This window comes from Tessaracoccus sp. ZS01 (assembly GCF_022342445.1).
Lineage (GTDB): Bacteria > Actinomycetota > Actinomycetes > Propionibacteriales > Propionibacteriaceae > Arachnia.
In genome coordinates this window covers 115,344-166,039 of sequence record NZ_PQFE01000005.1, presented here as the reverse complement: position 1 = coordinate 166,039, position 50,696 = coordinate 115,344, and the positions used below count along the sequence as shown (strand labels likewise).

General features: G+C 69.2%; 41 protein-coding genes (1 of these 41 only partly in view). 12 read left to right on the top strand and 29 right to left on the bottom strand.

The window, feature by feature from the left end:
* Positions 1–622 (bottom strand): HAD family phosphatase (locus C3E87_RS07785; protein ID WP_076061308.1); only part of this gene is annotated, 622 nt, incomplete at its 3' end.
* Complete coding sequence (locus C3E87_RS07780; RefSeq protein WP_076061306.1) at positions 619–903, bottom strand: cell division protein CrgA; 285 nt, start codon at positions 901–903, stop codon at positions 619–621. The genes C3E87_RS07785 and C3E87_RS07780, both read right to left, overlap by 4 nt.
* Positions 904–1,031: 128 nt before the next feature.
* Here C3E87_RS07780 and C3E87_RS07775 point away from each other — a divergent pair, with 128 nt between their 5' ends.
* Positions 1,032–1,805, top strand: coding sequence for a DUF881 domain-containing protein (locus C3E87_RS07775; protein WP_233120759.1), 774 nt, complete (start codon positions 1,032–1,034; stop codon positions 1,803–1,805).
* A 60-nt stretch (positions 1,806–1,865) separates the two neighbouring features.
* Here C3E87_RS07775 and C3E87_RS07770 read toward each other — a convergent pair whose 3' ends face one another.
* Entirely contained in the window at positions 1,866–4,745 is a 2,880-nt protein-coding gene (locus tag C3E87_RS07770) for a glycoside hydrolase family 32 protein (protein WP_076061304.1), read from the bottom strand.
* A gap of 110 nt (positions 4,746–4,855) precedes the next feature.
* On the opposite strand from C3E87_RS07770, the gene C3E87_RS07765 reads away from it, so the two are divergent.
* Positions 4,856–5,872, top strand: coding sequence for a LacI family DNA-binding transcriptional regulator (locus C3E87_RS07765; protein ID WP_198928241.1), 1,017 nt, complete (start codon positions 4,856–4,858; stop codon positions 5,870–5,872).
* A gap of 30 nt (positions 5,873–5,902) precedes the next feature.
* Here C3E87_RS07765 and C3E87_RS07760 read toward each other — a convergent pair whose 3' ends face one another.
* Both C3E87_RS07760 and C3E87_RS07755 read right to left on the bottom strand, forming a co-directional pair.
* Positions 5,903–6,661, bottom strand: a complete 759-nt coding sequence (locus C3E87_RS07760) for an ATP-binding cassette domain-containing protein (protein WP_076061300.1) — start codon at positions 6,659–6,661, stop codon at positions 5,903–5,905.
* Positions 6,654–7,838 carry an ROK family transcriptional regulator gene (locus C3E87_RS07755; RefSeq protein ID WP_076061298.1) on the bottom strand — a complete coding sequence of 395 codons (1,185 nt, stop codon included), beginning with the start codon at positions 7,836–7,838 and terminating at the stop codon, positions 6,654–6,656. Before C3E87_RS07755 ends, C3E87_RS07760 begins: the two co-directional genes overlap by 8 nt.
* Before the next feature lie 148 nt (positions 7,839–7,986).
* Here C3E87_RS07755 and mmsA point away from each other — a divergent pair, with 148 nt between their 5' ends.
* The 3 genes from mmsA to C3E87_RS07740 all read left to right on the top strand — a co-directional run bounded on the left by mmsA (position 7,987) and on the right by C3E87_RS07740 (position 12,150).
* Positions 7,987–9,549 (top strand): multiple monosaccharide ABC transporter ATP-binding protein, encoded by a 1,563-nt coding sequence (gene mmsA, locus C3E87_RS07750; protein ID WP_076061296.1) that lies wholly within the window; start codon positions 7,987–7,989, stop codon positions 9,547–9,549.
* A 31-nt stretch (positions 9,550–9,580) separates the two neighbouring features.
* Positions 9,581–10,903, top strand: a complete 1,323-nt coding sequence (locus C3E87_RS07745; protein WP_076061294.1) for a sugar ABC transporter permease — start codon at positions 9,581–9,583, stop codon at positions 10,901–10,903.
* A 101-nt stretch (positions 10,904–11,004) separates the two neighbouring features.
* Positions 11,005–12,150, top strand: coding sequence for a sugar-binding protein (locus tag C3E87_RS07740; RefSeq protein WP_076061292.1), 1,146 nt, complete (start codon positions 11,005–11,007; stop codon positions 12,148–12,150).
* A 99-nt stretch (positions 12,151–12,249) separates the two neighbouring features.
* Here the strand turns inward: C3E87_RS07740 and C3E87_RS07735 are convergent, their stop codons facing one another.
* The 8 genes from C3E87_RS07735 to meaB all read right to left on the bottom strand — a co-directional run bounded on the left by C3E87_RS07735 (position 12,250) and on the right by meaB (position 21,702).
* A complete protein-coding gene (locus C3E87_RS07735) occupies positions 12,250–12,891 on the bottom strand; it encodes an aminodeoxychorismate/anthranilate synthase component II (RefSeq protein ID WP_076061290.1) in 642 nt (213 codons plus the stop codon).
* A gap of 150 nt (positions 12,892–13,041) precedes the next feature.
* Complete coding sequence (gene pknB / locus C3E87_RS07730; RefSeq protein WP_076061288.1) at positions 13,042–14,952, bottom strand: Stk1 family PASTA domain-containing Ser/Thr kinase; 1,911 nt, start codon at positions 14,950–14,952, stop codon at positions 13,042–13,044.
* A 67-nt stretch (positions 14,953–15,019) separates the two neighbouring features.
* Entirely contained in the window at positions 15,020–16,447 is a 1,428-nt protein-coding gene (locus C3E87_RS07725; RefSeq protein ID WP_076061286.1) for a penicillin-binding protein 2, read from the bottom strand.
* The gene (locus tag C3E87_RS07720; RefSeq protein ID WP_233120758.1) at positions 16,444–17,859 is read right to left on the bottom strand and encodes an FtsW/RodA/SpoVE family cell cycle protein; all 1,416 of its coding nucleotides are present in this window, start codon (positions 17,857–17,859) and stop codon (positions 16,444–16,446) included. Before C3E87_RS07720 ends, C3E87_RS07725 begins: the two co-directional genes overlap by 4 nt.
* Positions 17,859–19,382 carry a PP2C family serine/threonine-protein phosphatase gene (locus C3E87_RS07715; RefSeq protein WP_076061284.1) on the bottom strand — a complete coding sequence of 508 codons (1,524 nt, stop codon included), beginning with the start codon at positions 19,380–19,382 and terminating at the stop codon, positions 17,859–17,861. Before C3E87_RS07715 ends, C3E87_RS07720 begins: the two co-directional genes overlap by 1 nt.
* Entirely contained in the window at positions 19,382–19,843 is a 462-nt protein-coding gene (locus tag C3E87_RS07710; RefSeq protein ID WP_076061282.1) for an FHA domain-containing protein, read from the bottom strand. Before C3E87_RS07710 ends, C3E87_RS07715 begins: the two co-directional genes overlap by 1 nt.
* Entirely contained in the window at positions 19,844–20,539 is a 696-nt protein-coding gene (locus C3E87_RS07705; RefSeq protein WP_076061280.1) for a DUF3662 and FHA domain-containing protein, read from the bottom strand.
* Positions 20,540–20,679: 140 nt separating this feature from the next.
* On the bottom strand, positions 20,680–21,702 hold the full coding sequence (gene meaB, locus C3E87_RS07700; RefSeq protein WP_076061278.1) for a methylmalonyl Co-A mutase-associated GTPase MeaB: 1,023 nt from the start codon (positions 21,700–21,702) through the stop codon (positions 20,680–20,682).
* Positions 21,703–21,805: 103 nt separating this feature from the next.
* Here meaB and C3E87_RS07695 point away from each other — a divergent pair, with 103 nt between their 5' ends.
* Positions 21,806–24,223: a DUF2207 domain-containing protein gene (locus tag C3E87_RS07695; RefSeq protein WP_158069058.1), complete on the top strand. Its 2,418-nt coding sequence runs from the start codon at positions 21,806–21,808 to the stop codon at positions 24,221–24,223.
* 7 nt (positions 24,224–24,230) lie between these two features.
* On the opposite strand, the gene rfbB is transcribed toward C3E87_RS07695, so the two are convergent.
* Complete coding sequence (gene rfbB / locus C3E87_RS07690) at positions 24,231–25,229, bottom strand: dTDP-glucose 4,6-dehydratase (RefSeq protein ID WP_076061274.1); 999 nt, start codon at positions 25,227–25,229, stop codon at positions 24,231–24,233.
* 98 nt (positions 25,230–25,327) lie between these two features.
* On the opposite strand from rfbB, the gene C3E87_RS07685 reads away from it, so the two are divergent.
* The 4 genes from C3E87_RS07685 (at position 25,328) to C3E87_RS07670 (ending at position 29,917) form a co-directional block, all read left to right on the top strand.
* Positions 25,328–25,984, top strand: a complete 657-nt coding sequence (locus tag C3E87_RS07685) for a ThuA domain-containing protein (RefSeq protein WP_076061272.1) — start codon at positions 25,328–25,330, stop codon at positions 25,982–25,984.
* Between the two features lie 126 nt (positions 25,985–26,110).
* Positions 26,111–26,386 carry a hypothetical protein gene (locus C3E87_RS07680; RefSeq protein ID WP_143570941.1) on the top strand — a complete coding sequence of 92 codons (276 nt, stop codon included), beginning with the start codon at positions 26,111–26,113 and terminating at the stop codon, positions 26,384–26,386.
* Between the two features lie 86 nt (positions 26,387–26,472).
* Positions 26,473–29,379, top strand: a complete 2,907-nt coding sequence (locus C3E87_RS07675) for a hypothetical protein (protein WP_076061268.1) — start codon at positions 26,473–26,475, stop codon at positions 29,377–29,379.
* Positions 29,372–29,917, top strand: a complete 546-nt coding sequence (locus C3E87_RS07670) for a KH domain-containing protein (RefSeq protein ID WP_076061266.1) — start codon at positions 29,372–29,374, stop codon at positions 29,915–29,917. Before C3E87_RS07675 ends, C3E87_RS07670 begins: the two co-directional genes overlap by 8 nt.
* Positions 29,918–30,054: 137 nt before the next feature.
* Here C3E87_RS07670 and scpA read toward each other — a convergent pair whose 3' ends face one another.
* The 4 genes from scpA to C3E87_RS07650 all read right to left on the bottom strand — a co-directional run bounded on the left by scpA (position 30,055) and on the right by C3E87_RS07650 (position 36,611).
* Positions 30,055–32,235, bottom strand: a complete 2,181-nt coding sequence (scpA, locus tag C3E87_RS07665) for a methylmalonyl-CoA mutase (protein ID WP_076061264.1) — start codon at positions 32,233–32,235, stop codon at positions 30,055–30,057.
* The gene (mutA, locus tag C3E87_RS07660; RefSeq protein WP_076061262.1) at positions 32,232–34,109 is read right to left on the bottom strand and encodes a methylmalonyl-CoA mutase small subunit; all 1,878 of its coding nucleotides are present in this window, start codon (positions 34,107–34,109) and stop codon (positions 32,232–32,234) included. Before mutA ends, scpA begins: the two co-directional genes overlap by 4 nt.
* Positions 34,110–34,294: 185 nt before the next feature.
* The gene (folP, locus tag C3E87_RS07655) at positions 34,295–35,173 is read right to left on the bottom strand and encodes a dihydropteroate synthase (RefSeq protein ID WP_076061260.1); all 879 of its coding nucleotides are present in this window, start codon (positions 35,171–35,173) and stop codon (positions 34,295–34,297) included.
* Between the two features lie 10 nt (positions 35,174–35,183).
* Positions 35,184–36,611, bottom strand: coding sequence for an alpha-amylase family protein (locus tag C3E87_RS07650; protein WP_076061258.1), 1,428 nt, complete (start codon positions 36,609–36,611; stop codon positions 35,184–35,186).
* Positions 36,612–36,727: 116 nt separating this feature from the next.
* Between C3E87_RS07650 and C3E87_RS07645 the strand changes: the two genes are divergently transcribed.
* Positions 36,728–37,897 (top strand): MFS transporter, encoded by a 1,170-nt coding sequence (locus C3E87_RS07645; RefSeq protein ID WP_233120760.1) that lies wholly within the window; start codon positions 36,728–36,730, stop codon positions 37,895–37,897.
* Between the two features lie 45 nt (positions 37,898–37,942).
* Here the strand turns inward: C3E87_RS07645 and C3E87_RS07640 are convergent, their stop codons facing one another.
* A complete protein-coding gene (locus tag C3E87_RS07640; RefSeq protein WP_143570939.1) occupies positions 37,943–38,368 on the bottom strand; it encodes a hypothetical protein in 426 nt (141 codons plus the stop codon).
* Between the two features lie 95 nt (positions 38,369–38,463).
* Between C3E87_RS07640 and C3E87_RS07635 the strand changes: the two genes are divergently transcribed.
* Positions 38,464–38,979, top strand: coding sequence for a DUF6328 family protein (locus C3E87_RS07635; RefSeq protein ID WP_076061252.1), 516 nt, complete (start codon positions 38,464–38,466; stop codon positions 38,977–38,979).
* On the opposite strand, the gene C3E87_RS07630 is transcribed toward C3E87_RS07635, so the two are convergent.
* The 10 genes from C3E87_RS07630 to uidA all read right to left on the bottom strand — a co-directional run.
* On the bottom strand, positions 38,976–39,722 hold the full coding sequence (locus C3E87_RS07630; protein ID WP_076061250.1) for a GntR family transcriptional regulator: 747 nt from the start codon (positions 39,720–39,722) through the stop codon (positions 38,976–38,978). The two genes, C3E87_RS07635 and C3E87_RS07630, sit on opposite strands and share 4 nt — an antisense overlap.
* A 165-nt stretch (positions 39,723–39,887) precedes the next feature.
* The gene (locus C3E87_RS07625; RefSeq protein WP_083665481.1) at positions 39,888–40,487 is read right to left on the bottom strand and encodes a histidine phosphatase family protein; all 600 of its coding nucleotides are present in this window, start codon (positions 40,485–40,487) and stop codon (positions 39,888–39,890) included.
* Positions 40,488–40,535: 48 nt separating this feature from the next.
* Positions 40,536–42,476: a glycosyltransferase gene (locus C3E87_RS07620; RefSeq protein WP_076061246.1), complete on the bottom strand. Its 1,941-nt coding sequence runs from the start codon at positions 42,474–42,476 to the stop codon at positions 40,536–40,538.
* A 9-nt stretch (positions 42,477–42,485) separates the two neighbouring features.
* The gene (locus tag C3E87_RS07615; protein ID WP_076061244.1) at positions 42,486–43,886 is read right to left on the bottom strand and encodes a mannitol dehydrogenase family protein; all 1,401 of its coding nucleotides are present in this window, start codon (positions 43,884–43,886) and stop codon (positions 42,486–42,488) included.
* Positions 43,883–45,304, bottom strand: a complete 1,422-nt coding sequence (gene uxaC, locus C3E87_RS07610) for a glucuronate isomerase (protein WP_076061242.1) — start codon at positions 45,302–45,304, stop codon at positions 43,883–43,885. The genes C3E87_RS07615 and uxaC overlap by 4 nt, the downstream gene beginning before the upstream one ends.
* A gap of 9 nt (positions 45,305–45,313) precedes the next feature.
* Positions 45,314–46,351, bottom strand: coding sequence for a LacI family DNA-binding transcriptional regulator (locus C3E87_RS07605; protein WP_076061240.1), 1,038 nt, complete (start codon positions 46,349–46,351; stop codon positions 45,314–45,316).
* Positions 46,344–47,648, bottom strand: coding sequence for a nickel pincer cofactor biosynthesis protein LarC (gene larC, locus C3E87_RS07600; protein ID WP_198928240.1), 1,305 nt, complete (start codon positions 47,646–47,648; stop codon positions 46,344–46,346). The genes C3E87_RS07605 and larC overlap by 8 nt, the downstream gene beginning before the upstream one ends.
* 46 nt (positions 47,649–47,694) lie before the next feature.
* Positions 47,695–48,375, bottom strand: a complete 681-nt coding sequence (gene larB / locus C3E87_RS07595; protein WP_076061238.1) for a nickel pincer cofactor biosynthesis protein LarB — start codon at positions 48,373–48,375, stop codon at positions 47,695–47,697.
* Positions 48,375–49,256, bottom strand: a complete 882-nt coding sequence (gene larE / locus C3E87_RS07590; RefSeq protein ID WP_076061236.1) for an ATP-dependent sacrificial sulfur transferase LarE — start codon at positions 49,254–49,256, stop codon at positions 48,375–48,377. The genes larB and larE overlap by 1 nt, the downstream gene beginning before the upstream one ends.
* An 8-nt stretch (positions 49,257–49,264) precedes the next feature.
* Positions 49,265–50,696, bottom strand: the 3' portion of a protein-coding gene (gene uidA / locus C3E87_RS07585; protein WP_076061234.1) for a beta-glucuronidase. Its footprint extends 374 nt past the window's final position; the window shows 1,432 of its 1,806 coding nt (coding positions 375–1,806); its start codon lies off the right edge, out of view; it ends in the stop codon at positions 49,265–49,267.

The window sequence follows — 50,696 nt, the reverse complement described above, 5'->3', positions numbered from 1 at the left end:
CGGCCCGGGCCTCGAAGACCACCTGCGACAGGTCTGTCACGTGCCAGTCTGCACCGAGTTCGTCCTCCGTGTGGTGCGTCAGCACGCCCAGCACGGAGCAACCGGCCGCACGGCCACCCACCACGCCGGCGGGGGCGTCCTCCACCACGAGGCAACGCTCAGCGGGGAACCCCAGGCGCCGGGCGGCGAGCTCGAAGGACTCCGGCGCCGGCTTGCCCAGCACCACCTCGTCACGTGTCACCACCACCGACGGACGGGGCAGCGCGGTGCCGACCATGCGGGAATCGAGCAACGGCGCCGAACAGGACGTGGCGATGGCGGATCGCTGGGCGGGCACCGCCTGTAGCGCCTGGAGGGCGCCGGGCAGGGCGATGACATCCGCGACGTCCTCGATCTCCAACTGCTCGATGCGTGCGTGCCCCTCGTCGAACCTGTCGGCGGGGAGGAGGGCGCGCACCATGACGTCGCTGGGGAGGCCGGTGTACTGGCTGTGGTGGCGGGGTTCCACGCCGAATTCACTGGCCCATGCGGCGGCGGCGCGCACGATGGCGGCGGTGGAATCTGCGAGGGTGCCGTCGAAATCGAAGATGACGGCGTCGAAGACGCCGAGGGTGCGGGTCACTTCCAGAGCGTCATGCCGGAGAAGCCGACGACGATCAGGATGAGCCCGATGGCGACGTTCCAGTCACCGATGGAGCGCATGAAGCCGATGTCCTGGCCCGCGAGGTTGTAGACAACCATCCACGCGACGCCCAGGAGCCCGATGGGGATGAACACGCCCGGCACCCAGTTGCGCCCGCCGGGGGCGAGACGCGCGGTTTCGGCGCGCTGCTCAGCGAGTTCAGACAGGCGCTTGCGCTTCTGCTTGTCAGCAGCCTGCTTGCGAACCTTGGATTCCGCCACGATGTCTCCTTCTAAGATCTCGCCTAGCCTAATTGACGCCGGCGACAATGCCCACATCTGCGCGCTCATGATGGACGACGGCGGGCTCACGCCCTCGTCGATGCCCCCGCGCCACGTACTCTGGGCCCATGAAACTGTGGCCGGTGCTGAGGGAGCGGGTCTCCGCCATGCGCACCGTCATGGCGCGCAACCAGCTGCGTTCCCGGTCGCCGCGGGGCCGCACCACCACCATCCTGGTGTGTGTCATCGCTGGCCTGATGATGACGGTGGCCGCCATCGCCGCGCGCGGCACGGACCTGCGCAGCGACCGCACCGCCGACATGCGCGACCTGATCATCAGCCAGAGCCGGCGCAACGAGGAGCTCCGCACGCAGGTCGACGCGCTCCAGGCCGAGGTGAACGAGCTCACCAGAGGGCAGGGTTCGGGTGACTTCTCCTCGGAGCTGGTCTTCGCGGAGCGCGAGGCGAGCATGGTCGCCGTCACTGGTCCGGGTATCCGGGTGGCGCTCACGGACGCACCCGCCGACGTGCGGCCCCCCGGCGTGGACGACGACGCGCTCGTGGTGCATCAGCAGGACATCCAGGCGGTGGTCAACGCGCTGTGGGCGGGCGGCGCGGAGGCGATGAGCATCCAGGGCCAGCGGGTGATCTCCACCACCGGGATCAAGTGCGTGGGGAACACGGTCGTGCTGCACGGCATCCCCTACGCCCCGCCGTACGTGATCGAGGCCATCGGCGACCGCACCCAGATGCAGGCCGCGCTTGACGAGTCTCCCGAGGTGTCGGTGTACCGGCAGTACGTGGAGGCCTACCGGCTGGGCTACTCGGTGGAGGGCGTGGGCACGCTGGAACTGCCGTCGTTCAGCGGGTCCACGGGCGTGCGGTTCGCCCGCCCCAACTGATGGCACAGCGAACGGCTCGGGCCGCGGCCACCGCCACGGCCCGAGCCGTTTCACAGAAGGTCAGCTGCAGGCCGGCATGCTCACCGACGTCCAGCTGGCGGTCTGGCTCGGCTTCGCCGTCGCCGCCACAGACAGGGAGCCGGCGGCCAGTGACGGCTGCCCCTCCAGCGTGACCCTGGTCGTCTGACCGGCTGCCAACGTCACGTCCCGGACCCCGGAGACCGACGAGAGCCGCACTGCCTGCCGCTCGTCCGTCGGGTTCGACACCTCGACGACGACACCGGATTCGCAGTTCGCCGACACCACCGAGGCGTCCACCGGCTGTGCGCCGGTGTGGACGCTGGGGGTGAGGGGAGTGGCGACCACGGAGACGAATCGTGCCGTGCCACCCTCGCTCACCAGCGACAGGCCGAGTGATCCGGGATCTGGGAAGACCTGGCTGGTGATCGTCCGGAGGCCACCCTCGGCGAACGCCTCGACCGATGCCCGGTCGACGTAGACCGTGAACGTCACGGTGCCGTCCGGGTTGACCAACGGTGCCGAGTCGACGGCGGCGAACTGCGAGTGGAAGCCCGTGACGCCGGAGCGGGTCCGGTCCACCACCAGCCGGCCGCTCCTCGCGTCGATGCCCACCAGCGTGCCTTCGCCGCTGTCGGTGCCGAAGGCGGTGTCGGTGCGAACGGCGACCCCCGCGAACGAGGCGTCCTGCGGCTCGACGGTCACGTCAAGCTTGAACGCATCCGACGCCCACGGCAGCGCGACGACCGAATCGTCCACCGCCACGTTCGTGCGCCGCAACCGTTCAGAAGGCACCTCGAGCGAGGACGCTTCGCGCACCGGCACCTGGCGCAGCGCGTAGGAACCGTCGACGAGCTCGAGCGTGACCTCGCGCGGCAGGGTGTTGGCGCTGCGCCACGGGGCCGTGGGGATGGCGTTGGCGTAGCGCCAGTCGTTCATCCATCCGATCATGATGCGGCGTCCGTCCTGGACGTTGGCGAAGGAGATGGCCGCGTAGTGGTCCGGGCCCCAGTCCAGCCAGTCGTAGGTCTCGACGCGGCGGGGCTGCGGGGCGTCCGCGGCCACGATGTCGTCGACCAGGATGTGGCCCCACCCGAACCGGTTGTTGTCCACGATGAGGAGCTGGGCATCCTGGCCGGCGAACTCGGCGACGTCCCACGCCACCCAGTCGAGCAGCTCCGAATCGCGCCCGGTCGCGGTGCGCACGACCTCGCCGTCGACCACGAGGTTGACGGTGGTCTCGGAGGAACGGGGCACGGCCGGCTCGTCGCCGATGACCACGTGATCGAGCGTCAGGTGGCCCCAGCCGCCGCCGACCTCGTCGACGATGCGCAACGCGGCGTCGCGGCCGCGGAACTCCGCGATGTCCCAGCTGGTCCACTGCAGCGCGCCGGCGTCCTGGCCTCCCGCGGTGCGCACCACCTCGCCGTCGACGATGAGCTGTACGGCCAGGCCCGGCCGCTCGCGACCGCCGCCGACCAGGAAGGAGAGGTGGTCGTCGTCGATCGGGAACGACGGCGAGGTCAGGGTGCCGGTGTTGTCGTCGCCCTTGGGGCCACCCTCCCACGTGTTGATGCGGGCGTCGCCCAGGTAGTAGTCACCGCCGGCGTAGGCCGGGCTGTCGGTGGCCGCGAGATCGCCGGTGCCCACCCAGCCCAGGTCGGCCAGGCTGCCGCCGTCGCGCAGGCCTTCGAAGCCGTTCCAGAGCGCTGTGCCGGCGGGGGGCTCATTGCCGAGCTGGCCACCGTCGACGCGCGGGTGGTTGCCGCCGCCCACCAACAGGTTGAGCCAGGGTTCCTCGACCCTGAACGGCGCTGAGGTCATCGTGCCGACCGGCCAGTCCCAGCCGACGAAGCTGTTGACCAGCCGGTCGCCGCGGTGCCCGTTGATGGCCTGCTGGTCCCGCCAGGCGCCGGGCTGGGGGCCGTCGCCGAAGGGGCCGTTGAACTCGTTGCCCGGGTCGTTGGCGACGGTCCACCCGGAATCCGCCCACGTCCCGAACTCGAAGTCCTCGACGACGGTGCCGGGCACCACCTCGTCACCCGAGACGACGTTCTGGGCGGTGTAGGTCACGCCGTCGAAGTCGCCGACGAAGTACTGGGCACCTGAGCCGCCCGCGGGGGATCCAGGGTTGAGGTTGACCACCATGACCCATTTGGTCTCGTCGGTGCCGTCGACCGTCAGCGGGAACAGGTCTGGCACCTCCCAGATGCCGCCGGTGGCATTGGCCGGGCCGAAGGTGGAGAGGTAGGTCCACTCGAGCAGGTCGTCGGAGCGGTAGAGCACCACCTGGTGGTCGAGCGCCTCGACGGCGACCATCACCCAGTACGACTCGCCGGTCTCCGGCGATGTGTAGCGGCTCACCTTCGGGTCGCGGAAGTTCTGCGAGCCCCGGTCCAGCACGGGGTTGCCCGCATACTTCTCCCAAGTGTAGCCGCCGTCGAGCGAGTAGGCCACCGATTGTGCCTGGATGCCCGCCAGCGTGGGATGTGCGCCGGTGTAGGCGCTGGTGTAGTGCGCCACCAGCGGCGGGTTGTCGGTGGTGCCGAGGCCGCTGGTGTTCTCCGTGTCGACCACGATGGAGCCGGAGAAGATGTCCTCGACCGACTGCCCCTCGCCGTTGAACGTCTGGGCGATGGCCAGCGGCTGCTCGCTCCAGTGCAGCAGGTCCGGGCTGGTCGCGTGGCCCCACGACATGTTGCCCCACGTGTCCGCGGAGGGGTTGTGCTGGTAGTAGAGGTGCCAGACGCCGTCGTGGTGGACGAGCCCGTTCGGGTCGTTCATCCAGTTGAGTTCCGGCGTGTAGTGATAGGCCGGGCGGTAGGGCTCCTGCCCGGCCGTGTCGTCGGCTGCAGCAGGGAGCCCGACGGCGGCGCCGAGCGCCACCGTGAGGGCGATTCCTGCCCTGGTCAGTCGTTCCATTGGTTGTTTCCCTTCTGGTGACAACGTTGTCATGGCAGAGGGTAACAAAGGGTGGGGTCACCTTGATCATTAGTTCGCCGTTCATGAGATTTGACGGCAAAATGACTCGCATGTTCCCCAACTCCTCCCGCCCCACGATGCGTGACGTCGCCCGCGCGTCAGGGGTGGCCATCAAGACCGTCTCCCGCGTCATGAACGGCGAGCCGAACGTCGCGTCCGCCACGGCGGAGCGCGTGCTCCGCGCGGCGGACGAGATGGGCTACGTGATGCACCAGCAGGCCTCGGACCTGCGTCGCCGCGACGGGGGTGTGGGGGCGATCGGGTTGCTGCTGTCGAGTGTGGGCAACGCCTTCGACTCGCACCTGCACCGCGCGGTGGAGCGGGTTGCCAACGACCACGGGATGATGACGCTGGCGGCCAGCACCGAGGACGACCCGGACGTCGAACTCGCGCGCCTGCGCGGTTTCGTGGCGCGCCGGCTCGACGGGCTGATCGTGCTCACCGTGCGCGAGGACCACTCGCTGCTGGCCCGTGAACTCGAGCGCGGCTGGCCCGTCGTGTTCGCTGACCGCCCGGCTCCCGGCGTCGACTGTGATTCCGTGACCTCCGACAACGCCGGCGGCGTCCGAGCGGCCGTCCAGCACGTGCGCGGGTACGGGCACACCAGGATCGCCTTCCTGTCCAACCTGCAGGTGATCAGCACCTCGAGGGAACGCACCGCATGCTTCCGCGAGGCCACCCGTGACCTTCCGGACTGCACCGTGACGACGGACCTGGGAGACGAGGCGGCCGTGATCGCCGCCATCGAGCGACTCATGGGATCCGACGCGCCGCCGACAGCCATCCTGTCCGGCCGCAACGACATCACGATCGCCACCGTCCGGGCGCTGCAGCGGTTGGGTCTGGAACGCTCCGTCGCGCTGGTGGGCTTCGACGACATCCCGCTGGCCGACCTGGTGCGACCGGGCATCACGGTCATCGCGCAGGACCCCGACGCGCTGGGAGAGCTGGCGGCCACCCGGCTGATCGCCCGCGTCCGGGGGGAGAGCCTGAGCCCGGAGCAGGTGGTGGTGCCGACGCGCCTCATCGTCCGGGGCTCCGGCGAGATCACAGCCGGGCGTTCCTGACCATGGGCTCCGCGCCGTCGAGCCGTCGGCTCAGAGGCGCGCGGCGGGCTTCGTGTGGCGCGTGGCGCCGGTGATGGCAGAGAGCACGTTCTCGTAGGTTGCCTCGTCCACCGCGAACGAGCCGTTGTTGCGGCCGTGGCGCAGCACCTCGATGCGGTCCGCCACGGAGCGCACGTCCGCCAGGTTGTGGCTGATGAGGATGACGCCGAGGTTCAGCTCCCGGAGTCGCTCCACGTGGCTCAACACCTCTGCCGTCTGGCCCACCGACAGCGACGCCGTGGGCTCGTCCAGGATCACCAGCCGCGGGTCTGTGACGAGGGTGCGCGCGATGGCCACGCACTGCCTCTGCCCGGCCGAGAGCTGGTGGAGGGGGACGCTCAAGTCCGGGATGCGGCTGCTGAGCTGGTCCAGGTACTGGCGGGCTAGGAGCTCCATGCGTGACTCGTCCAGCAGCCCGTCGCTGCGGGTCAGTTCGCGGCCGAGGAAGATGTTCGACGGCACGTCCAGGCTCTCCACCAGCGCGAACTCCTGGAACACCGTCGCGATGCCGAGCGCGATGGCAGCCTTGGCCGATGCGATGGCCACCGGCCGGCCTGCCAGCCGGACCTGCCCCGCGTCGGGCTGGTAGACGCCCGCGACGATGCGGGCGAGGGTGGACTTGCCGGCCGCGTTGTCGCCGACGAGGCCGACCACCTCGCCCGCGCGGACCGTGAGGTCCACGTCGACCAACGCCTGCACGCCGCCGAAGGTCTTGTGCACGGATCTGAGCTCCAACAGCGGTTCAGCCACGTTGTTCCCCTCCCGAAGATGTTTCCAGCACAGACGTCAAGGACATCATGTCGAAGACGCGGGCGACGACGCCGAGGGTTTCCGCTTCCTGCCCGAGCTGCCCCGGCACCAGGAGGGAGCCCGCGTCGGCGAGGAGTGGTCTGGCGCCCAGGGCGTCGAGCATGGGCCCCAGCAGCACGTCGGCGGCCTGGGCCAGCGGCCCGCCCACGGCGATGCGGTCCGGCCCGACGGTGGTGGCCATGTCTGCGAGCGCGGCACCGATCGCGGCCCCCGCGTCGGCGACGACCTGCCGGCAGCCCCTGTCGCCCGAGTTCGCCGCCGCCACCATGTCGCGCAGCGACAGGGGGCCGTGGCTGATCCGGACCAACTCGCGCAGGGCCTCGATCGACACGACGGTGTTCAGGCAGCCGCGGGCACCGCAACGGCAGATGGCCCCGTCCGGAGCGACCCGGACGTGACCGAGCCCCGCCGCGGGAGCCGAACCCGGGCGCAGCACGGCACCCCCGAGCACGATCGTGGAATCCGTCACCTCACCCACGCGCACGTACACGCCGCACGCCGCGCCGCGCAAGGCCCCGATGCGGGCCTCCGCGAGGGCGGCGGCGTCGGTCTCGCGCTCCACCAGGACGGGCCGGTGCAGTCGCCGCTCGATGATGTCGGCCACGTCGACGTCGTCCCATGTCGGCAGCCCGACGACTGCACCGCCGCGGTTGGCCGACGGCATCGCGACGCCGATCCCCACCAGGTCCGCCAGCGCGAGCCCGCGTTGATCGGCGAGTTCCGCGGCCAGCATCGCGGCGCGGTCCAGGGTGGTGTCGAAGCGGTGCTCCGGCGGCAGCGGCAGGTGCTGCCGGGCCACCTGGGTGTAGCCGGCGTCGACCAGCGACATCTCGAGCGCGCGTGGGCGGATGTGGATGCCCAGGGCGAGGGAGGTGACGCGCGCCAGTGTGACGAGTTGGGCGCGGCGTCCGGAGCGCGTCGTCGCCGACGTCTCGACGGTGCCGGCCGCCAGCAGTTGCTTCACGATGTTGGAGACGGTGGCGGGGGAGAGGCCCGTGGCGGCGGCGAGCTCGACCTGTGTGAGCTGGCCGTAGAGCTTCACCGCCTCGAGGATGCGGGCGCTGTTCGCCTCGCGCAGCGAGGCCTGTGAGCCGGGCGCTCCGCTGCTTTCCCTCATGCGGCAAACCCTACCAGCGAGCATTAAAGCTTGAACGCAGCATCACGAAACGGTAACGGTTGAGTTCAAGACTTGACGACAAGGTTGGAGACTCGTACATTTATGACATCGTTGACATAGAGGACAGCGACAGTCGAAGGAGACGTAGATGACTGCTGGGCAACTGCTGCTCGACATGCGCCACATCACGAAGGTGTTCCCTGGCGTGAAGGCGCTCGACGACGTCACCATGTCCGTGCGTCGCGCTGACATCCACGCCATCTGCGGGGAGAACGGTGCCGGGAAGTCCACCCTCATGAAGGTGCTGTCCGGGGTCTACCCGCATGGCACGTACGAGGGTGAGATCCTGCTCGAGGGGGAGGAGATGCACTTCAACGGCATCAAGTCCTCCGAGGAGCACGGCGTCGTGATCATCCACCAGGAGCTGGCCCTCATCCCGGAACTGTCCATCACGGAGAACATCTTCCTCGGCTCAGAGGTGATGCGCGGAGGGCTGATCGACTGGGAGGCGGCCCGCACGCAGGCCGTCGACCTCCTGGCCCGCGTCGGCCTCGACATCAGCCCCGACACCCAGGTCAAGACGCTCGGCGTCGGCCAGCAGCAGCTGGTGGAGATCGCCAAGGCCCTGTCCAAGAACGTCCGGGTCCTCATCCTCGATGAGCCCACCTCGGCGCTCAACGAGGACGACTCCGCGCACCTTCTGGACCTCATGCGCGGGCTCAAAGCCCGGGGCATCACCTGCCTGATGATCTCCCACAAGCTCAACGAGATCGCCGCGGTCGCCGACGCCGTCACCGTCATCCGCGACGGCCGCACCGTCGAGACCTACGACGTGGTGGCCGGGCAGGTCGACGAGGACCGCATCATCCGCGCCATGGTGGGCCGCTCGCTCGAGAACCGCTACCCGCACCGGACCCCGAAGATCGGTGAGACCCTCGCCGAGGTGCGCGGCTGGAACGTCGAACACCCCAGCGTCCCCGGCCGCCTCGTCGTCAAGGACGCCAACTTCACGGTGGCCCGTGGCGAGGTGGTGGGCTTCGCCGGCCTCATGGGCGCCGGGCGCACCGAACTGGCGCGCAGCATCTTCGGCCACTCGTACGGCACCTACCGCTCCGGCGAACTGCTCATCGGCGGCAGGCCGGTGCACGCGAACACCGTCCACAAGGCCATCGCCGCCGGCATCGCCTACGTCACCGAGGACCGCAAGAACCTGGGCCTCAACCTCATCGACGACATCAAGGCCACCGTCGTCTCGGCCAACCTCAACGGCATCGTGCGACGGTTCCTGCTGCAGCCGCGCCTCGAGGCCGAGGTGGCTGAACGGTACCGGCGCGAGCTGCGGATCAAGAGCTCTTCGGTCGACGTCGGCGTGGCCACGCTTTCGGGCGGCAACCAGCAGAAGGTGGTGCTCAGCAAGTGGATGTACTCCTCACCTGAGCTGCTCATCCTCGACGAACCGACGCGGGGCATCGACGTCGGTGCCAAGTACGAGATCTACAAACTCATCCATCAACTCGCCGATGAAGGCAAGGGCGTGATCGTCATCTCCTCGGAGCTGCCCGAACTGCTCGGCATCTGCGACCGGATCTACACGATCTGCGAAGGCCGGATCACCGGCGACCTCCCGGCATCCGAGGCGGATCAGGAAACCCTGATGCGCCGGATGACCACCACGTCCACCGCGCCGGCGGCCCCGGCTCTCTCCGCCTGACGGCGCAGTCACCATGGAAGATCGAACCATCATGAAAGCTCTCAAGCAGGTCTTTGGAGGCAAGCTCCAGCAGTACACGATGGCATTGGCGCTGATCGCGCTCGTCGTCGTCTTCAACGTCATCTCCGGCGGCCGGATGCTGACCTCGTCCAACTTCCAGAACCTCATCTCGGGCAACGCCTACGTGCTGATCCTGGCCATCGGCATGGTCATGGTCATCGTCATCGGACAGATCGACCTCTCGGTCGGCTCGGTGGCCGGCTTCGTCGGGATGAGCGTGGCCATCTCCATCGCCCAGTACGGCTTCCCCTGGTGGGCGGGCCTCCTGCTCGGCCTCGTCCTCGGCGTGCTCGTGGGCATGTGGCACGGCTTCTGGTTGGCCAAGATGGGCATCCCGGGGTTCATCACCACCTTGGCGGGCATGATGATCTTCCGCGGTCTGGTGATCTGGATGTCGCACTCCATCTCCGTGCCCGTGCCCGCGCAGTTCTCCTACCTCGGCGCCGGCTACCTGCCCGAGTGGGGGCCCGCCTGGACCGGTCTGAACAACTCGACGCTGCTGCTCGGGCTCCTCGCGCTGGCCTGGTTCGCGTACAGCGAGGTCAACCGACGCCGCCACGCCAAGGCCCGCGGCTCCGAGATCCCGCTGTGGGTCACCGGCACCCGCGTGGTCCTGATCGCAGCCGTCATCGGCTACGTCACCTGGCTGTTCGGCAGCGGCCGCCCCGGCACGTCGTTCCCCATCCCCGGCCTGATCCTCGTCGTGCTCGTGATCGTCTACCACACCATCACGCAGCGCACCCGCTTCGGCCGCCACATCTACGCCGTCGGCGGCAACAGGGCCGCGGCCGCGCTCTCGGGCGTCAATACCCAGCGCACCTACTTCCTCGTCATGACCAACATGAGCTTCCTCGCGGCCGTCGCGGGCATCCTCTTCATCGGTCGCTCCACCGCCGCGGGCCCCTCCGACGGAACCATGTGGGAGCTCGACGCCATCGCAGCAGTCTTCATCGGCGGCGCCGCGGTCTCCGGCGGCATCGGCACCGTCGTCGGCTCGATGGTGGGTGGCCTGGTCATGGCCGTCCTGAACTCGGGGCTCATGCTCATGGGCGTGGGCGCGGACCAGACGCAGGTCATCAAGGGCCTCGTCCTGCTGGCCGCCGTCGCCTTCGACGTGCACAACAAGAACCAGGGCAAGCCGTCGATCATCGGCACGCTGATGCGCAACGTCGGAAAGAAGCCCGACGTCGCGGAGGTCCCCGCAGGGACGCCCGAGGCCCAGCACCTGGCAGGTACCCCCGAGGTCCCCGTCGAAGGCCCGGCGGCCGACAACAAGGCCACCATTCCGTCCTGATCCCGGCCCACACCGGCGCCCCTCGTCACACCCCCTTTACCGGCATTCCGCCACCCCACCCCTGGGCGACGCTGCCCAAAAACTCCGAAAGGAACACCACCATGAAGTTGAAGCGCACAGCCGCAGTCGTGGCAGCACTTCTGATCTCCTCCCTCAGCCTGACGGCCTGCGGCGGCGGACGGGGCGGCGACGCCTCCCCGGCCGGCGACGGCACCACCCCGGCTGCCGGCGAGGCCACCACCGCGGGCAGCGAGGGCGGGTTCCCCGCCGGCGCCACCATCGGCGTGGCCCTCCCGTGGCTCGGCACCCAGAACTGGAAGGAAGCCGAGACCATGTTCGAGGCGCAGCTCACGGAGGCCGGGTTCACGCCCCTCATCCAGAGCGCCGACCAGAAGGTGCCGCAACAGCAGCAGCAGATCGAGGCGCTCATTGAGCAGGGCGCCAAGGTCATCGTCGTCGGCCCGGTCGACGGCACCCAGCTGGGCTCCGTGCTGACCACGGCGCACGACGCGGGAGTCGCAGTCATCGGCTACGACCGCCTGATCGAGAACACCGACGCCGTCGACGCGGTCGTGCAGTTCGGCTCCGTCCGCACCGGTGAACTGCAGGGCGAGTCGCTCCTCGAAGGACTCGAGGCCACTGGCCCCGGCCCCTACAACATCGAACTCTTCGGTGGCGGTCCGGCCGATCCCAACGCCCCGAACTTCTTCAAGGGCGCCATGAGCGTGCTGCAGCCCAAGATCGACGACGGGACCCTCGTCGTGGTGTCCGGCCAGACCGACTTCACCCAGGTCGCCACGCAGGACTGGGACAACGCCAAGGCGCAGTCGCGCATGGACTCCCTGCTCTCGGGCTTCTACTCCGACAAGGAGATCCACGGCGTCCTCTCGCCCAACGACGGCATCGCCCGCGCCATCCTGACGTCGGTGAAGCAGGCCGGTCAGTCGAGGATCCCGGTGGTCGACGGCCTGGACGCCGAGAACGAGTCGATCGTCTCCATCGCCAAGGGCGAGCAGTACTCCACCGTCGCCAAGCCGACCGACGCGTTGGTCGCCAAGACGGTCGAGCTGATCAAGGCCCTCCAGTCGGGGGCAGGCCTCCCTGCCGCCGATACCCAGGAGAACAACGGCACCAAGGACGTCGACATCTACCAGCTCGACCCCGTCGTCGTCACCAAGGCCAACGCCGCCGAGGTCTTCGCCAACGACGCTGACCGCATGAAGCTCTTCGAGGACAACCAGGCCTGACCAGACTCGTGAGAGCCGGCCGCGCCGCGTGGCCGCTCGACTGAATGGGAGAAGCCGCCCGGATCCGTCAGGATCCGGGCGGCTTCCGCGTGCTCTTGGTCAGTGGCTCAGGTCCGCCGTGACCAGGGGCGAGAGCCCCGCGGCGCGGGCGGGGGCGTCGGTGTCGCCGCACTCCGTGAGCCAGTTGGCCAGCATCTGGTAACCGCCCTCGGTGAGGACCGACTCCGGGTGGAACTGCACGGCCTCGACGGCGAGCTCGCGGTGCCGCACCGCCATGATGACGCCGCTCTCCGTGCGGGCGGTGACCTCCAGGACCTCTGGAACCGAGTCCTCCATGATGGCCAGCGAGTGGTAGCGGGTGGTGGTGACGGGTGAGGGCAGCCCCTTGAACACGCCCGTGCCCTCATGGAACACGGGTGAAGTCTTGCCGTGGAGCTGCTCGGGCGCCCGGTCCACGACGCCGCCGAACGCGACGCCGATGGCCTGCAGGCCCAGGCAGACCCCGAAGATGGGCTTCACGCCGCTGAGGGTGCGCACCACGTCGATGCAGACGCCGGCGGCTTCAGGCGTGCCGGGGCCGGGGGAGATCAGGATGCCGTCGAAGCTCTCGTGCCAGCGCTCGTCCGCGAAGCGGGGGTCGTCGTTGCGCCACACCTCGACCTCCGCGCCGATCTGGGCGAGGTAGGACACGATGTTGTAGACGAACGAGTCGTAATTGTCGATGACGAGGATGCGGGCCACGGAGCCATTGTGCCACCGCGGGCGCGGTGCGGCCCCGCCGCTCCATCGGCGTCCCCACGGCAGGACAACGGTAAACGTCCACCAGGTGGGGTACCCCCTCAGTTCGCGGGGGCCCTCCGCCTGGTGGACGTCTAGCGGGTCGTGACGAGGCTACGGTGTCGGTGATGCCGCCGGGGTGGAGGGTGCCGGGGACTCGGAGGCCGGGGCCTTCGCGACCTTCACCTGGAAGGGCTGGTTCCGCGGCCACGGCTCATCCCACATCGCCTCCTGTTCGAAGACGACTCCGGGCACCTGCGCAGTCGACTCCTCCTCCACCACGGTGATGGTGAAGCCGCGTTCCGCGGCGGCGGCGGTGGCGTCGGCCTGGTTCAGGCCGGTCAGACGCGGCACGATCGAGTTGCCCGTCGCGACGTACAGCGTGATGGGCGTGTCGATGGCAACGGTTGCACCCGGAGCCGGGTCCGTCATGATCACATCGCCGAGGTTCGCGTTGGGGCCTTCATCCTTCGGCTCGGCCTGCACGGCCTCCTGGATGTTGGTGAAACCGCTGGCGGTCAGCAGGTCCACGGCTGCGTCGTAGTTGATGCCCGTGACCGTCTCCGGGATGGTGCGGGTCTCGACGCCGGTGGACACGTACAGCGTCACCTCGGAGCCGGGCTCCAGTTCCACATCGGCGACAGGGTTGGTGTCGACGACCTGCCCCCGGTCGTCAGCCGTGCCGGGGCGCTCCTCGACGACAGCCTGGAGTTCGGCGTTGCGCACCACGTTCTCAGCCTGGGCGCGGTTCATGCCGATCACGTCCGGCATGAGCACCAGTTCCACCGTCGGGCTCTGCGACGGCGAGGGCGACGGGCTGGGCGTGGGCGACTCCGTGCTGGGCGACGGCGACGGCGTGGGTGACGCCGACGGCGTGGGCGACGGAGTGGTCTCCGTGGGGCCGGGCGGGTTGAGCAGCATCAGGAGGCCGATGATGAGGCCGATGACCACGAGCCCACCCACCACGGCCAGCACGATCATGCCGGTGCGGGAGCGGGGCTCCTCCTCTTCGTCGGCGAGGTGCTCGACGGGCACCATCGGCGGCGGCACCACCGGCGAGTTCGTGGAGGCGACGGTGGGGTCTGCGGGCATCACGCCGCGGCGGGCGGTCGTCGTCATGGGGTCAGACGGAATCACCTGCGTCGGGACGTCCGCCGGAGCGGCGGCCAGCACCGGCTGGCCGCTGAGGGACCGCAGGATGTCCTCGCGCATCTCCGAGGCGTCCTGGTACCGGTCCCTCGGGTCCTTCGACAGCGACTTCAGGACGATGGCGTCCATCTCCGGCGTGACCTCGGGGTCGATCTGCGACGGCGGCACGGGCTGTTCGCGCACGTGCTGGTAGGCGACGCTCACCGGCGAGTCGCCCTTGAACAGCGGCTGCGACGTCAGCAGTTCGTAGAGCAGGCAGCCGACGGAGTAGATGTCCGAGCGGTTGTCGACCTTCTCGCCGCGCGCCTGCTCTGGTGACAGGTACTGGGCGGTGCCGATCACGGCGGCGGTCTGCGTCATGGTGGCGGACGTGTCCGCCACGGCGCGCGCGATGCCGAAGTCCATCACCTTGACGGTGCCGTTGGACGTCATCATGACGTTGGCGGGCTTGATGTCGCGGTGGATGATGCCGGCGCGGTGCGAATACGCCAGGGCGTCCAGCACGCCTGCGGTGAACTCCAGCGCGCGCTCGGGCACGAGCTTGCGCCCGCCGCGCAGCACGTCACGCAGCGTGACGCCCTCGACGAGTTCCATCACGATGTAGGGCACGGACACGTTCGAGACGGTGTCGAGCTGCTCGCCCGTGTCGTAGACGGCCACGATGTTGGGGTGGTTCAGCCCCGCGGCCGACTGGGCCTCCCGGCGGAACCGGGCCTGGAACGTCGGGTCGCTGGCCAGGTCGACGCGCAGCCGCTTGATCGCGACGTCACGTTCCAGCCGCACGTCCCGCGCGCGCCACACCTCGGCCATGCCACCTCGACCAATGACTTGGTCGAGTTCGTAGCGGTTGCCGAGCAGGGCTCCTCGCTCTGTCATCGCACCCGGTCCTTTCGGTTGGTCACGCACCATCTTGAAGCATGCACATGAGAGAAGTCTGAGAAGTTCACCGCAGGGCCTCCACAACAGCCTTGAAGATGGGGGCGGCCAGGCGGCCGCCGGAGATGTCGTCGCGCTCCACGTCGGCGTTCTCGATGAACGACACGACGGCGACCGTCGGGTCTTCGGCGTACCCCACGAACCACGCGTACGGCGGGCGGTCCGGCGACGTCTGGGCCGTGCCCGTCTTGCCGCCCACGACGACGCCGTCGATCTGCGCGGGCCGCCCGGTGCCGTCCTCCACGGTGGCCACCATCATGTCGCGCAGGTGCTGCGCCGTGGACTCAGAGATGGGGCGACCCAGCGACGACGGCTGGGTGGCGGTGAGCACGGTGAGGTCGCGGTTGGTGACGGTGGAGACCAGGTGGGGGCGCATCATCTCGCCGCCGTTGGCGATGGCGGCCGCCACCTGCACGATCTGTAGCGGAGAAGCGGCCACGTCGAACTGGCCGATGGCGGTTAGCGCGGTCTGGGCCTCGTCGATCTCCGTGGGGAAGCGGGAGGTGGCGGCCGAGATGTCGATGGTCTGGTCCTGGTTGAACCCGAACTTCTCCGCCATCTCGATCATCTTCTCGGCGCCCAGTTCCAGCCCGATGTTGCCGAAGGCGGTGTTGCACGACGTCTTCATGGCCTGTTCGAGGGTGACCCTGGTGCCGCCGCAGTTGGTGGAGTTGCCCATCGACCGCGAGGAGTTGGGAAGCCGCAGCGACGCGGGGGCGTCGACCTCGGTGGAGGGCACCATGCCGTCCTCGAGTGCGGCCGCCGCGGTGATCAGCTTGAAGGTCGACCCGGGGGGGTAGACCTCGCGCGTGGCCCGGTTCTTCAGCGGTTCCTCCGGGGCGTTGAGCAGTTCGGACCAGGCGTCGCGCTCCGCGGCCAGGTCCACCGTCGCGAGGCGGTTGGGGTCGTAGGTGGGCGTGGAGACCAGGGCCAGGATGGCGCCGGTGGTGTAGTCCATGGCGACGACGGCGCCGCGCTGGTTGCCGAGCGCGGCCACCGCTGCGGCCTGGGCGGCGGGGTTGAGCGTGGTGGACAGGTTCGCGCCGCGCCCCTGCCTGCCGCTGAGGATGTCGACCACCCGGCTGGCCGCCTGCGACGACGACGTGCCGGCGAGTTGCTGGTTGTAGCTCTGCTCGAGCCCGGAACGGGCGTAGTCGTAGGAGTACCACCCGGTCACCGAGCTCCACAGCTCCGGGGCGGGGTAGGTGCGCACGTAGGGGAACCGGCCGCTGCGCTCCACCGACTGCGCGATGGGGGTGTTGCCCACCAGGATGGTGCCGCGGTTGCGGGAGAACTCGGCGTCGCGGACGCGGCGGTTGCGGCCGTCCTCATTGAGCGAGTCCGTCCGCACCACGGAGATCCAGGTGAGGTTGACCAGCAGCGCGGCCAGCAGGAGGGCCACGAAGGAGGCGACCCTGCGAATGGGTCCGTTCACCGGTTGATCACCGCCGTCGCGTCGTCGAGCGACGAGGCCTCGAGCTGGGCGACATCCTGCGGCGCCGCAGTGGCGGCCTGGGGCTGCCGGCTCCGGTGCGAGATGACCATCAGGATGCCGATGATGATCCAGTTGGCGATCAGCGACGAGCCACCCTGGGACATGAACGGCGTGGTGAGGCCGGTCAGCGGCAGCAGGCGCGTGACACCGCCGATGATGACGAAGACCTGCAGCGCGAACACGAAGCTGAGGCCGGCGGCGAGCATCTTCCCGAACCCGTCCGGCGAGGTCACGGCGGTCTTGAAGCCGCGGGCGATCAGCAGGGCGTAGGCCAGGATGACGGCCATCAGGCCGAGCACGCCCAGCTCCTCGCCGATGGCTGCTGCGATCATGTCCGACTTCGCCAGGGGGGTGAGCCCGGGGCGGCCGAGCCCCCAGCCGCGGCCGAACAGCCCGCCCCAGCCCAGCCCGAACTGGGCGGAGATGATCTGCAGGTTGCGGTCGTAGTCGGAGAACGGGTCCAGCCAGGCGTTGACGCGGCGCGGCACGTGGCTGGTGAAGTTGTAGGCCGCGATGCCGGCGGCGACGAACGCGAGCCCGGCGATGATCGGCCACGCCGGCCGCTCCGTCGCGATGTAGATCATCACGGTGAACAGGCCGAAGAACAGCAGCGAGGTGCCCAGGTCGTTCTGGAACACCATGACCGCCAGCGACGCGAGCCACATGACGGCGATGGGGCCGAGGTCCCTGGCGCGGGGGAAGTCGATGCCGAGGAAGCGCTTGCCGGCCAGGGCCAGGAGGTCGCGCTTCTCGTAGAAGTAGGCGGCGAACGCGATGGCGAGCATGATCTTGGCGATCTCGGCGGGCTGGAACGAGTAGCCGAACACGCGGATCCAGATGCGCGCCCCGCCCGACGCGTGGCCGATGAACGGCGCCAGCGGCAGCAGCAGCAGGCTCAGGCCGCCGAAGAACAGCAGGTACGGGTAGCGCTGGAGGCGGCGGTGGTCGCGCAGCAGGAACACCACCAGCGCGAACAGCACCAGGCCCAGCGTCGTCCAGACGAGCTGCATCGTCGAATCCGTGCGGACCGGCTCAGGGATCTGGTCGATGCGGTAGATCATGGCCAGGCCGAGGCCGTTGAGGAGGAAGACCGTGGGCAGGATCACGGGGTCTGCGTAGGGCAGCTTGAAGCGCACCACCAGGTGCGTCGCGAGCCCGAGGCCGTACCAGAGCGCGGCCGTCAACGGCATGGTGGTGGGCAGCTCGCCGTAGAGGTTGAGGTTGGTGATGACCCAGCCGGCGAACCCGAAGCTCTGCGCCAGCACGAGCAGCAGCAGCTCGACGTTGCGCCGCTTCTTGTAGACGATGACCTCATCCGCCACCTGGGGCATCACCTGCGCCTGCGCGGACATCAGCAGTCCTCCAGGTCGGCCTCTTCGCCCGGGGCCGGCTCCAGCGTGGCCAACTCCTCGCCGAGGGTGGGCGTCTCCAGGGGTTCAGGGGTGTGGGGCGCCAGCAGCGGGGGGACGTGCGCGGTGATCGGCGACCCGGGCGACGTGGTCTGCAGCGGGTCCCCGGGCAGGCCCGGCCCCTCTTCGACCGGCTCAGGCGACTCATCGGCCGGCCCTGGCGATGCCGATTCCTGCGGCTCAGGAGATGGGGACGCGGGAGGGTTCTCGCGCTCCTGGCGGCGCTCCTCGCGGATGGCGACGCAGTTGTCCGCCAGTTCACGCAGGGTCCCGACGGTGCGTTCCGCCGCCTCGACGGAGCCCACCGTGATGGACGCCTCGACCTCGCCGCGGAAGAAGCGCGGAAGGTTGTCCACCGGGATGTCGGTGCGTTCCACCAGGTTGTGCAGCTCGACGCCCAACACGTTGCCGGGCACGCCGTTGAAGACGGCGACCTGCCCGTCGTCGGCCGAGACGAAGTACCGGCTGGAGACGTACGACGAGGTGGCCCACCAGCCGCCGGCCACCACCAGCGCGATCGCGAGGAAGGTCGCGATGATGCCCGGCCAGCGGGGCTTGTCCTCCGTGGGCGCGTAGCGGGCGGCCTCTTCGGCGTCGTGCTCCACCTGCACGTCCGACGGCGTGGTGGGATAGCCGTGACCAGTGGGCAGCGCCGCGGGGCCGCCGGTGCGGGGGATCTCCACCTCGACGGCGGAGCCCACCAGCAGGGCAGGGGTGGCGTCGAGCTCGGGATCAGCCTCGACGACCTCGCCCAGGACGATGGTGATGTTGTCGTGGCCGCCGTTGTCGTTGGCGAAACGGGCCAGCGTGGCCACCGCGTCGTCGAGGTCCTGGCCCCGCAGTACCTCCTCGATGACGTCGTCGTCGACGAGGCCGCTGAGGCCGTCGGAACAGAACATGAGGCGGTCGCCCAGTTGCGCCTCGTGCACCATGAGGTCCGGTTCGAAGTGGACCTGCCCGTTGAGCACCTTGAGGATGAGCGAGCGGTGGGGGTGGGTGGCCGCCTGTTCGGGCGTGATCTTGCCCTCGTCGATCAGCGACTGCACCCACGAGTGGTCGTGCGTCAACTGGGAGAGGGTGCCTTCGCGGAGGAGGTAGCCGCGGGAGTCGCCGATGTGGGCCAGCCCGAACTCTGTCCCGTTGAACAGGGCGCCGCAGAAAGTGGTGCCCATGCCGTCGAGTTCGAGGTTGGATTCGATGAGGTCTGTGAGTTTGGTGTTGGACCGGGCGATCATGCCGGCGATCCGCGAGAGGAGCTCCTCACCGTCCGCCGCGCGCACCTCGTCGTGCACGTCTGAGCGGGCCGCCTCCGTGGAGGCCACGGCGGAAGCCAGGTCCCCTGCTGCCGCGCCGCCCATGCCGTCTGCCACCAGCAGCATGGTGGGGGAGGCGTAGCCGGCGTCCTGGTTGTTCTTCCGGATGCGGCCGACCTCTGAGTGGGCGGTGAAGCGGAGGCTGAAGGTCACTAGATCTCCAGTCGCATGAGGGTCTTGCCGATGCGCACCACATCGCCGACGGTGACCCTGGTGGGCTCAGTGACGAGCTTGCCATTGACATAGGTGCCGTTGGTGGACTGCAGATCCGAGATCACCCACGTGGTGGCGTCCTTCTGCACCAGTTGCGCGTGCCGGGCGGAGGCGTAGTCGTCGTCGAGCAGCAGCGTGGAATCCGCGGCCCGCCCGAGGTTGATCGTGGGCTCCACCGGCACGGAGGTGCCCTGCTGCGGGCCGGCCGTGACCGCGAAGCGGGTGGGCAGCTTGGAGCGGTTCTTGCCGCGGCCCCGGTCTGCGGGGATGGCGCTCAGCGAGGACACGGGCACGCGACGGCCGAACATGTCCGTGCGCACCACGTTGGCCACGAAGAGGATGAACAGCCAGAGCAGGCCGAGGAAGGCGATCTTGATCGCCGCGATCACGAGATCCGACACTCAGGTCTCCGAAGGCGTGTGGACCAACATTCTGGTGTTCCCGATCTCGATGCGGGTGCCTTCTCCGATCCTCGTCTTACTGATGCGGCTGCCGTTGACGTGCACGCCGTTGGTGGAACCCAGGTCTTCGATGGTGATGACGGGGTGCTGCGGGTCCCCGGCGACGCTGATGAGCGCGTGGCGGCGGGAGACTCCTGGGTCGTTGAGGCGCAGGTCCGCCTCGTTCCCGCGGCCGATGAGGATGCCGGGGGCGATCAGGGGGTGGCGCACGCCGTTGACCTCCAGCACGAGGCGGCCGGGGCGCGGCGATTCCTTGCGGGTCTCCGGCGCGATGGCTTCGGATGCGACGGTGAACTGGCCCGTCGGCAGGGACGTGTCCAGTTCGTAGTCGATGGAGATGGGGCCGTTGAAGACGTACTGTCTGTCTGCCGCGTGGTCGCGGATGGAGGGCAGGATCTCGGCGTTGAGGGTCTTGGAGTAGGGCGCGAGCCTGTCGTAGTCGCCCTGGGACAGGCCGATGGTGAAGGCATTGGGCACCAGGCGCTTTTCGCGGGAGAGGAGCTTGGCTTCGGCGTCCAGCTCACGCTGGATCCCCGCGACGATCTCGACGGGGTGCACATAGCCCTTGAAGGCCCGTGCGAAGACCTTGCCAACGGCGGATTCGATCCGCTTCTCAGCCTTGTCGAAGACTCCCATGCGCCTCCTTCCCGAGTCGTCCGGACGCAACGGTACCCGCGCAGTCTACCCTCAGGGATGAGGCCACTTCGATTCACGCAGGGTGTTTGCTGACGCCCGCTTCATTCCTGCCCCGCGGTGGTGGCCGCCGGTGGTTCGGGTCACGAGCCGGTGGGACGGGCCCAGGGGAACGTGTCGATGTGCTGGCTGAAGGCCCGCAGGATGGCCGCAGACCCCTCCAGGGCGGACAGCGACTCGTGGGCGATCCGCGATTCCACGCGGTCTGCCACCGCCCGCACCTCGGGCGAGGTGCGCAGCGATTCCATCAGCTCGTCGCGCACCATGTTCCACAGCCAGTCGCGCTGTTGGTCGAGGCGCCGCGCCTGCAGCGAGCCCTCCTCCTCCAGTTCGTTGCGGTGCGCGACCACCGCGTCCCAGAGCGTGTCCAGACCTTCCCCGGTGTACGACGAACAGGTCAGCACCGGGGCCCGGCGCTTCTCGTTGTCGCTGGTGATGAGCTTCATCGCGATGCTGAGTTCCCGCGCGGCGACCCTTGCGGCCTGCTCGTTGTCGCCGTCGGCCTTCGTGATGGCGATCACGTCGGCCAACTCCAGGATGCCGCGTTTGATGCCCTGCAACTGGTCTCCGGTGCGCGCCACCTGCAGCATGAGGAAGGTGTCGACCATGCCGTGCACGGCGACCTCGCTCTGCCCCACGCCCACCGTCTCGACCAGCACCACGTCGTAGCCGGCGGCCTCGAGCACCAGCATCGATTCGCGGGTGGCCCGGGCGACGCCGCCCAGGTGCCCGGCCGAGGGCGAGGGCCGGATGAAGGTGTTGTCGTGCTGGGCCAGCTCCGCCATCCGGGTGCGGTCGCCCAGGATGGAGCCGCCGGTGCGCGACGACGACGGGTCCACCGCCAGCACCGCCACCTTGTGCTCACGTTCCTCGATGAGTTTGACGCCCATGGCGTTGATGAACGTCGACTTCCCGGCGCCTGGTACGCCGGAGATGCCGACGCGGAACGCGCGGCCGGTCAGGGGTGCGATCTTCTGCAGCAGTTCATGGGCCTGTTCGCGGTGCGCGGGCTTGAGTGACTCGACGAGCGTGATCGCCCGCGCGATGTGCCCGCGGGACCCTTCGACGATGCCCTGAGCCAGATCTTCGACACTCACCTTGCGCATGGTGCCGACCCTATCGCGTGGGGTTTTCCCGCTTCTGGGGGCCTCCGGGGATCGGGGCCCAGGTTGCTGTGCCGCGAACCCGCCCCTTGTTACCGTCGCCCCCATGAAACGCCTCGGACGCATGCTGGCCGTGCTGACTCTCGTCTGCCTCCCGATGCTCTGGGCGACCCCGGCCTGGGCCGATGACGAATACATCAGCCATCTCGACGTCACCTACGACATCCAGCGCGACGGCACCGTCGACGTCCGCTACGAGGTGCAGTGGCACTTCCCGGAGAAGGACCGCCACGGCATCATCCTCGACTTCGCCACCCGCGAATCGTGGGATCAGGACTACAGCCAGGACGTGCTCTACGACATCACCGACGTCTCCGTGTCGAGCCCCAGCGGGGCCCCCGCAGGCTTCACGGAGACGACGCGGGGCGCAGGTTCCACCGAGGCGGTGAGGCTGCGCATCGGCGACCCTGACGTCGAGCTCGGCACCAGGGACGCCACCTACGTCGTCGAGTACACGATGGCCGGCGCGCTGCGCACCTTCGAGGGTGCGCCCCAACTGTTCTGGGACGTCAACAGCCCGGACCTCCCGCAGGTGCGGAAGTTCACCGCGACGGTCACCGGGCCGGAGGGTGTCGCGCGGGCGCGGTGCCTCGTCGGTAGCGAGGAGTGCCAGTCCGCCGTCGACGACGGGGTGGCCAGCTTCTCGCACGACGGTGGGTCGGGCGTGACGAGCGTGGTCGCCGAGCTCCCGCCCGGGTCCGTGACCCGGGCGGAACCGGTGCTGGAGCCGAAGCGCCTGATCGGCCACGAACTGCGCGGGCTGCACAGCATCGTGGAGGTGCTCCCCGACGGCTCCGCCGAGGTGCAGCAGCGCCTCGAGTTCATGTTCCCCGCCGAAGCGTCGCAGCGGATCCAGCTGGACTTCGTGGTCAGGGCGCCGTGGTCTGAGGACTTCGACCAGGTCGTCGACATCTCCGACGTGCGCATCCGGGACGAACAGGGCGGGGAGGTGCGCCCCGAGGTCTGGCGCTCGGAATCGGTGCAGAGCACGCTCGTGGGCTGGCTCACGTTCCGGGCCGACAACCCGGGCGCCCAGCAGGTGCTCAGGACCTTCCACCTCTCGTACCGGATCGCCGGGGCGGTCGCCGTCGAGGGCGACACCGCCCGCCTCCGCGTGCCCATCGTCCACACCGGCACGTACGACCTCACCGGCGCCACCGCCCTGTGGCGCCTCCCTGCCGCCCCCACGGGGACGGCCTGCCTGGATCTGAGCTACTACCGGGAGGGCCCCGGCCGGCCCTGCGAGTTCCCGGCACAGGTCGACGGCGCCACGGTGACAGCCGGCCTCGACCTGCTCGGCAACGAGTACCCGCCGCTGGTCACCGACTTCGCGCTGCCGGCCGCTGCCTTCACCTCGACCGTGCCGCTGGAGCCCAGCCTCGACGCGGCCCGGAACGAGCGCCGCACCGCCGGCACGCTGCTCGGCCTGGGCGGCGGGGGCGCGGTGATCGCGGCGGGGGCTGCGGCCGCGCTGGTCGGACGACGCCGCGATGAGAGGTACGCGACGGTGGCACCCGGCATCATCGGCGCGCCCGGCGTCGTCCGCGCTGTGCGACGCAACGAGGACGTCCCGGTCCGCTTCCACCCACCGGAGATCCAGCCGCGCCAGGCGGGCCTGCTGCTGGACCGCCAGTTCAAGCCCGTGCACCTGGCCGCCACCCTGGTGCAGCTGGCGGTGCGGAACCTGGTGCAGCTCGACTCCAAGCCGCTCATGGTGCAGCGCGTCGACGGCTCCGGCGAGGGAGCCTCGGGAACGGAGTGGCGGGTGCTCCTCCACGCGACGGACAGCCGGGAGAAGTTGCCGGCCAGGAACGCACGGCAGATGCGCCAGATCGTGGAGGAGGCCGCGGAGCACGAGATCGCGTCGTCGGGGTGGTTCCAGCCCTATTCACCCAGCAAGCGGGGGCTGCTGGTGTTCTTCCTGCCGTTGCTGCCTGCGGTGCTGTTCACCGCGTACGCCCTGTTCATGGGCAATCCGCTGCCCGACGGCGGCCTCCGCATCGGCCTGGGTCTCTTCATCGGAGGCGTGGCGGGCGCGATCCTCGGGAAGAGGCTGCTGCCCAAGGCGATCCTGTCGGCGGACGGCACCGCGCTCCGCGACCAGGTGGAGGGCTTCCGGAAGTACATCAACACCGCCGAGGCCCAGCAGCTCAACTTCGAGGCGGACCGCGACATCTACCGCCGCTACCTGCCCTGGGCGGTGGTGTTCGGACTCACGGAGAGGTGGACCGCCGTGTGCCGCGAGTGGGCCGCGCAGGGCAGGATCGACGAGGTCGACACGTCGTTCTGGGTGGGCTCCGCGTCGTTCGCGGACTTCGACAGGGAGATGAGCCGCTTCAGCCGCGAGGTCACCAGCGCCTCCGCCCCGCCCGCGTCGAGTGGCGGCTCGGGGGGATCCTCCGGCTTCTCGTCGGGCAGCAGCGGCGGCGGAGGAGGCGGCGGCACCAGCGGCAGCAGCTGGTGAGGCGCCGCTACTGGTTGCGGGCGGCGTAGCGCTCCTCGGTGGCCTCTTTCATCGGCCTCCACCACGCTTCGTTGTCCTCGTACCAGGTGATGGTGTCGTCGAGCCCCTCGGCGAAGTCCGTGTACCGCGGCTCCCAACCCAGTTCGTCGCGGAGCTTGCCGGCGTCGATCGCGTAGCGCAGATCGTGGCCGGGGCGGTCTGCGACCTGGTCGTACCAGTCGGGGGCGTGGCCCATGAGTTGCAGGATGAGCTCCACCACTTCGCGGTTGCTCTTCTCGTTGTTGGCACCGATGAGGTACGTCTCGCCCACCCGGCCCTTCGTCAGGACGGCCCAGACGGCCGAGTTGTGGTCGTCGACGTGCAGCCAGTCGCGCACGTGGTCGCCGGACCCGTAGAGCTTGGGCCGGTGGCCGGTGATGAGGTTGGTGATCTGGCGCGGGATGAATTTCTCGACGTGCTGGCGGGGGCCGTAGTTGTTCGACGACGTGGACACCGTCGCCTCCACGCCGAAGGACCGCGCCCAGGCGCGAACCAGGTGGTCGCTGGCGGCCTTGGAGGCCGAATAGGGCGACGACGGCCGGTACGCGCTCTCCGGAGTGAACCGCTCCGCCGATCCCAGGGGCAGGTCCCCGAACACCTCGTCGGTGGAGATGTGGTGCAGCCGCTTGTTGAACAGGCGTACGGCCTGCAGCACGTGGTAGGTGCCCACGATGTTGGTGTCGATGAACGCGCCGGGACCTTCCAGCGAGTTGTCGTTGTGGGATTCCGCTGCGAAATGGACGACGGCGTCGCTGGCCTCGACCAGGTCGTTGACCAGCCCGGGGGCGGTGATGGAGCCCGTGACCAGCTCGAACCGGTGCGGGGGCAGCCCGGCGAGGCTGGCGGGATTGCCGGCGTAGGTGAGGGCATCGAGGACCACGACGGAGGCATCTGTGTGCTGGATGACCCAGTGCACGAAGTTGCTGCCGATGAATCCCGCACCGCCGGTGACGAGCACTGTGGTCATGGGCTCAGCGTAGCGGCCGCCGTTCGGCCGGGTTCTGAGTGCGGTGAAGAACGCGGCGATAAAGTGGCGGCGTCGAACAAACGCGGGAGAGGATCTCCATGGGCAGGATTCTGGTGTTGAGCGGCGTGGGTCCGTACGCAGACCCCTGGCACCCGTTCGAGCGGACAACGCCGGCGATCGCTGAGGTGCTGCGGGACGCCGGCCACGCGGTCGAGGTGCGCGAGACCGTCGCCGGCTCGATGCTCGACCTGGCCTCCTTCGACCTGCTGGTGGTCAACGCCGGCGGCGGGATCGCCGACGAGCCGGAGTCGCCGTCTGCAGAGTTCGACGACGACCTCGGCGCGCTGGGGGATTACCTGGACGCAGGCGGTCGTGCGCTCAGCATCCACACCTCCAACGGAGCCTTCCGGCAGCAGCCGAAGTGGCGGGCGGCCGTCGGCGGGAACTGGGGACCGGACTCGTGGCACCCGGAGATCTCCGACGCGACGTTCGAACCGGCCGCCCGCGCCGAGAAGCACCCGGTGTGGGCGGGGCTGGACGCCGTCAAGGTGTTCGACGAGAAGTACTCACGCCTGGACATCGACGAGGGGGTCACGCCGTTGGTCCAGCACACTCTGGAGGGTCGCGACGAGGTGATGGGCTGGGCGGTCCGTGGCCAGGTGGTCTTCGACGGCCTCGGGCACGACGAACGGTCTTACGAGTCTGCGTCGCGTCGCCAGCTGTTGCTCAACGAGGTCGCCTGGCTGCTGCGGTAGGAGCCGTTGCGACAGTCGCGCCCCGAGCCGGCCGGATCTGTCACATCGACACAGCGATCGAAATGGCGGCTGTGACAGCGGAGCGTGGTTTCCATCAGGCCGCACAGGGTGGCCTGGGGATAGGAAATGATGAACATCCACCAGCTCCGCACTCAGAAGCAGTGCAAGACCCCCAAGAAGTGCGACACCACGGGAAAACAGCGGTTCCGCGATCACCGTGAAGCCGTCGAATTCCTCCACCTTGCGAGCAACGCACGGCAGCGCGCCGAACTCAGCGGTCGTGAATCGAAGAGGCAGGAGGTCCGCACCTACGAGTGCGACCGGTGCCATGGCTGGCATGTCACGTCGTGGGCCACCTGCGGTGCCGGCAAGAGCGATCAGTCCCAGGGGGTGGCAGCATGAGGACACGACGTCCGCACATTTGCTCGACGCAGGCTCGAATCACGCGCGTTTCTGACACGATGAACGCACGACGGGGGAGACGGGCGATGACAGACGAAATCAGGCAGGCGATCCGCAGCTGGTGGGTGGCGCTGAAAGCGCATCACGGGATGTCTGATGAGGGCTTGGCGGAGCTCATTGAGTCGGAGGCATTTCACGCTGGTGCGGACCGTCGCTTGCAGCCGGTGGATCGGCGCAACATCTCGGCCTGGCGGAAGCGGGGCCAGTTCCCGCCCAACGATCGGCGCCTGCAGGCTTCGGTTGTGCAGCTCATGGCCAACCTGGCCTTTGAGGCCAGCGCACCTGAGGGTGTGGGTCAGTGGACGAACCCCGAAGGCCTGTATCGGGCTTGGCTCAGTTCCAGGGCAGATCTGGAAGCCGGGCCTGCGCCCAAGACCATCGAAGCCAACGCCCGGAAGACGCAGACACTTGTCGACGTCCTCGTCGAGGATCCCGAACGGAGCGTGGCTGACGCAGCCAGCCTTGAAGGTCTGCGAGACGGGTTCTGGCAAGGCTCGTGGGTCACCGAAGGCGCCACGCCGCCGTACGTCGCCCGTGCGGTAGACGGGATGTTGGATGAGCGGATCGCTGAACTCGCGAACGCCAACATGGGCGGCTTCATCGTCGTGGTCGGCCCTCCCAAGGCGGGGAAAACGCGCCTGGTCCTGGAGGCTCTGGGGCGAGTCGCCCCCGAGCGGAAGCTGTGGGAACTCCGCGCAACCGACGGGGCACTTGACGCGGCAGTCGCCGCAGTTGCTGACGACGGCGGGCGTCGAGGCCCTCACGCTCACGATGAGGTGGTCGTCCTCCTCGACGATCTGCAGCGTCACAACTTCCGCACCCCTGACGGGATCAACGACAGAACGCTGAACCGAGCGATCAATCAGGGGCTCATCGTCATTGCCACCCTGCACGACGATGTCATCGCGCAGATGCAGGCCTTCGCCTACGACCGCACAAGGCGCGATGACGGCATGGGACTCCACAGCGGTGCCACACCTGGCCTGCTGCGGATGATCAGCGCCAGCAGGATTGATCTCGCTCCGGAACTGACGGGTGGAGAGCTTGCGGGCATTCCAAAGGAACTGCTCGCAGCCGACGCCATCTGTGATGCAGGCCCCGGGGAGCGTTCGCGGCTCCCGGAACTGCTTGCGGCTGTCGATGCGCTTCGTGGGCGTGCGCTGGCGGCCATGACGGACCGAGCACACCCGGAGCATGTCGCTCTGCTCACTGCTGCGGTGGACGCCGCCTACCTTAATCCCGCTGGCATTGGCCTCGCTGAGTTCGAGCAACTGACGCAGTGGTCGTTCGAGCGCCTCTTCCCCACCAGGCACTGGGATCCGTTCCTGTTCGTACGTGCCTTCGAATGGGCAACCGAACCGCTGGGTGGGCCGGGATCCGTTCACGCCGTGGTGCGCAGCATGTCGCCTGGCCGTGCGGAGTACGCGCTTTTCGACCCATTGGTGGAGACCCTCGAAGCGGGTGAATGGGATCCATCTCATCTCGCGGCGCATGCGGACAGCCTGAGCCCAGAGATTTGTCTAATGGCCGCCAACTGGTGCTCGGACCAATCCGCGGAACTGACATTCTTGCACCGGGCGTCGTCCATCCCCGTGGGCGCGTGGAGTCTGGCGCGAGCGTACGACGAGATGGAGTGTTTCGACCTCGCTGAAGAGTGGTATCTCCGCGCTGCGGAAGCGTGGGGGTCGAAATTTCCGGGCTGGTGGGGCCTCAGCGAGCTGTACTTGCGCGCGGGACGCCGCTCCGATTCAGAACGCGTGTTGTTGAGGGCTACGGAAGGCTCCTGCCCCGAGGTGTGGTTGCGGTTGATTGCTCATGGTTACGGGCTGGAGGGGGACGAGGACAACTACCTACGCTGGCTTCTGCGCGCGGTACGCGCCGGTGATGAAGTCGCCCTCTTCGAAGTGGCGCGGTACCACCTCAAAAGGGGAGAGCGCGGCGAGGGAGAACGGTACCTGGGGTTGCTTGCCCTCGAGGGTGCCGCGGAGGGCTACTACCAGGCGAGCTTAGGACTCCACCCGGAAATGCAGGAACCGTACATCAAGAGAGCTGCAAGGCTCGGGCATCCCGACGCGCTCCAGCACCAGGCCGCAGCCGCGGAGATGGCCGGTGATGTCGAGGAGGCTTCTCGGCTCAGGCTGAGGGTCGAAAAGCCGGACCATTGGGTTGATCTCTTGACGCGAGGAAACGTGCACCAGCTGCGTGGCGAAATGGAGGAGGCTGAATACTGGACCCGCCTTGCAGCCGAATCGGGCAAGGCTGAAGCCATGTGTCAGCTAGGGGAGGTCGTCGGGTCCGAGGCTGAGTATTGGTGGCGCAGAGCGGCAGACCTAGGCAACGCTCGTGCTATGGCGCTGCTAGGGCAGCTGCACCTCTCCCGCGATGAGCCAGAAACCGGTGAAGCTTGGTTGGCAGGGGCTGCGAACGAATATTTCCGGCCCGCGATTCGCCTCCTCGCCTACAGAGCGGAACCCGAGGAAGAGGCTGAGCGGTGGTGGCTCAAGGGAATTGAGTGCTACGACCCCGAAGCGATGATTGGGCTGGCTCGCCACTGCTTCCATCATGGGCGAACGGAAGAAGCGGAGCGGTGGTTGAAGCGGGCCAGCGCACAGACAGACGAAGCGGCCTATATGCTGGGTGTGCTCCTCGAAGAGCAGGGTGATACCGAGCAGGCCGATGCCTGGCTAGAGAAAGCCTCGGACTATCCACTGGCAGTGGCCCTTCGTGGCATCAAGAAGTGGGAGACCGGAGATAGTGCTGGTGCTCACGCGCTGTGGCAGGAACTGCTGGACAGAGACGGTGACGACACCCGCCCCGCGTTGACCATGATCGGTGAGTACCTGAACCGCGTGGGTTCAGGCCTCGCCGAGATGTGGCTGCTGGCTGGCGCGGACCAGGACAGGTCCGGCTTCGAAGGCTCCGAACATGAGTGAATTGACGCAGGTGGTCTGGGTGGCGTGCGCGGCCGCACTTTTCGTAGTGCTCTGGGTGGTGCTGAAGCGTGGTTCCCGCGCGGTTGCCCCGGAGTTCACCCGACACGCGACGGAGCGGATGGCCGAGCGCCGGATCACGGAGGAGCAGATCGTCTTGGTGGTTCGACGGCCCCAGACGACGAGGCCCGACAAGGCGAATGGAAGCATGGTGCTGGAGCGGCAGTTCGACGGGCGGAGCCTCGCCGTCGTCCTCGCAGAACCATGGCCTTCTCGAGAGGCGCCGGTCGTCAAGACGGTCTTCTGGCGCGATTTCTCTCTCAGGGTCTCCATCCCGGCGGGCCGCCGAGGCGCGCTCATCGGCGTGGGCGGGAGCACGATTCGTGCAATCGAGGCACAGACCGGGTCCACAATTCGGGTGGGCGATCGCGGCGAGGTATTCATCCGGGCCGAAGATCGGGGGGGCCTCGACGAGGCTAAGCGGATGGTGGACGATGCTGTTCGTGACCCGAGGCCGGGCCGCAGGACAGTCACGCGCTGACCCACGCTCCTCCGCAGGACAGGGCGAGCCCCCGAGCTGATGCTCGGGGGCTCGCCCTGTTGCGTTGATCGAGTCGGACGCGGGGCGGTCCCTCGTGGGCGGCGGCTCGTGCCTCGCAGCGCGCCCCTTGGGAACCGTCAGTCGGCGAGGCGCTCGTTCAGCTTCGTCAGCAGGTCGATCGCAGCCTCGGGGATGATCGTGCCGGGCGGGTAGATCGCGTCGGCGCCGCTTTCGCGGAGCTCGTCGAAGTCCTGCGCGGGGATCACGCCACCGACGACCACCATGATGTCGCTGCGGCCGAGCTTGTCCAGCTCCTTGCGCAGCTCAGGCACCAGGGTGAGGTGGCCGGCTGCCAGCGAGGAGGCGCCCACCACGTGGACGTCGGACTCGACGGCCTGACGTGCGGTCTCCTCGGGGGTCTGGAACAGCGGGCCTACGTCGACGTCCATGCCGAGGTCGGCATAGGCGGTGGCGATGACCTTCTGGCCACGGTCGTGGCCGTCCTGACCCATCTTCGCGATGAGGATGCGCGGGCGGCGGCCTTCCTTGGTCTCGAACTCCTCGACCAGGGCGCGTGCCTTGTCCACCGCCTCGTTGTTGCCGGTTTCCTTGCTGTACACACCAGAGATCGTACGGATCTGCGCGGTGTAGCGCCCGTAAACCTTCTCCAGCGCGTCGGAGATCTCGCCCAGCGACGCCTTGGCGCGGGCCGCGTCGATCGCCACCTTCAGCAGGTTGCGATCAGGGTCCGTCGAATCCGGGTTGGCTGCGACCCAGGTGAGGCGCTCCAGCATCTCCTGCGTGACAGTCTCGTCGCGCTCGGCGCGTAGCTGTTCGAGCTTGGCGATCTGCGCACCACGAACGGCGCGGTTGTCGACCTTCAGCACGTCGAGCGCGTCCTCGCTGTCGAGGTTGTACTTGTTGACGCCGATGACCGGCTGGCGGCCGGAGTCGATGCGGGCCTGGGTGCGGGCAGCCGCCTCCTCGATGCGCATCTTCGGGATGCCCTGCTCGATGGCCTTGGCCATACCGCCTGCCTGCTCCACCTCCTGGATCCGCTCCCAGGCGCGACGCGCGAGCTGCTCGGTGAGCTTCTCGACGTACGCGGAGCCGGCCCACGGGTCGACCGTCTGGGTGGTCTTGGATTCCTGCTGGATGAACAGCTGGGTGTTGCGGGCGATGCGGGCGGAGAAGTCCGTCGGCAGCGCGATGGCCTCGTCGAGCGCGTTGGTGTGCAGCGACTGGGTGTGGCCCTGCGTCGCGGCCATGGCCTCGATGCAGGTACGGCCCACGTTGTTGTACACGTCCTGCGCGGTCAGCGACCAGCCGGAGGTCTGCGAATGCGTCCGCAGCGACATCGACTTGGGGTTCTTCGGCCCGAAGTCGCGCACCAGACGCGCCCACAGCATGCGGGCGGCGCGCATCTTGGCGACCTCCATGAAGAAGTTCATGCCCACTGCCCAGAAGAAGGACAGGCGGGGTGCGAACTGGTCCACGTTGAGGCCCACCGATTCGCCGGCGCGGATGTACTCCACGCCGTCGGCCAGGGTGTAGGCCATCTCGATGTCGGCCGTCGCGCCGGCCTCCTGCATGTGGTAACCCGAAATGGAGATCGAGTTGAACCGCGGCATGTTGTTGGAGGTGTAAGCGAAGATGTCGGCGATGATCTGCATCGACGGCGACGGTGGGTAGATGTAGGTGTTGCGGACCATGAACTCCTTCAGAATGTCGTTCTGAATGGTTCCGGCCAGCTGCTCGGGCTTGACGCCCTGCTCCTCGGCGGCGACGACGTACAGCGCCAGCACGGGAAGCACCGCACCGTTCATCGTCATCGACACCGACATCTGGTCCAGCGGGATGCCGTCGAACAGCTGCCGCATGTCGAGGATCGAGTCGACGGCGACACCGGCCATGCCCACGTCGCCGGCCACGCGCGGGTGGTCGGAGTCGTAGCCACGGTGGGTGGCGAGGTCGAACGCGATGGACAGGCCCTTCTGGCCGGCCGCGAGGTTGCGGCGGTAGAAGGCGTTGGACTCCTCAGCGGTGGAGAAGCCCGCGTACTGGCGCACGGTCCAGGGCTGGTTGACGTACATCGTCGCGTAGGGCCCGCGCAGGAACGGCGGGATGCCCGGCGCGGTCTCGAGGAAGTCGAGCTGGTCCAGGTCCGCGCCGCGGAACAGCGGCGGCACCAGGATGTGCTCCGGCGTCTGCCATCCGGCGGAGTGGCCGACCTCGTGGTTGATCGCGTCAAAGGTCTCCTCCGCGTTGGCCGGCACGGCCGACGCGAAGTCGATATCGGTAAAGCGGGGGATAGTCACTTCTCAGCTCCCAACTGGTCGAGGGTGGTGGTGAGCAGCTCGACCACGTTCATGCCGTCGAACACGTTGCCGTCGACGGCGGTCTCTCCGCCCTCGCCCAGTTCCTTGATCTGTCCTGCGACGAGCACCGTCTGCGCGCCGGCGGCCCGGAGGGCCTCAGCGACGGCGACACCCTGATCGGCGTAGACCTTGGCGGAGGAACACAGCACCGCAACGGTGGTGCCCTGCTCCTTCAACTGACGCGCGAAGTCCTCCGGCGAGCTGCCCTCGGCCAGCGGCGTGTCGATGCCGCCGACGTGGAACAGGTTGCCGGTGAAACCCTCACGGGCGCCGAAGTCGCGACGCTGGCCCAGGCAGGCCAACAGGACCTTGGGGGCGTTGCCCGCTTCGCGGGCCTTGTTGGCGCGGTCGCGGAGGTTCTCGAAGTCCTGCGAGTCGCGCACCAGCTTCAGGCCGCCCAACTCGGGGGCGGCAGGGCGGGGCTTGGCCTCGACCGGCTTCTCCGCGTGGTTGGGGAACATCGACACACCGGTCAGCGGGAGCTTGCGGGTGGCGAGCAGCTTCTTGCGGGACGCGTTGAGCTCGTCGAGCTGCGCCGCCACCGTGCCATCGGCCAGGGCCTGGGCGAAGCCGTCGGCCTCGAGCGCCTGGAAGACGGCCCAGGCCTTCTCGCTCATCTGGCGGGTCATCGACTCGACGAACCAGGCGCCGCCGGCCGGGTCGTTGACGCGGCCCACGTTGGATTCCTCGGCGAGGAGGATCTGCGTGTTGCGGGCGGTCCGGCGGGAGAACTCCGACGGGAGGCCCCATGCGGTGTCGAACGGCTGGACCGTCTGCACCTCGGCGCCACCGACAGCCGCCGCGAACGACGACATGGTGCCGCGCAGCAGGTTGACGTAGGCGTCGTCGCGGGACAGCTGACGCTCCGACGTGACGGCGTGCTGGACGGCGCCGCGCTTGGTGTCGGTCACGCCGAGCACCTCGCCGACGCGGTTCCACACGCCGCGGAGGGCCCGCAGCCGCGAGATGGTCGCGAACTGGTCCGTGGTGGCGGAGACGCGGAAGAGGATGGCGTCGAAGGCATCGTCGACGGTGAGCCCGGCGTCGGTCAGCGCGCGGACGTACTCGACGCCCACCGCGGCCGCATAGGCCAACTCGTGCACGTCGCCGGCGCCGGCGTTGTGGTAGATGGTGGCGTCCACGACCACCGGGCGCACGCCCGGGAACGGCTCGGCCAGCTCGACGGCGTCCTTGAGGACACTGAGGTCGGGCCCGGTGCCGGCCAGGGCGGCCGCACCGATGGGATCGATGCCGAAGTTACCGGTGAAGGAGGAGTTGTCCTTGTCGGACGCCTCGAACACGGCGGCCAGCGCCCTGGCCGCCTCCAGCTGTTGGGTTTTCGAGGTGAGGTAGACCGGCGCGAGGTCCAGGAGGACGTCGGAGAGCACGGCTGAGAGGTCTTCAGGCTGGATCGCGTCGGGGTCGACGCGGATGTAGACGGCGGTGCCACCGCGCTCCAGGTCCTGCAGGATGAAGCGGCGGGTCTCCGTCGCGTCGGGGTCCTCGTGGAGCTGGGCGACGTGCCAGGCATCCATGCTTCCGTCGCGCACGGTCGTGCCGCGCACGAACGGGGCGACGCCGGGGAAGCCCAGGTCGTCCGTGCCGTCGCTCTTCACGTACAGCGGCTTGATGGTCAGGCCGTCGACGGTGGTGCTGGTCAGACGCTTGTACGCCTGTTCAATGTTCAGCTCCGTCCCTTCGGGGCGCCTGCGGTTGAGGACCTTCAGGACCTCCTTCTCCCAGTCCGCCTGGGAAGGAGTATCGAAGTCCGCGGCCAGGCTGAGATCGGCCGCACTGGTGGCTTGATCGCTCATAGCTCTCCGTCTTTCTAGGGGGTGAAACCCACGTTTCAACCCTAGACCAGCGCTTTTCGCTCATAACCCGAGGCCAGAGATTGAACGAAAATCGGTGCGGCTAAAATTGCAGGGACTTTTCTGCCGGATCAGCGCAGCTGCGGAGGGATGCGGCAGAATTCTCCCTCCGGATGTGGCGCCAGGGCTCAGCGTCCCCGGTCGGCGCGGACAGGCGCGCGGTCCCCGCGGATGGAGGCCACCATGTCCAGCACCCGCCGGGTGGCCCGAACGTCGTGCGCGCGGAACACCGTCGCCCCTTGCCAGGCTGAGATTGCGGTGGCCGCCAGCGTGCCTTCTAGGCGTTCGTCGGTGGGCAGGTCGAGGGTCTCGCCCACGAAGTCCTTCCGGGAGATCGCTTGGAGGACGGGGTAGCCCAGGGCGACGATGCGGTGGGTGTTGGCCACCAGCGCCAGCGAGTTCAGCGTGGTCTTGCCGAAGTCGAGGGTGGGGTCGATGAGGATGCGCTCCCGGGGGAGCCCCGCTTCCTCGGCGCGGCGGGCGCCCTCCTGCAGCCCGTCCAACACGTGCTCGACGACGGCGTCGCCCGGGCCGTAGTCGATGCTGGTGGGATCTGTGCGCGGCGGGAGCCCGCCCGTATGGGAGATGACGTAACCGGCGCCGGTCTCGGCGGCGACGTGGACGAGGTCGGCGTCGGCCCCCGCCCAGGTGTCGTTGATGAGGTCCACCAGGCCGGCGCACGCCTGGGCGACCTCGGTGCGCCAGGTGTCGACGGAGGTGAGCACCGGCAGTTCACGCAGGGCCTCTAGCACCGGCAGCACGCGCTGGATCTCCTCGGTGCCGCTGACCCACTCGCCTTCCTGACCCGCGCGGACGCCGCCGATGTCGATGATGTCCACGCCCTCGTCGATCATCTGCTTGGCGCGTTCGACGGCTGCGGTGGTGTCGGCGTAGCGGGCTGCGGTGTAGAAGGAGTCGCTGTTGCGGTTGATGATGCCCATGACGGCTGGGCGGGACGCATCGAAGCGCCGGCCTCCGAGGACGAGGGGCGCAGGCGAGGAGAACATGGCGCCGAGTCTAGGCGTGCAGCGCGACGGCGGTCATGGGTTCCACGGTGACCTTCACCTTCCCGTCCTTCACCTCGAAGGTGCAGTCCTCGGGAACCAGGGCGTCGCAGTACGTGCCGTCGGGGAGGTTGGTGGTCAGCTCCGGCTCGATGGCCTTGGTGGAGTTCCCGTTGATCGCGATCAGGCCGAGGTCACCGCGGTCGAAGGCGACGGCGTAGCCCTCCTGCCACAGGTTCTCCGGCTCGGCATCGCCCACGACGGCGGCCCACTCCACCAGCCCCGCGTAGCTGCGGTGGAGGCAGAGCCAGGTGCCCGGTTCTGGCTTGTCCGTGGGCGTCGGCTGGGCGCACTCGGTGTCGGTGACCACGCCGTCGGACTGGGGCGCGCCGGCGTCGCGGTCGGTGAAGGCGTACCCGCTGTAGAGGACCGGGGTGCCGTACGGCACCGCCAGCAGCAGGATGTTGGCCAGGTGGTACTTCTCCGGGTCCTTGTACGACAGCGTCTGGCGGTTGCGTTCGGTGTCGTGGTTGGTGACGAACGTGTACGCCTGCTCGGACGGCACCTCGCCGTCGCGGATCTCGAGGGCCCGGTGGACGGCGCCGCCGGGGACGATGCCGGCGATGTCCTTGGCGAACTGGAACGCGAACACCGAGCCGGCGTCGAGGTAGTCCTCCGGCTGGATGGGCTCGCCGGAACCGCGGATGACCTCCGAGACGATGAGGGGGTCGCCGTCGAGGGAGTCGACGATGGCCTGCACGTCGCGGGCGGGCAGGTGCTTGGCGGCGTCGATGCGGAAGCCGTCGACACCGAGGCTCAGGAGGTCGTCGAGGTAGGCCGAGATCCTCTGCTGGACCGCGGGCTCTCCCGTCCGAAGGTCCGCGAGGTTACTGAGTTCGCACTCCTGGATCTCCTGCTGGTCGAGGTAGTTCTCGATGTCGCCCGAGGGCGTGGCGCACTGGTGGAAGTCCGCCTCGGTGTAGAGGCCGGGATAGTCGTAGTGGGTGAACGCGCTGCCGGCGACGCCGGTGCCGCCGTCGATGCCGGCCATGTGGTTGATGACGGCATCGGCGATCACCTTGACCCCGACTTCGTGGCAGTCCTTCACCATCTGGTGGAACTCGGTGCGGGTGCCCAGCTTGGACTCGATCCGGTAGCTCACCGGCTGGTAGGAGGTCCACCACTGCTCACCCTCGATGTGTTCCTGGGCGGGGGAGAGGAGCACGAAGCTGAACTTGCCGGGCCCCAGCACGTCGGTGCACTCGCGGGCGACCGACTTCCAGTTCCACTGGAACAGCTGCACCCCGACGTGGGGCGTGGCGGGCGCCGGAGCCACCGAGGTCGTCGTCGACGGTGTGGTGTCAGAGGGCGCTTCGGAGGCAGGCGAACAGGCGCTGAACGCAAGAGTCGCCGTGAGGAGGATGCCGAGGACGCGTCGCATGCGTCGATTATCGCTCACCCTGACCCCATCCAATTGCTCATGGAACGGGCGCCGAACCCCGGTCCCAGGCAGCGACGGCGAGCTCAGGCGAGCGGCGGCCGTAGGATGCGAGGGTGATGCACGCCCCCACCACCCGCTACGGCGTGATCCAGGCCGCCTACTGGAGCGGCTTCTGCATGGTGCTGCTCTTCGCCAGCGCCTACCTCCTCGACGCGGGGCTGACCAACTCCCAGATCGGCTTGGTGATCGCCGCCGGAGGCGCGCTGTCAGCGGTGCTGCAGCCCGTCGTGGCCGGGGCTGCGGACAGGTCGCGACGCGTGCCGCTCCGCATGTGGGCCGCTGCCCTCTCGGCGTTGCTGGTGGCCGTGGGGGCGATCCTCCTCATCCCCGGGCTGCACTGGTTGCTCACCGCCGTGTTCTTCGGCCTGTTGGTGCTCACCGTGCAGCTGTTGCAGCCCCTGGTCAACGCCCTGGGGATCGCGGCGATGGCGCGCGGCGTGAGGCTGAACTTCGGGGTGGCGCGGGCGGCGGGCTCCGGCGTCTTCGCGCTCGTGTCGGTGGGGGCCGGCTGGGTCGTGGCCGTGGCCGGAAGCGTGATGGTGCCGCTCCTGATCATCGCGTTCCAGATCGCCTTCCTCGTGGCGACGGTGACCTTCGTGCACCGGGGCGGGATCGCCGTCGTGTCGGGAGCCCCCGACGCACCGGTGGCGGCGCCCACCCAGCCGATGACGCGCGCCCGGTGGCAGCGCTTCTTCGTCCTGCTGGCGGGCATCACGGTGCTCATGACCTCCCACGCGATGATCAACAACTACATGCTGCAGGTCATGCGCCACCACGGCGGTGACACCGGCGAGATGGGCACCGCCGTGATGATCGCGGCGCTGATGGAACTGCCCGTGATGGTGCTCTGGGGCAGGGTGATGGGCCGCTGGTCGCCGGGACGCCTCCTGCAGTTGTCCGGCGTCTTCTTCGTGGTGAAGACGGCGCTGACCTGGCTCGCGCCCAGCGTGCTGGGCATCTACGGGGCACAGACGCTTCAGATCGGCGCCTTCGCGGCGATGGTGATGGCCTCGGTGTACTACGTGGAGCGGATGCTGCCGGCGCGCGACCGGATCAAGGGCCAGGCCTACATGACCATGACGGCGACCGCTGGCTCGGTGGTGGGCTCGCTGCTGGGCGGCCTGCTGCTGGATGCGAGCGGGGTGCCGCTGATGTTGCTGGTGGGCACCGGGATCGCCGCAGTGGGCGGGGCGCTCACGCTCGTCTCGGCGGAGTCGCGGCTCTGAGCTTCGCGTCGGGCGAAGTCTTCGGTTTCTCTGGAGGCGGCCGGCTCAGAGGCCGTCCGTCACCTCGGTGGGGGAGGTCTGCAACTGCGTCAGGCGTTCGTTGACCTGGGCCAGCACCTCGGCGGTCTCCGCGTTCAGCGACTTCATCGCCTTGCGGCGGGTGGCGCCGCTGTTGGCGTGCCACGCCAGTTCACCGCGCATCCGCAGCGCCTGGGCCTGTCGTCGCCAACCGGTGGGCTCCACAGCTTGGGGGAAGGTCTCGGAGACGGCCTCGGCGGCCACCTCGATCGCGTTGAGCTTGGCCTCGAAGCGGAGCTTCGGGTTCTCCGAGTTCGTGGCCTCCTTCAGCTTGGCCACGGCACCGTCGATGCTCTCGGAGATCTGGGGGTTGTCGCGCAGCGCGGACAGCAGCGTGGCTGTCGCGGCGATGACGCCGGAGGCCGTGGTCACGATGAGGCGGATTTTGCTCATGCCGGACATTTTACGGTGGCGCCCCAACTGCCGGTTCCGGATCTTGTGGACGCGCGCTCGGCCCTCATCGACCCAGCGCGAAGTACGCTTCTCGGATGGCGAACGAGCAGCCCAGGCCCGACGACATCGGGCGCGACCAGGAACCGCCCCACAAGCGGCTGGACCGGCACTGGAACGAGCTTCTCCAGGAGTTGCGGGTCACGCAGGGGGGCGTGCAGATTCTCGCCGGCCTGCTCTACACGCTGCCGTTCCAGGCCCGGTTCGAGGCCGTCGACCAGGCGCAACGCTGGGTCTACCTCGGGGCCGTGTCGTTCGCCACGCTGAGCGCTGCGCTGCTGATCGCGCCGGTGGCCTTCCACCGGGCGCTGTTCCGCCGTCGGCTCCGGCAGAACCTCATCCGGGTCTCCGCCACCGTCACCAAGCTGGGCCTGGCGCTGCTCGCGCTGTCGCTGACCCTGGTGTCGGTGCTGGTGTTCAGTGTGGTGGCGGGCTGGGTGGCCGCGGCCGTCAGCGGCGGGGTCGCCGTCCTCTTCTTCTCCGTGGTGTGGTTGGCATTGCCGCTGGGCTGGTCCAGGGGTTCGCCCGAGAAGGAGGGCGAGCCGAAGGTCTAGGCCAGCACCGTCTGGTCGTAGGAGTACATCGACGCCCGGTACACGTGCATGCCGAATTCGACGGCGCGGTGCTGCTCGTCGTAGGCCGTGCGCTGCATCGTCAGGAGCGCGCTGCCCGCAGGTTCGTTCAACAGCCGGCCCTCCTCCGCGGTGGCCAGCCTGGCGCCGATCTGCTGGTAGCCGACGGTCACCTTGATGTCGCGCTCCCTCAGGCAGGCGTAGAAGCCCTTCTCCTCGAGTTCCTCGCGGTTGGGGGCGATGGTGGCGGGCAACCAGTTCTGCATCACGGCGAGCGGCTCGTCGCGGAGCATGCGCAGGCGCTTGAAGTAGACCACCTCCGTGCCGGGATCGAGGTTGAGCGCGGCCGCGACCCCGGGCGTCGACGATTCCTGCAGCCACGACAGCACGGTGGTGCTGGGGTCCACGCCGGACTTCTCGAGGTCGTCGTTGAGGGAGGTCAGCGACATGGGGCGGTGCACGCGCATGGGGGTGACCTGGGTGCCGGCGCCCCGTCGACGCACGATGAGACCCCGGTTGGTGAGGGTCTCCATCGCGCGCCGGGCGGTGGGCCGCGAGACGCGGAGGCGGGCGGCCATGGAGACCTCGTCCTCCAGGCGGGTGCCCGGCGCGATCTCGCCCGTCTCGATGAGGCTGGCGAGGGGTTCGGCGATCTGCGCGTGCAGTGGGACCGTGCTGTCGCGGTCGATCGTGATGTCCACTACGTATGGTTTGGTGCTCGGCATGGTGCGTCCGACCCTGCTTCCCGTGATTCCCCTGGGGCAGCCCGCCGTTGGGCTGGTTGATGACAGTCTAGATGCAGCGACGTATTAAGACGCGAATATGTGCTGATCTTTGTCCGGTGACATGAGCGTCCACGCGGCTGCGTCCACCGCTCAGGGGCGTCATTGTCAGTTGGTGGCAGCCACGGTGAAGTCGCCCCAGCGTTCGATCCGCCAGCCGTCCGCCGTCGAACCGTTCAGCACGATCCATTGGGTGTTCTTCAGCGGCGGTGCGTTGTCGAAGCCGAACTCCGGGTCCTGCCAGATCGCCCACACGCGCAGGGCGGCACCGTGGCTGACGAGCGCGACGTGGTCATCGCCCGCCTGCTCCATCGCCGCGACGGCGTTGCTGAAGCGGGTCATGAACTCGCGGGCGGTCTCGCCACCCTCCAGGCCGATGTCCATGTTCTCCGGGTGCCACGTGTTGAGGATCCCCACGTACGCGGTCCAGTCGGTGTTCATCTCCTCGACGCCGGCCGCAATCTCGTGGATGCCGTCGACGATGATGGGCTCCAGGCCCCTGGCCTCCGCCAAGGGTGCGGCGGTCTGCTGCGCGCGGATCAGCGTGGAGGCGTACAGCACGTCGATCTTCTCGTCCGCAATCGCCTCGACGAGGGCCTCAGCCTGCGCCAGGCCGGTCTCGTTGAGCGGGGCGCCGGGGTGGGCGGTGTCGAGCTGACGGTTGACGTTGGAATCGGTCTCCCCGTGACGAATCAGGATCAGGCGCATGAGCCGAAGCCTAGCCAGCCGGGCAGCGACCCTGAAATTGCGGAGGGGTCAGGGCAACCGGGGGACGTCGCCCCGAAGACCGGTGGAGGTCACGATGGTGTCGGCCTGGCCGCCGCTGTGGGTGATGTTGTGCTCGTCGTGCACCGTCAGTTGCGTGCGGTGGTGCCGCAGGGCCGTGGCGACGCGGGGGCGGTAGCGCTCGAGTTCCACCCAGACGTCGGCCTTCGAACGGTCGGCCGTCAGGGAGGCGTAGGGGATCCCGAGCTCGTCGGCCGCCGCCCTGGTCAGGTGGTGCAGGCGGACGTGGTCCGGGTGGCCGTAGCCGCCGTCGGCGTCGTAGCTGACGGCAAGGTCGGCGTTGGAGCGGCGCAGGAACGCGGCGATGTCGGCCACCGCCTCGGCCTCGTCCGCGGCGAAGAGTGAGCGAGCGTCCGCGGTGTCGCCCGGGCCCGCCACCGTGTCGTTGATCCACTGCATCCCCGAATCGAGGTAGCGGCGCGGCTCTTCCCCCGCCGCGCGGGCCGGGGGCATCCCGAGATACGCGTGCGCCGCCACACCGAGCTCGTCGATCGCGCCAGCGAGCTCCGCCTCACGGCGCCGTTCGAGTTCCGGCGTGCCGGCCAGGACGGACAGGGGGCCGGGCACCACGCCGCCCATCTCGCCGCGCGTGGCGGTGAGCAGGGAGACCTTCACCCCTTCGTCGGCCAGGTGGGCGATGAGGGCACCGGAGGCCAGCGTCTCGTCGTCGGGATGCGCGTGCACGAAGGTGACCCGCTTGACGCACCGTTCCGCCAGCACCCGGCGGTAGTTGTCGACGGTGTGCTGGGCCGTGTGCGCCCACGTCATCGTCTCCGCGCGTTCGCGGCCGGTGCGGCCGAGCTTGTCGCGCCCGGCCGCGTCACGCAGCAGCGGGCGGAGGGCCGCGGCCCAGTCGTGCGGATTGTGGGTGGGCAGCAGCAGGCCGGTGTGGGTGTTGCAAATGGCCTCGGTCAGGCCGCCCGCAGCCGCGGCGAGGACAGGGATGCCGGAGGCCGACGCCTCCAGCGCGACCAGGCCGAACGTCTCGGAGTGCGACGGGACGAGCAGCACGGAGGCGTGGCGCATGATCTGCGCGAAGGACTCGCGGTCCTGGCCGGGCAGGAAGGTGACCCTGCCCTCCAGCCCGAGTTCCGACACCAGTGAGTGGAGTTCGGCCTCGTAGACGGCGAAATCAGCCGACACCTGGCCCACGACGACCAGGCTGGGCCGCTCGTCGGCCGGCAGGAGCGCCAGCGTGCGGATGGCGATGTCCGGCGCCTTGAGGGGCTGAAGCCGGGCGGCGAAGAGGAGGTAACCGGGATCCACGCCGGGGGCGGGCGTCCAGGTGTCGCCGGGGGTGGCGGGGTGGAAGAGGCTGATGTCGACGCCGGGCTGCACGATCGCGACGTGCTCCGGGTCTGCCTGGCAACGCCCGATCACGACGGCGGCCTCGTGGTGTGAGACGGCCAGGATCAGGTCGGATTCCCGCGCGCACTGGACCTCGCCGTCGAGCCGCGCCGGCGACTCCGGCGGCTCGCCGTCGCGCAGCGGGGAGTTCGGATGCGCGGCGACGGAGTGGTAGGTCATGACGTGCGGGACGCCGGCCGCCCGGGCCAGAGGGATGGCCGCGACGCCGGACATCCAGTGGTGCGAGTGGACCAGGTCGAAGCGTCCTGCGGCCAGGAGGGGTTCCAGGTTGCTGCGGAATGAGTCGATGTACTGGTCGATCTCGCTCTTCGGCAGCGGCCGCGCCGGGCCCGCCGTCACGTGGTGCAGGATGATGCCGTCGTCCAGCGTGTCGACGTCGGGCTGCTCCGCCGACGAGCGGCGGGTGAAGAACTCGACGTCGACGCCCGCCGTCTTCTGCAGGGCGGTGGCGAGGGCGCGGATGAGCACGTTCATCCCCCCGGCGTCCGCGGTGCCCGCCCGCTCGGCCGGTGAGGTGTGCATGGAGATGAAGGCGACCCGCATGGAGCGAGCCTACTGCCGGCGCGCCCCCAGGTCCTCCGCAGCGGCGACCACCGCGTCGATGAGCGCGCGGTCCTGGGCCAGATCCGGCGCCACGAAGCCGACGACGCGGGATGCGGCCTCGGGGAGCTCACCGGCGGCCAGGGAGAGCACCACGTCCGCCTGGGCGTCCTTCACCGGGGCGCCCAGGCCACGCAGGTGCAGCAGCCACGCGGCGACGGCCTTCACCGCGGCCACCGGCATCTCACCGCGGCCGCGCCAGGCGCGCAGCGTCGGGGCGATCCGCACCGGCAGCTTCAGCGAACCGTCGGAGGCGATCTGCGCCAGCAGATGCCGGATGTTGGGGTTCTGGTAGCGCTCGACGAGGGCCCGGGCGTAGTCCTCCCACGGCACCTGGAGGCCGGGGCCGGCTTCGTTCCACCACGTCAGCACCCATTCGCGCAGGACGGGGTGTGCGATGCCCTCGGCGACGGTCTCGACGCCCAGGATGGGGCCCGCGTACGCCAGCAGCGAGTGCGAACCGTTCAGCATCCACAGCTTGCGCTGCTCGTAGGGTTCCACGTCGGTCACGAGCTGCGCGCCGGCCGACTCCCAGTCGGGGCGGCCCGCGGGGAACTCGCCCGAGATGACCCATTCGGAGAACGGCTCGGTGGGCACGGGGGAGGCGTCGGAGTAGCCCTGCGTCTCCGCCACGAGCCGCACCTCGGCCTCCGTGGTAGCCGGCGTGATGCGGTCCACCATGCAGGTGGCCCATGCCACGTTCTCGTCCATCCACCCCACGAGGGTGGGGTCCACCTGCTGGGCGGCGTCCCGCACGACCTGCCCGAAGGCGGTGCCGTTGTCCGGGATGTTGTCGCACGGCAGCACGGTGAGCGCGCCCGAGCCGGCGGCGCGGCGGCCCAGCAGACCGGCCAGGATGCGCGCCGGGGGAGTGGAGATGGCCAGATCCGCGATGGAGTCGACGGTCACCCGGCTCTCCTCCACCAGCGTCTTCAGCGCTGCGAGGTCGGAGGCCACCGCCTCATCGGCGACATCGAGGGCCCCGGACGGGAGCCGGTAGTAGCCGGCCTCGGTCACCGTCGAGGTCACGACGGCGAGTGCGGGGGAGGCGAAGTAGTCCATCAGCGCCCGGAACTCCGACGCCGGGTGCACGGCCACGACCGACGAGATGACCTCGAAGTGGTCGCCGTCTGCGCCCTGGGTGATGAGCGTGTAGAGCCCGTCCTGCGGGGTGAGCAGGTCCGACATCGTGGGCCGACGCCCGGTGAAGGCCGCGATCCCCCATTCGGCCGCGTCCGAGGCGTGTTCGGTGTACCAGGCCTGGTGGGCGCGGGTGAAGTTGCCGAGGCCGAGGTGGACCATGCGGACGGGGGCGGCGGGGCGGCCGAAATCGGCGCGGGTGAGCGTGGTCACAGCTTGAACACCTTCTTGGGCTGGGTCGAGGTGAGGTCGACGATGGTTTCGAGGGCCTCGTCCATCGCCAGCCGGTGTTCGGCGACGAGGCTGGCGAGGAAGGCGGAGTCGACGCGGCGCGAGACGTCGTGCCGGGCGGGGATGGAGCAGAACGCGCGGGTGTCGTCGATGAAGCCGGAGGTCTTGGCGAAGCCGGCGTAGCCGGTGACGGAGCGGCGGAACCGCATGATGGCGTCGGCCTCGTCGATGAACCACCAGGGGGCGCCGACGAACAGGCCGCGGTACCAGCCGGCCAGCGGCGCGAGTTCGCGCGAGAACGCGGTCTCGTCCATGGTGAAGACCACCAGATGGAAGCCCTCGGCATTGCCGTAGGCATCGAGCATGGGCTGCAGCGCACGGGTGAATTCGACGGCGTGCGGGACATCCCCGCCGACGTCGGCTCCGAAGCGCTCGAAGGTCGCCGAGTCGTGGTTGCGGTGGACGGCCGGGTGCAGCGTCATGACGAGCCCGTCGTCGACGGCGAGCCTGGCCTGGTCGTTGATCATGTGGCGCCGCAGGGCGTCACCATCGGGCGGGGTGATCGTCCCGGCCAGCGCCTCGCGGAAAAGCCGCTCGGCCTCGGCGTCAGAGAGGCGCTGGGTGCCGGCGTCGGCGTGCGAGTGGTCGGTGGAGACCGCCCCGTTGTCCTTGAAGAACTGGCGGCGCACCCGCATGGCCTCGACGTGGGCGGCGTACCCGTCGATCTCCACGTCGGTCACGGCCGCCAGGTTCTGCGTCAGCGTGCGCCAGGTGGGGCGGGCCGGCTCGAGGTAGTGGTCCGGCCGGAAGGTCGGCACGACGCGGCCGTCCCACGTGGGGTCAGCCGCCAGGCGCTGGTGCGCGTCGAGCGGGCTGCAGGGGTCGTCGGTGGTGGCCATGGCCTCGATGTTGAACCGCTTGTACAGCGCGCGCGGACGGTACTCGTCGCGCGTGAGGCAGCCGGCGATCTGGTCGTAGATCTGATCCGCGGTCTCTGCGGAGGGCCGCACCTTGACGTCGAACACGTCGTGGAACTCGGACTCGAACCAGAACTGCACCGGGGTGCCGCGCAGCACCTTCCAGTTCTCGCACAGCTTCCGGAAGGCGCCACGCGACTGCTCCTCGCTCAGCTCGGTGCCGACGGGGACGCCCAGGTCCGCGAGGTCAACGCCGCCGGCGGCATGCAGCATCCGGTTGGTGTAGTGGTCTGGCGTCAGCAGCAGCGACGTCGGGTCCGAGAACGGCTCGTCGTCGGCCAGCCATTCGGCGGGCACGTGCCCGTGGGGGGAGACGATCGGGGCATCGGCGACGGTTCGGTACAGCTCGCGCGCGATGTCGCGGGTGCCCGGGTCCGCCGGGAGGAGCCGGTCGGCGTGCGGGGCGAGGGGGGTGGGGGACATGGGTTTTACTTACCTTTCGGCGGTGAATACAGGGGGATGGGGCGGCGCGATGCCGGTGGAGTCGCGCGCGATGAGATCCATCGGCACCACGATGGTGTCGATGGTGGGCGCGTTGCGGTGCTTGAGTTGGCTGAGCAGCGCGCGGGCGGCGCGGGCGCCGATCAGGCTGGGCTGCGGCGATACCGTGGTCAGGGTGGGGGTGGTGAGCACCGAGGAGATGGAGTTGTCGATGCCGACCACGGAGACGTCTTGCGGCAGGCTCAGCCCGTAGCTCTGTGCGGCCTTCATGAAGCCGATGGCCATGATGTCGTTGAAGGCGATGACGGCGGTGGTGGGGTGCTCGCGCCACACCTTGGCCGCGTCCACGCCGCCCTGGATCGACGGCGTGCACGGGCCCACGCGGCGCAACTGGAGGCTGAGTTCGTGGCAGGCCTCCGTCGCTGCGCGCCAGCGCACGCCGTTGGCCCACGAGGCCTCAGGGCCCGCCAGGTACGTGATGCGGGTGTGCCCCAGCCCGGCCAGGTGCTCCACCGCGCGCCGGATCCCGCGGCCGGAATCCGGTACCACCGACGGCAGGCCGGCGATGATCCGGTTGGTGGCCACCACCGGGATCCGCTTCACGATCTGGGTGATCGCCGAATCCGTGAGGCGGGAGGCCGACAACACCAGGCCGTCGAGCAGCGGCAGCACCGCCTGGATGGCCTGGTATTCGGTGTGCCCGTCCTCCTGGGAGTCCATCAGCAGCACCGTGTATCCGGCCTGCGCCGCCTCCTGCTGGAAGCCCCGCATGATGTGGGCGTAGACGGGGTTGGTGACGTCCGCCACCACCAGGCCGAGGGCCTTCTTCGCGACGCCCTGCTCCGGGTGCTGCACCGGTTTGGTGCGGTAGCCCAGCTTCGTGGCTGCGGCGTGGATCTGTTCGCTGGTCTCGGCGTTGACGCGGCCGGGCCTGGAGAACGCTCGCGACACCGTCGACGGCGACACCCCGGCCTCGAGCGCCACGTCGTAGATCGTGACCTGCTTGCGGCGCTTCTTCGGCTCACTCATGGTCGTCCTCCGGCCAGGGGGCTCCGGGGTGCAGGCCCTGCGCCCAGGCGACTGCGTGGGCCCGCCCGAGCGCCACCCGCTCGGCGACCCCGAGGGCCTCAGCCAGCGCCTGCACGTCGACGAACTCGGCGGTGGCCTGCTGGATGGGGCTGCCCTCCCCGTCGCCGGAGAGCTTGATCCGCACTTGGTGGCCGTCGATGTCGACCGGTCGCCACGTCCGCTGCAGCACCCGGCGGTGCGACGGGTGGGCGATGCGCACCCCGATGGTCGATGTGTGCGTGACAAGGGCCTCGACGACGGCGCTGGTGTCGGCCTTCGACGCCAACGCGGTCACGGTGTGGGCCGGGCGGCCCTTCTTCATGATGATGGGAATGAGCCAGGCGTCGACGGCGCCGGCGTCGAGCAGGCGGTCGAGGACCGCGGGCCAGAGCCGCGGGTCTAGGTCGTCGACGTTGGCGGCGATCTCCCGCACCTCGAACGGGGTCTCGTCCCGTGGCGCGGTGCCGAGCAGCACGCGCACCACACCGGGGCGGTCCTTGCGGACGCGGGTGCCGGCGCCGGTGCCCACGCCGTCGAGGGTCATGGTGGGCAGGGCCTCCACCTGGCTGCAGAGGGCGCGGATCAGCGCCATGCCGGTGGGGGTGGTCAGTTCGCCGGCCTCTGGCGGGCCGCCGGCCTCGACCTGCCAGCCCCGGGCGAGTGCCACGACGGCGGGCGGCGGCACGGTGAGCAGCCCGTGCTGCGTGCGGACCGTGCCGGTGCCCACCGCGACGACGGAGCTGGAGGCGTCCTTCACGCCGAGGGTGCGGACGGCTTCGGCGACGCCCACGATGTCGCCGATGGAGTCGAGCGCGCCCACCTCGTGGAAGTGGACCTCCTCGACGGTGGTGCCGTGCACGGCGGCCTCGGCCTCGGCCAGGGGGCGGAACGCGGCGAGGGCGAGGCTGCGGGTGACGGCCGGGATGCCGTCGGCGGAGAGCAGGCGCTCGATGTCGCTCAGGTGGCGGGCCGGCGGGTCGGGCTCGTCGGCGATGACGTCGACCTTCAGCGCGTCGAACGGGCCGCGGCGCACCCGCCGGGTCTGCAGGTGCAGCTTCCCTGGGGCGACGAGATCGAGGACCGCGGCGACCGAGCCGGCGTCGGCCCCGGCGTCGATGAGGGCGGCGAGCAACATGTCGCCGGCAGCGCCCTGGGACGCGTCGATCCACAGGCGACGGGTGCGCTCCGGTGACGGGGCCACCTGCGTCGGCCGCACCCTCGTGCCGGAGGGGACGGAGTCGCCGTCTGCGGTGGTCACGTGGGGATGGTGATGGTGGTGGGAGTGGCTCCCACCAGTGGGGATGTCATGCATGATGCCTCCCGGGCGCCGCGATCTGGGCAGCCAAGTGGCCCGCCCCGTAGCCGTTGTCGATGTTGACGACGCCCACGCCGGGGGCGCAGGAGTTCAACATGCTCAACAGCGCCGCGACCCCCTCGAACGCGGCCCCGTAGCCCACCGAGGTCGGCACCGCGACGACGGGGCAGGCCACCAGACCGGCCACGACGGGCACCAGGGCGGCGTCCATCCCCGCGGCGAGCACGATGACGTCCGCCTCGCGCAGTTCGTCGAGACGGGCGATGACTCTGGTCAGGCCCGCCACGCCGACGTCGACCACTTCGGTGACCTCGCGCCCGAGGTAGCGGGCGGTCAGCGCCGCCTCACGGGCGACGGGCAGGTCCGAGGTGCCGGCGCAGACGACGACGACGCGGCCGCCGCTGGGCGCCGGGGGTTCGCCCGGCCAGGCGGCGAGGGAGGCGGTGTCGTCGATGAAGACGCCGGGCAGTTCGTCGCGGATGGCGGTGAGCTGCTCAGGTGTGGCGCGGGTGAACAGGACAGTGCCCAGTTCCTGGTCGGTCTGCTCCGACTTCTGCCGCCACGCGCGGGCGATGGCGTGCACCTGGGCCAGTGTCTTGCCCATGCAGAACACGGCCTCCGGGTAGCCGCGGCGGCGGTAGCGGTCGAAGTCGAGGGTGGCGATGTCCATCACAGGGCCTCCGGGCGGCGGTTGAGCAGGGTGAGGGTGAAGTTCCCGGACTGGATGCCGCCCAGGTCGAGCGTGGCGTGCTGGAAACCCGCCGCCTTGACGCGGCTCAAGAGTTCCTGGCGCACGGCGGTGTCGGCGATGAGGTGGAACTCGTCCGCGGGCACCTCGATGCGGGCGATGCTGCCGTGGTGACGCACCCGGCAGTCGGAGAATCCGGCGGCGAGCACGGCGTCCTCCGCCAGGTCGATGGCCGTCAGCTTCTCGGCGCTGACCGGTTCCCCGTGCGGGATCCGGCTGGCGAGGCAGGGCGCCGCGGGTTTCAGGGCGCTGGCCAGACCGAGTTCGACGGCGACCGCGCGGACGTCGGCCTTGCTGGCGCCGGCGTCGGCGAGGGGATGGAGGACGCGGTGCTCGGCGGCAGCCCGGCTGCCGGGACGGTCCGGCCTGGAGGCGTCGTCGGCGTTCTCGCCGTAGGCGATGGCCGTCAGCTGCAGTTCGGCGGCCACGCGGGTGTCGAGCACCGTGAACAACTCGTCCTTGCAGTGGTAGCAGCGGTCCACCGGGTTGGCTGCGTAGTCGGCGTTGGCGAGCTCGTTGGTGGCGACCTCCACCAGGGGCAGCCCGAGCTGCTCCGCCTGGCGGTGGGCGAGCCGTCGCTCCCGCTTGGCCAACGACGGCGACACGCCCAGCAGCAGCACCGTGTTCGCCTCGCCGACGGCGCGGGCGGTGAGGGCCGCCAGCACGGTGGAGTCGACTCCTCCCGAGTAGGCGACGCCGACGCGAATGCGGTTCGCGCCGGGCTCGGCCAGCGAGGCGGCCACACCGTCGGCGACCCGTTGGAGACTGCGCGGCAACGGCGCGTGGAGGTCGATGGGCTGCATGGCGGCGCTCAGTTGCCCTGCTCGGAGCGCAGCTGGTGCCAGCGCTTGCGCACGTCGTAGGCGGCCGACTTGGGCAGCCGGTCGCGGGTGAACATGCCCTTCTTGTTGCCACCCACGCGCATGATGCCGGGGGTGGTCTGGAAGTCGGCGAAGTTCCACATCTGCTCGCCGACCACCTCGGGGTAGTCGTCGAACACCCGGTGGAACATGGCGAGCATGTCCACCTGGTACTCCTCGGACCAGGGGCGGCGGTGGAAGTCGCGCAACCCGTTGAGGGTGTCCGGGCCGTATTCGGTGAACAGGATGGGCTTGCCGGGGGCGAGGGTGAGCCACCCGTCGAGTTCTTCACGGAGGTGCTTCTCCGCGAGTTCGAGGTTGCCGTTGTCCCAGTACCAGCCGTAGTACCGGTTGAGCATGACGACGTCGTAGAGGTCTGCCACCTTCTCCTTGTCCGGCGTGGACAGCTGCACGTTGACGTAGCCGACGGGGCGGCTGGGGTCCGCGTCGCGCGTGGCGGCTACGAGCGGCTCGAAGTAGGCGCGGCTCGCGTCCGACCAGGTTTCGGGCTCGTTGGCGATCGACCACAGCACGACGCTGGGGTGGTTCTTGTCGCGCGCGATGAGCTCGCGGATGTGCGCCTCGTGGACGCGCCGGGTCTCGTCGTTGATGGTCTCGGGGGAGAACGTGGAGCGTGGCTTGCCGTCGCCGAAGATGCCGCCCGAGAGGCCCTGGTTCATGCCGACGGCGGCGGTCTCGTCGATGACGACGAAGCCCATCCGGTCGGCGTGGTCCATGACCTCCTCGGCGTACGGGTAGTGCGAGGTGCGGAAGGAGTTGGCGCCCTGCCAGGCCATGAGTTCGAAGTCGTGCACCATGAGCGCGTCGTCGTGGCCCTTGCCGCGCACCAGGTTGTCCTCGTGCCGGCCGTAGCCGCGGAAGTAGAAGGGCCGGCCGTTGATGAGGAACTGCGAGTCCTTCACCTCGACGGTGCGGATGCCGAACGGCTGGGGGTAGACGTCCTCGCCGGCGGTGACCTCCAGCGTGTAGAGGTAGCCGCGGCCGGGTTCCCAGAGCTCGGCGTCCTCGACGCGGACCCGGCCGGCGGCCCCCGCTGCGCTGCCGACCTCCACGCCAGCGGCGTCCAGGACGCGCACCGACACCTGGGTGGCCGCCGCTTCCGCCGGTCCCTGAGTTGCATCCGCGACCTCGACGGCGTAGTCCACGACGCCGGCCCTGCCGTCGATCCCCGTGGTGATGGTCACGTCGGTCACCGCCGGTTGGGGGCGCGTGTAGAGCAACACGCTGCGGTGCAGGCCGGCGTAGTTGTAGAAGTCGTGGAAGTAGTACTGGGTGGCGTTGCCCAGCTCGTCCACGGACACGAAGCCCGGCGGGATGCTCTGCCAGCTGAGGCGGTTGTCGACGGCGACGGTGAGCCGGAAC

Excerpts from the sequence above, each read along its gene's own strand:
- C3E87_RS07680 (WP_143570941.1), top strand. The coding sequence starts at position 26,111 with ATGATGAACATCCACCAGCTCCGCACTCAGAAGCAGTGCAAGACCCCC.
- C3E87_RS07630 (WP_076061250.1), bottom strand. The coding sequence starts at position 39,722 with ATGCCGAGCACCAAACCATACGTAGTGGACATCACGATCGACCGCGAC.
- larE (WP_076061236.1), bottom strand. The coding sequence starts at position 49,256 with ATGCAGCCCATCGACCTCCACGCGCCGTTGCCGCGCAGTCTCCAACGG.
- mmsA (WP_076061296.1), top strand. The coding sequence starts at position 7,987 with ATGACTGCTGGGCAACTGCTGCTCGACATGCGCCACATCACGAAGGTG.
- C3E87_RS07755 (WP_076061298.1), bottom strand. The coding sequence starts at position 7,838 with ATGAGGGAAAGCAGCGGAGCGCCCGGCTCACAGGCCTCGCTGCGCGAG.
- C3E87_RS07650 (WP_076061258.1), bottom strand. The coding sequence starts at position 36,611 with ATGCGACGCGTCCTCGGCATCCTCCTCACGGCGACTCTTGCGTTCAGC.
- C3E87_RS07620 (WP_076061246.1), bottom strand. The coding sequence starts at position 42,476 with ATGCGGGTCGCCTTCATCTCCATGCACACCTCACCGGCCGAGCGGGCG.
- meaB (WP_076061278.1), bottom strand. The coding sequence starts at position 21,702 with ATGCGCAAGGTGAGTGTCGAAGATCTGGCTCAGGGCATCGTCGAAGGG.
- C3E87_RS07765 (WP_198928241.1), top strand. The coding sequence starts at position 4,856 with ATGTTCCCCAACTCCTCCCGCCCCACGATGCGTGACGTCGCCCGCGCG.
- C3E87_RS07605 (WP_076061240.1), bottom strand. The coding sequence starts at position 46,351 with ATGAGTGAGCCGAAGAAGCGCCGCAAGCAGGTCACGATCTACGACGTG.
- C3E87_RS07720 (WP_233120758.1), bottom strand. The coding sequence starts at position 17,859 with ATGTCCGCGCAGGCGCAGGTGATGCCCCAGGTGGCGGATGAGGTCATC.
- C3E87_RS07770 (WP_076061304.1), bottom strand. The coding sequence starts at position 4,745 with ATGGAACGACTGACCAGGGCAGGAATCGCCCTCACGGTGGCGCTCGGC.
- pknB (WP_076061288.1), bottom strand. The coding sequence starts at position 14,952 with ATGACAGAGCGAGGAGCCCTGCTCGGCAACCGCTACGAACTCGACCAA.
- C3E87_RS07745 (WP_076061294.1), top strand. The coding sequence starts at position 9,581 with ATGAAAGCTCTCAAGCAGGTCTTTGGAGGCAAGCTCCAGCAGTACACG.
- C3E87_RS07705 (WP_076061280.1), bottom strand. The coding sequence starts at position 20,539 with ATGGGAGTCTTCGACAAGGCTGAGAAGCGGATCGAATCCGCCGTTGGC.
- mutA (WP_076061262.1), bottom strand. The coding sequence starts at position 34,109 with ATGAGCGATCAAGCCACCAGTGCGGCCGATCTCAGCCTGGCCGCGGAC.
- folP (WP_076061260.1), bottom strand. The coding sequence starts at position 35,173 with ATGTTCTCCTCGCCTGCGCCCCTCGTCCTCGGAGGCCGGCGCTTCGAT.
- C3E87_RS07645 (WP_233120760.1), top strand. The coding sequence starts at position 36,728 with ATGCACGCCCCCACCACCCGCTACGGCGTGATCCAGGCCGCCTACTGG.
- C3E87_RS07625 (WP_083665481.1), bottom strand. The coding sequence starts at position 40,487 with ATGCGCCTGATCCTGATTCGTCACGGGGAGACCGATTCCAACGTCAAC.
- uxaC (WP_076061242.1), bottom strand. The coding sequence starts at position 45,304 with ATGTCCCCCACCCCCCTCGCCCCGCACGCCGACCGGCTCCTCCCGGCG.
- C3E87_RS07740 (WP_076061292.1), top strand. The coding sequence starts at position 11,005 with ATGAAGTTGAAGCGCACAGCCGCAGTCGTGGCAGCACTTCTGATCTCC.
- C3E87_RS07670 (WP_076061266.1), top strand. The coding sequence starts at position 29,372 with ATGAGTGAATTGACGCAGGTGGTCTGGGTGGCGTGCGCGGCCGCACTT.
- C3E87_RS07635 (WP_076061252.1), top strand. The coding sequence starts at position 38,464 with ATGGCGAACGAGCAGCCCAGGCCCGACGACATCGGGCGCGACCAGGAA.
- C3E87_RS07675 (WP_076061268.1), top strand. The coding sequence starts at position 26,473 with ATGACAGACGAAATCAGGCAGGCGATCCGCAGCTGGTGGGTGGCGCTG.
- rfbB (WP_076061274.1), bottom strand. The coding sequence starts at position 25,229 with ATGACCACAGTGCTCGTCACCGGCGGTGCGGGATTCATCGGCAGCAAC.
- C3E87_RS07775 (WP_233120759.1), top strand. The coding sequence starts at position 1,032 with ATGAAACTGTGGCCGGTGCTGAGGGAGCGGGTCTCCGCCATGCGCACC.
- larB (WP_076061238.1), bottom strand. The coding sequence starts at position 48,375 with ATGGACATCGCCACCCTCGACTTCGACCGCTACCGCCGCCGCGGCTAC.
- C3E87_RS07640 (WP_143570939.1), bottom strand. The coding sequence starts at position 38,368 with ATGAGCAAAATCCGCCTCATCGTGACCACGGCCTCCGGCGTCATCGCC.
- C3E87_RS07685 (WP_076061272.1), top strand. The coding sequence starts at position 25,328 with ATGGGCAGGATTCTGGTGTTGAGCGGCGTGGGTCCGTACGCAGACCCC.
- C3E87_RS07695 (WP_158069058.1), top strand. The coding sequence starts at position 21,806 with ATGAAACGCCTCGGACGCATGCTGGCCGTGCTGACTCTCGTCTGCCTC.